This is a genomic window from Marinobacter halophilus, from assembly GCF_003007685.1.
Classification (GTDB): domain Bacteria; phylum Pseudomonadota; class Gammaproteobacteria; order Pseudomonadales; family Oleiphilaceae; genus Marinobacter; species Marinobacter halophilus.
Genome location: NZ_PXNN01000004.1, coordinates 57,240 through 97,618 on the forward strand (window position 1 = coordinate 57,240; position 40,379 = coordinate 97,618).

Annotated in this window: 34 protein-coding genes, 2 tRNA genes and 2 rRNA genes (1 of these 38 only partly in view); 12 read left to right on the top strand and 26 right to left on the bottom strand. The window is 56.9% G+C overall.

Translation table 11 applies throughout. The features are described 5' to 3' along the window. The 14 genes from C7H08_RS03035 to C7H08_RS03100 all read right to left on the bottom strand — a co-directional run. Positions 1 to 337, bottom strand: partial view of a DUF368 domain-containing protein gene (locus C7H08_RS03035; protein ID WP_227663381.1) — the beginning only. It extends 647 nt beyond the left edge of the window; the window shows 337 of its 984 coding nt (coding positions 1–337); the start codon lies at positions 335 to 337; the stop codon falls past the left edge of the window. Continuing rightward, complete coding sequence (locus tag C7H08_RS03040) at positions 337 to 993, bottom strand: protein-L-isoaspartate(D-aspartate) O-methyltransferase (RefSeq protein ID WP_106670308.1); 657 nt, start codon at positions 991 to 993, stop codon at positions 337 to 339. Before C7H08_RS03040 ends, C7H08_RS03035 begins: the two co-directional genes overlap by 1 nt. After that, positions 990 to 1,760, bottom strand: coding sequence for a 5'/3'-nucleotidase SurE (gene surE, locus C7H08_RS03045; protein WP_106670309.1), 771 nt, complete (start codon positions 1,758 to 1,760; stop codon positions 990 to 992). The genes C7H08_RS03040 and surE overlap by 4 nt, the downstream gene beginning before the upstream one ends. A gap of 11 nt (positions 1,761 to 1,771) precedes the next feature. Then, complete coding sequence (gene truD / locus C7H08_RS03050; RefSeq protein ID WP_106670310.1) at positions 1,772 to 2,836, bottom strand: tRNA pseudouridine(13) synthase TruD; 1,065 nt, start codon at positions 2,834 to 2,836, stop codon at positions 1,772 to 1,774. After that, complete coding sequence (gene ispF, locus C7H08_RS03055; protein ID WP_106670311.1) at positions 2,833 to 3,312, bottom strand: 2-C-methyl-D-erythritol 2,4-cyclodiphosphate synthase; 480 nt, start codon at positions 3,310 to 3,312, stop codon at positions 2,833 to 2,835. Before ispF ends, truD begins: the two co-directional genes overlap by 4 nt. Positions 3,313 to 3,357: 45 nt before the next feature. Further along, a complete protein-coding gene (gene ispD / locus C7H08_RS03060) occupies positions 3,358 to 4,059 on the bottom strand; it encodes a 2-C-methyl-D-erythritol 4-phosphate cytidylyltransferase (RefSeq protein ID WP_106670312.1) in 702 nt (233 codons plus the stop codon). A 144-nt stretch (positions 4,060 to 4,203) separates the two neighbouring features. Beyond that, entirely contained in the window at positions 4,204 to 4,476 is a 273-nt protein-coding gene (locus C7H08_RS03065; RefSeq protein WP_106670313.1) for a septum formation initiator family protein, read from the bottom strand. A gap of 200 nt (positions 4,477 to 4,676) precedes the next feature. Next, a complete protein-coding gene (gene eno, locus C7H08_RS03070) occupies positions 4,677 to 5,972 on the bottom strand; it encodes a phosphopyruvate hydratase (protein ID WP_106670314.1) in 1,296 nt (431 codons plus the stop codon). A 285-nt stretch (positions 5,973 to 6,257) separates the two neighbouring features. Then, entirely contained in the window at positions 6,258 to 7,103 is an 846-nt protein-coding gene (kdsA, locus tag C7H08_RS03075) for a 3-deoxy-8-phosphooctulonate synthase (RefSeq protein ID WP_106670315.1), read from the bottom strand. 2 nt (positions 7,104 to 7,105) lie between these two features. Next, entirely contained in the window at positions 7,106 to 8,734 is a 1,629-nt protein-coding gene (locus C7H08_RS03080) for a CTP synthase (protein WP_106670316.1), read from the bottom strand. 88 nt (positions 8,735 to 8,822) lie between these two features. Further along, on the bottom strand, positions 8,823 to 10,160 hold the full coding sequence (gene tilS / locus C7H08_RS03085) for a tRNA lysidine(34) synthetase TilS (RefSeq protein WP_106670317.1): 1,338 nt from the start codon (positions 10,158 to 10,160) through the stop codon (positions 8,823 to 8,825). Then, positions 10,144 to 11,097, bottom strand: coding sequence for an acetyl-CoA carboxylase carboxyl transferase subunit alpha (gene accA, locus C7H08_RS03090; RefSeq protein ID WP_106670318.1), 954 nt, complete (start codon positions 11,095 to 11,097; stop codon positions 10,144 to 10,146). The genes tilS and accA overlap by 17 nt, the downstream gene beginning before the upstream one ends. Positions 11,098 to 11,199: 102 nt before the next feature. Then, positions 11,200 to 14,682: a DNA polymerase III subunit alpha gene (dnaE, locus tag C7H08_RS03095; protein WP_106670319.1), complete on the bottom strand. Its 3,483-nt coding sequence runs from the start codon at positions 14,680 to 14,682 to the stop codon at positions 11,200 to 11,202. A gap of 2 nt (positions 14,683 to 14,684) precedes the next feature. Beyond that, on the bottom strand, positions 14,685 to 15,095 hold the full coding sequence (locus C7H08_RS03100) for a TlpA family protein disulfide reductase (RefSeq protein ID WP_373284940.1): 411 nt from the start codon (positions 15,093 to 15,095) through the stop codon (positions 14,685 to 14,687). A 150-nt stretch (positions 15,096 to 15,245) separates the two neighbouring features. On the opposite strand from C7H08_RS03100, the gene arsC reads away from it, so the two are divergent. The 4 genes from arsC to tfpB are packed head-to-tail and all read left to right on the top strand — an operon-like array spanning position 15,246 to position 18,458. Then, on the top strand, positions 15,246 to 15,599 hold the full coding sequence (arsC, locus tag C7H08_RS03105) for an arsenate reductase (glutaredoxin) (protein ID WP_106670340.1): 354 nt from the start codon (positions 15,246 to 15,248) through the stop codon (positions 15,597 to 15,599). Between the two features lie 21 nt (positions 15,600 to 15,620). Then, complete coding sequence (wrbA, locus tag C7H08_RS03110) at positions 15,621 to 16,226, top strand: NAD(P)H:quinone oxidoreductase (protein WP_106670321.1); 606 nt, start codon at positions 15,621 to 15,623, stop codon at positions 16,224 to 16,226. A 38-nt stretch (positions 16,227 to 16,264) separates the two neighbouring features. After that, complete coding sequence (locus tag C7H08_RS03115; protein WP_106670322.1) at positions 16,265 to 16,624, top strand: DUF2069 domain-containing protein; 360 nt, start codon at positions 16,265 to 16,267, stop codon at positions 16,622 to 16,624. Between the two features lie 28 nt (positions 16,625 to 16,652). Continuing rightward, positions 16,653 to 18,458 (top strand): type IV pilus assembly ATPase TfpB, encoded by a 1,806-nt coding sequence (gene tfpB / locus C7H08_RS03120; protein WP_106670323.1) that lies wholly within the window; start codon positions 16,653 to 16,655, stop codon positions 18,456 to 18,458. Between the two features lie 12 nt (positions 18,459 to 18,470). On the opposite strand, the gene C7H08_RS03125 is transcribed toward tfpB, so the two are convergent. From C7H08_RS03125 to smrA, 8 genes are all read right to left on the bottom strand, one after another. Next, entirely contained in the window at positions 18,471 to 19,532 is a 1,062-nt protein-coding gene (locus tag C7H08_RS03125; protein ID WP_106670324.1) for a DUF3080 domain-containing protein, read from the bottom strand. Positions 19,533 to 19,543: 11 nt separating this feature from the next. Further along, positions 19,544 to 20,236, bottom strand: a complete 693-nt coding sequence (gene mtnC, locus C7H08_RS03130) for an acireductone synthase (protein ID WP_106670325.1) — start codon at positions 20,234 to 20,236, stop codon at positions 19,544 to 19,546. Further along, the gene (locus tag C7H08_RS03135; protein WP_106670326.1) at positions 20,233 to 20,793 is read right to left on the bottom strand and encodes a 1,2-dihydroxy-3-keto-5-methylthiopentene dioxygenase; all 561 of its coding nucleotides are present in this window, start codon (positions 20,791 to 20,793) and stop codon (positions 20,233 to 20,235) included. Before C7H08_RS03135 ends, mtnC begins: the two co-directional genes overlap by 4 nt. After that, a complete protein-coding gene (locus C7H08_RS03140; protein ID WP_106670341.1) occupies positions 20,790 to 21,416 on the bottom strand; it encodes a methylthioribulose 1-phosphate dehydratase in 627 nt (208 codons plus the stop codon). Before C7H08_RS03140 ends, C7H08_RS03135 begins: the two co-directional genes overlap by 4 nt. An 88-nt stretch (positions 21,417 to 21,504) precedes the next feature. Continuing rightward, a complete protein-coding gene (locus C7H08_RS03145; RefSeq protein WP_106670327.1) occupies positions 21,505 to 23,703 on the bottom strand; it encodes a xanthine dehydrogenase family protein molybdopterin-binding subunit in 2,199 nt (732 codons plus the stop codon). Position 23,704: 1 nt separating this feature from the next. Continuing rightward, positions 23,705 to 24,193, bottom strand: a complete 489-nt coding sequence (locus tag C7H08_RS03150; RefSeq protein WP_106670328.1) for a (2Fe-2S)-binding protein — start codon at positions 24,191 to 24,193, stop codon at positions 23,705 to 23,707. Between the two features lie 39 nt (positions 24,194 to 24,232). Beyond that, the gene (locus C7H08_RS03155) at positions 24,233 to 24,433 is read right to left on the bottom strand and encodes a hypothetical protein (RefSeq protein WP_106670342.1); all 201 of its coding nucleotides are present in this window, start codon (positions 24,431 to 24,433) and stop codon (positions 24,233 to 24,235) included. 48 nt (positions 24,434 to 24,481) lie between these two features. Next, positions 24,482 to 25,063 (bottom strand): DNA endonuclease SmrA, encoded by a 582-nt coding sequence (smrA, locus tag C7H08_RS03160; protein ID WP_106670329.1) that lies wholly within the window; start codon positions 25,061 to 25,063, stop codon positions 24,482 to 24,484. Between the two features lie 198 nt (positions 25,064 to 25,261). Here smrA and C7H08_RS03165 point away from each other — a divergent pair, with 198 nt between their 5' ends. The 8 genes from C7H08_RS03165 to C7H08_RS03200 all read left to right on the top strand — a co-directional run bounded on the left by C7H08_RS03165 (position 25,262) and on the right by C7H08_RS03200 (position 36,620). Then, positions 25,262 to 27,178, top strand: coding sequence for a putative nucleotidyltransferase substrate binding domain-containing protein (locus C7H08_RS03165; RefSeq protein WP_106670343.1), 1,917 nt, complete (start codon positions 25,262 to 25,264; stop codon positions 27,176 to 27,178). 14 nt (positions 27,179 to 27,192) lie between these two features. Continuing rightward, on the top strand, positions 27,193 to 27,900 hold the full coding sequence (locus tag C7H08_RS03170; RefSeq protein ID WP_106670330.1) for a 3'-5' exonuclease: 708 nt from the start codon (positions 27,193 to 27,195) through the stop codon (positions 27,898 to 27,900). Positions 27,901 to 28,110: 210 nt separating this feature from the next. Beyond that, the gene (locus C7H08_RS03175; protein ID WP_106670331.1) at positions 28,111 to 28,374 is read left to right on the top strand and encodes a DUF4212 domain-containing protein; all 264 of its coding nucleotides are present in this window, start codon (positions 28,111 to 28,113) and stop codon (positions 28,372 to 28,374) included. Positions 28,375 to 28,380: 6 nt separating this feature from the next. Then, positions 28,381 to 30,150, top strand: a complete 1,770-nt coding sequence (locus C7H08_RS03180; RefSeq protein WP_106670332.1) for a sodium:solute symporter family protein — start codon at positions 28,381 to 28,383, stop codon at positions 30,148 to 30,150. Between the two features lie 100 nt (positions 30,151 to 30,250). Then, positions 30,251 to 30,757: a hypothetical protein gene (locus C7H08_RS03185; RefSeq protein WP_106670333.1), complete on the top strand. Its 507-nt coding sequence runs from the start codon at positions 30,251 to 30,253 to the stop codon at positions 30,755 to 30,757. 27 nt (positions 30,758 to 30,784) lie between these two features. Continuing rightward, a complete protein-coding gene (locus tag C7H08_RS03190; protein WP_106670334.1) occupies positions 30,785 to 34,303 on the top strand; it encodes a PAS domain-containing hybrid sensor histidine kinase/response regulator in 3,519 nt (1,172 codons plus the stop codon). Next, positions 34,300 to 35,943, top strand: coding sequence for a tetratricopeptide repeat-containing response regulator (locus C7H08_RS03195; RefSeq protein ID WP_106670335.1), 1,644 nt, complete (start codon positions 34,300 to 34,302; stop codon positions 35,941 to 35,943). Before C7H08_RS03190 ends, C7H08_RS03195 begins: the two co-directional genes overlap by 4 nt. Next, complete coding sequence (locus tag C7H08_RS03200) at positions 35,940 to 36,620, top strand: sensor histidine kinase (RefSeq protein WP_106670336.1); 681 nt, start codon at positions 35,940 to 35,942, stop codon at positions 36,618 to 36,620. The genes C7H08_RS03195 and C7H08_RS03200 overlap by 4 nt, the downstream gene beginning before the upstream one ends. 84 nt (positions 36,621 to 36,704) lie before the next feature. On the opposite strand, the gene rrf is transcribed toward C7H08_RS03200, so the two are convergent. The 4 genes from rrf to C7H08_RS03220 form a co-directional block, all read right to left on the bottom strand. After that, positions 36,705 to 36,820: ribosomal RNA gene (rrf, locus tag C7H08_RS03205) — 5S ribosomal RNA — on the bottom strand. A gap of 90 nt (positions 36,821 to 36,910) precedes the next feature. Then, positions 36,911 to 39,801, bottom strand: a 23S ribosomal RNA gene (locus tag C7H08_RS03210). Between the two features lie 329 nt (positions 39,802 to 40,130). Next, positions 40,131 to 40,206 (bottom strand) — tRNA-Ala (locus C7H08_RS03215). Positions 40,207 to 40,301: 95 nt separating this feature from the next. After that, positions 40,302 to 40,378: transfer RNA gene (locus tag C7H08_RS03220), tRNA-Ile, on the bottom strand. Position 40,379 lies beyond the last annotated feature (1 nt).

Genomic DNA, 40,379 nt, shown 5'->3' on the forward strand with positions numbered 1-40,379 from the left:
AGCTCCAGATCAGTACCGGGTGAGTGTCCAGCAACCAGGTAATGACCGAGGCAAGACTGGCAACACTGGTGAGTACTCCTGCCAACAGGCACACCAGAAAAGTGCCATCCACCGACCGCCAGAACTCTGATAGCTGCCCTTTGAGCAGTTGCCGGACAAACGCCACCGGCGCGGCGCTGATGGCCTCAAGCAGCCGGAAATAGATGCCGGTGATAAAGGCAATGGTGCCGCCCGACACGCCGGGTACAATATCAGCGGCTCCCATGGCCATGCCCCGGAAAAATACGGCCACCGGATGGTGCTGGCGATGGTTCGAACGATCCGGATCCTGATTCATTAACGAACGACCCCGCCAAGCAGCGGGACAAAATGCACCGGCTCCAGTTCACGCCGCTCAAAGCGATCGCCTCGGCGGATGATTTCCACCAGGACCTGCTCGTACTCACCCACGGGCGCAATCAACACCCCACCCTCATCCAACTGGTCCAGCAGTTCCTGGGGAACCTCTACCGGCGCGGCGGTGACGATAATGCCGTCAAACGGCCCACGGTCGGGCCAGCCCATACCGCCATCGGCATGTTTGAGCATGACATTGCGGATCTTGAGCTGTCGTAACCGCTCCCGGGCACGCTCCTGCAGGGGGCGAATCCGCTCAACACTGTAGATAGTCGCGAACAGTTGCGACAACACGGTGGTCTGATAACCGGACCCCGTGCCCAGTTCCAAGACGCGGGCGGGCTCATGGGCCAACAGCAGTTCGGTCATGCGCGCGACGGTGTAGGGCTGGGAGAGGGTCTGGCTGTAGCCGATCGGCAGTGAGGTGTCTTCATATGCGCGGTGGGCCAGCGCTTCATCCAGAAAGATATGCCGGGGCACCTGACCGATCACTTCCAACACCCGGTCCGACTCAATGCCGGCCTCACGCAATCGCTGCACCAGCCGCATTCGAGTGCGCCTTGAGGTCATGCCGATGCCTTCAAGCTGTGCACTCATGCCTGCATGTCCTCCAAGCCATTCAGACCATCTACCCAGTCTCGAAGACCTGACAAAGACTCATGGCGAGTCATATCGATATGCACCGGCGTGATTGACACGTAGCCCTCACGCACCGCGTGAAAATCCGTACCCGGCCCGGCATCACCACCACGGCCAGCGGCGCCTATCCAGTAACGCTGTTTACCTCTTGGGCAGGTCATGGGCACCGCACCCTCAGCCCGCTCCCGATTGCCAAGCCGGGTCACCCGAAAGCCCGCTAACTCGCTCCAGGGTAAATCAGGGACATTTACATTGAGGATTGAACGGGGGCCGAGAGATAATGCCCGGGTACTCTCCAGCAATATCCGGACAACGCGGGCCGCCGTCTGGTAGTGAAAATGACCATCATTCACCAGAGAAACTGCAATGGCAGGCAGGCCAAGGTGACGACCTTCGGTCGCTGCTGCCACGGTGCCGGAATAGATAATGTCATCACCCAGATTGGCGTGAGTGTTGATCCCGGAAACCACCCGATCAAAGGGCTCACCAAACAGCCCATTAACTGCAAGGTGCACACAGTCTGTTGGTGTGCCATCCACCGAGTGGTAACCATTGGGGTGTTGATCTACCGTCAGTGGCCGGTTAAGGGTAAGTGCATTGCTGGCACCGCTGTGATCACGGTCCGGCGCAACCACTTCCAGCTCGCCCAGCCCCTGAAGGCCCTCAAAAAGGGCAACCAGCCCTGGCGAATGCACGCCATCATCATTCGACAACAGAATACGCACAGTGTTCTCCGCTAGCTTTCTTGCTTGTTATCACGGCTGAGGCTCATGTCCTGCAGCTCGAAAATATCACCCAGCACCGTGGTGGCGTATTGCCCCGGAGGCAAAAAGAATTGCAACCGCAAAGTGCACTCGTCCAGCCATTGCCAGTGCAGTTGCTCGGGCCGGGTTACCAGGGCACGACGCTCGGGTTTCATGCGGGTGCTCAGGAACAGCTTTTCAAACTCCGGGTGCCCCGCAACCACCGCTCGTTCAAACGATGCCAGGTCTTCGCCGGCACTGGTGCCACCGTCGCCCCAGAGCGGGCCGGTAGGAGCGCCATCTTCTGCGGGCTCACCGGGCAGGCAGGCAAACCAGTTGCCAGCAGTGACTCTCTGGGCCAGCACCTCGTTAAACAACCACGAGCGCGCCGCCGAAAAGTACAATACGTTTTTAGAGCCACTTCCGCCACCGCCACGGCGACCACCTTTCTTGCGATTCAACCGGGATGGATCAACATTTACCGCCTGGGCCAGGTTGCCACCGTCGATGCCAAATCGCTGCGGCCCGAAGTAATTCGGCGCGCCCCGCTCAGCCAACAAAGTCAGCGCCTGATCCAGCGCTGCTCGATCACCGGAAACCTGGCGCAGCACCAGATCAAACCTGTTGTTCAGGTGCTCACCCCGGCGGAGCTTGCGGGCATGACGCCGGCTGGCCAGCACCGGCCAACGCTCGGCAATGGTCGCCAGCAGCGCAGCATCACCGGCCTCCTGGCCCGGACAATAGAGGCTGAACCACTGCACCGTGATCGCGTGGCGATCTTTCAAGCCACAGAAGCCCACCTCAAACGCCTTGCAACCGGCCATGGCCGCCAATTCCCGGGCTACGTACTCGGTGTTATCGCCTGTTTTCTCAAGACGAACACACAAATGCTCACCGGTCCCGGCATCTTTTACCTCAAAGCCTTCACATGCGGGCCAAAGCTGCTCGGCCACACGAAAGTCTTCCGGCGTGGCCTTCAGCAACGCCTTACTCGGACGAACTCCGGTCGACGTCGGCCAATCCAGGCGCCAGCGAGGTAACTCATTAACATCGCTCACATGCCCACCGGTTCAAGCAAACACACCGCCTGGCAGGCAATACCCTCACCCCGTCCGGTAAAACCAAGCTTCTCGGTGGTCGTTGCTTTCACACTCACCCGGCTGACCGGCACCCCAAGATCCTCGGCAATGTTCAGGCGCATAGCCTCCACATGGGGCGCCATCTTTGGCGCCTGGGCAATGACCGTGCTGTCAACATTCACCACCGCAAAGCCCTCCTCCAGCACCCGCCGCATGACCCGGCGCAGCAAATCCCGGCTGTCCGCCCCGGCCCACTCATCACTGGTATCCGGAAAGAAGTGACCGATGTCACCCAGGGCCACCGCCCCCAGCAGCGCATCTGCCAGCGCATGTAGAAGCACATCGCCGTCTGAATGGGCTTTCAGGCTATGGCTATGGGGAATTTCAACGCCCCCTAAAATGACAGAATCGCCCTCACAAAAGGCGTGGACATCAAAGCCCTGGCCAATACGCATGATCGTCTCCGAAACCAAACAGGAATGAGGATGGAAGAGTAAGCCTTACTGCCGGCTAAGGATAAACTCCGCCAGCGCAAGATCCGACGGCACCGTAATCTTCAGGTTATCCGCCCGGCCTTCGACCAAAACCGGCATATTACCGGAAAACTCCACGGCAGAGGACTCATCGGTCACCGCATCGCCATTTTCCAGACAGAATTCCAGCGCAGCCCGGAGCGCCCCGAACCGAAACATCTGCGGCGTCAACGCCCGCCACAGCCGACGCCGATCCACCGTTTTCTCAACCTCAGGCGGAACACCTTCCCCCGCCAGCTTCAAGGTATCCGCTACCGGCGCAGCCAGGAGCCCGCCCACGGGATGCTCAAACAGGGTATCAATCAGATTGGAAAGGTCGTGAGCATCCAGACAAGGCCGCGCCGCATCGTGCACCAACACCCAGTCGTTATCATCGGCCTGCTCATTCAAAGCATGCAGCGCTGAAAGCACCGAACCCGCCCGCTCTGTCCCGCCCGTGCAGGTCTGGATACGGTCGTCCTTGGCAGACTCACTGTCTGCCCACCAATGATCCTGAGCACTCAGCGGCACCATGCAGCCTTTAAACGGGGCGTTATGCAGCAGGCGGGACAGGGTGATATCAAGAATAAAGCGGCCAGAGATTGTCAGATACTGCTTGGGGCATTCAGCTTTCATGCGCTGGCCAATGCCGGCGGCAGGAACAATAAGCCAAAGTTCAGGATTTGTCATAAACGGCTCTGCACAAAGTACGGAGAGCATCGGGGCCCTTCTTTCCGGGAATTTCGAAGGCCATGGATGGCCTGAGAGAAGCGCGCATGGATGTGCTCGTAGCGGTTCCCGGAAAGAAGGGCCCCGATGCTCTATGCACGGAAGTTAATTCTCGACGACCAGGAAAAACGTCTCGTCTTCACGAATAAGGCCCAGATTCATACGGGCGCGCTCTTCCACAGCCCCCTGCTCATTACGAAGATTACGCACCTCCGCATACAGCCGGTCATTACGCCCAGCCAACCCGGCATTCTCAGCTCGCTGCTCGGCAATCGACTTCTCCAGCGACCACACCTGCGCAAAACTGCCCTCCCCGATCCACAGGCGAACCTGCAGCAGGAGAATAAGCACTATCAGAATGGCCCAAAGCGTTTTCATGCCCAATTAGCTCAGAAAATAACCAGAATTAAAGTCAGCGTCGAAGGTCAAGTATAGACCTTATAGTAGATTAGCAACAAATTCGCGTAAGTCACTGTACAAAAAGGCCATCGTTTCCAAATTTTCATCTGGAACGCGATGGCCTTAACATTTTGTTACCTGCCGGCAAGTGCCAGAAGGCCGGCGATTACCGCTGCGGCTTAACCCTGACCCTTGATTTCACGCAAACCCAGGTAAGGCGCCTTGCCGCCCAGCGCCTCTTCGATACGCAGCAACTGGTTGTACTTGGCTACACGATCAGAGCGGCACAACGAACCGGTCTTGATCTGGCCAGCGCAGGTCGCCACTGCCAGATCGGCAATAGTGGTGTCTTCGGTTTCACCGGAACGGTGAGAAATCACCGCAGTGTAACCGGCATCCTGAGCCATTTTGATGGCATCCAGAGTTTCGGACAAGCTGCCAATCTGATTGAACTTGATCAGAATGGAATTCCCCACGCCTTTCTCGATACCCTGCTTCAGGATCTTGGTGTTGGTGACGAACAAGTCATCACCCACCAACTGAACCTTGTCGCCCAGCTTGTCAGTCAGCACTTTCCAGCCGTCCCAATCGCTCTCATCCATACCGTCTTCGATGGATACAATCGGGTAACGCTCACACAGACCGGCCAGGTAATCGGCAAAGCCCTTGGAATCAAAACTCTTGCCTTCACCCGTCAACTGGTACTGACCGTCTTTGTAGAACTCGGAAGACGCACAGTCCAGAGCCAGAGTGACATCTTTGCCCAGCTCGTAACCGGCGTTCTCGACCGCCTCTTTAATGACCGCCAGCGCGGCTTCGTTAGAGGGCAGGTTCGGTGCGAAACCGCCTTCGTCGCCGACAGCGGTGTTCAGGCCCTGAGCCTTCAGTACTTTTTTCAGGCTGTGAAAGATCTCAGCACCGACACGCAGCGCTTCGGCGAAGCTCTTAACGGACACCGGCTGTACCATGAATTCCTGAATGTCGACATTGTTGTCGGCATGCTCACCACCGTTCAGGATATTCATCATCGGCACCGGCATGGAAAATTCACCGGAGGTGCCGTTGATGTCTGCGATGTGCTCGTACAACGGCTTACCCAGAGACAGCGCAGCGGCCTTTGCTGCTGCCAGAGAAACCGCCAGAATGGCATTGGCACCCAGGTTGGCTTTGTTCTCGGTGCCGTCCAGGTCGATCATGATCTGATCCAGGCTGCGCTGATCCGCAGAATCCTTGCCGACCAGAGCATCACAAATCTGGCCATTGATCGCTGCAACCGCCGTGCGAACACCTTTACCAAGGTAACGGGACTTGTCACCGTCGCGCAGTTCCAGTGCCTCGCGGGACCCGGTAGAAGCACCGGACGGGGCACAGGCACGGCCCAGCGTGCCGTCCTCAAGAATCACGTCAGCTTCAACGGTCGGGTTACCCCGTGAATCCAGAACCTCACGGGCTTTGATGTTGGCAATCTTGGTCATTCTTCTGGGTCTCCAGGTTTTCAATGTCTTAATGGTTTAACTCGTTGATTCGCGCAAAGCAGGTAGGGGATGGCTTTCCGAAACTGTGCGGAGCCATGGATGGCGGAGCCCAAGCGTCACATGGGTTCCGCCAAGCGCTTATGAAGCAAAGCTTCATGCTTCGGCTGAACGACCGCAATCTACGATTGCGGGCCGGACCCCGGAGGGGTGCCGAAGGAGCGTGTTTCGGAAAGCCATCCCCTACCTGCTCGTACTCCCAAACAAGACAAAAACAAACACCGCCTATCAGGCGGTGTCGATAGGTTTGAAACTTTTCACAAGATCATCCACCGCCTTCACCCGCTGCAGGAACGACTCCAGCTGGCTCAGGCGCAGCGCGCAGGGGCCATCGCATTTGGCCGTGTCCGGGTCAGGGTGCGCTTCCAGGAACAAACCGGCCAGGCCTTGGGACATACCCGCCAGTGCCAGGTCGGTTACCTGGGCCCGTCGACCGCCCGCAGAGTCAGCTCGCCCGCCAGGCATCTGCAACGAGTGGGTGACGTCAAACATCACCGGCACGTTCATCGACTTCATGATGCCGAAGCCGAGCATGTCGACCACCAGGTTGTTGTAACCGAAGCTGCTGCCGCGCTCACACAGAATCACCCGGTCGTTGCCGGCTTCTTCACACTTGGTGATGATGTGCTGCATTTCCTGGGGTGCCAGGAACTGGGCTTTTTTGATGTTGATCACCGCACCGGTTTTCGCCATGGCGACGACCAAGTCAGTCTGTCGGCTCAGGAACGCCGGCAACTGGATGATGTCGCACACTTCGGCAGCCGGCGCCGCCTGCTCCGGAGTGTGAACATCAGAGATAATGGGAACACCAAACTTGCTCTTGATGTCCGCCAGTATCTGCAAACCTTTATCGAGACCGGGACCACGAAACGAGTTCACTGAGGAGCGGTTGGCCTTGTCGAAAGAGGCCTTGAACACGTACGGAATACCCAGCTTGCGGGTGACGTCTACATAAGCTTCTGCTACTTCCATGGCCAGTTCGGCCGATTCCAGTACATTCATGCCCCCGAACAGCACGAAGGGCTGATCGTTGGCAACTTCAATACCGGCGACGTTGACCATGCTCTGCGCCATGCTCAGGATCCTTTCTTGTTGGCCAATGCTGCCTCAACAAAACCCTTGAACAGCGGGTGGCCGTCGCGGGGTGTCGAGGTGAATTCCGGGTGGAACTGACAGGCCACAAACCACGGATGATCCGGTGCTTCCACGACTTCCACCAGTCGACCGTCGGTCGAACGGCCGGAGATTTTAAGGCCAGCCTCTTCCAGCTTCGGCAGGAAGTGGTTGTTGACCTCATAGCGATGGCGGTGACGCTCACGAATGGTTTTCTTGCCATAGCAGGCTGCAATGGTCGAGCCATCGGTCAGCACACAATCCTGAGCACCCAGGCGCATGGTGCCACCCAGGTCTGATGCTTCGGTACGGGCTTCGGTGGTACCGCTGGCATCCAGCCATTCAGTGATAAGACCAACTACCGGCGCCGGAGTATGCTCACGGAACTCGGTGCTGTGGGCATCTGTCAGGCCGGCCACATTACGGGCGTATTCAATAACGGCTACTTGCATACCCAGGCAGATACCCAGATACGGAATCTTATTTTCACGGGCGTACTGAACCGTGCGGATCTTGCCTTCAACACCGCGCTCACCAAAACCGCCCGGCACCAGTATGGCATCTGCCGATTCCAGCACACAGGTGCCGTCACGCTCGATGTCTTCGGAGTCGATGTAGTTGATATTGACCTTGGTGCGGGTCTTGATGCCGGCGTGCAGCAGGGACTCAATCAGGGACTTGTAGGCGTCCAGGAGCTCCATGTACTTGCCGACCATAGCGATGGTGACTTCGTGCTGCGGATTCATCAGCGATTCCACAACCTCGTCCCACTCGCTCAGATCCGCTTCTCGGGCATCCAGGTTGAAACGTTCGATCACCAGTTGATCCAGACCAAACTCATGCAACATGCGCGGAATGGCGTAGATGGATTTGGCATCCTGCAACGGAATGACCGCCCGCTCTTCAACGTTAGTAAACAGAGCGATCTTGCGGCGAGAACTGATATCCACCTCGTGCTCGGACCGGCACAGCAGGATATCCGGCTGCAGGCCGATAGACCGCATTTCCTTTACCGAATGCTGGGTCGGCTTGGTTTTGATCTCGCCGGCGGTTGCAATGTAAGGCACCAGTGTCAGGTGCATGAACAAGGCGCGCTGTGGACCCACTTCCACCTTGAGCTGGCGACAGGCTTCCAGGAACGGTAGCGACTCGATGTCACCCACGGTGCCACCTACTTCAATCATGGCTACGTCGGAGCCGGCTGCGCCCTCAACGACACGGCGCTTGATTTCGTCGGTGATGTGAGGGATGACCTGAACGGTTCCGCCCAGATAATCGCCACGACGCTCTTTGCGGATAACTTCTTCATACACACGACCGGTGGTGAAGTTATTGCGCTTGCTCATGGGGGTACGAATAAAGCGTTCGTAGTGGCCCAAATCGAGGTCGGTTTCCGCGCCGTCTTCGGTGACAAATACCTCACCGTGCTGGAACGGGCTCATGGTGCCGGGGTCCACGTTGATGTACGGGTCCAGCTTGAGAATAGTGACCTTCAGGCCGCGTGCCTCGAGGATGGCTGCCAGTGAGGCAGACGCAATACCTTTCCCCAAGGAGGACACGACACCGCCGGTGACGAAAATATAACGCGTCATGCAGATTCCGTGATTATCTGGTTCGGTGAAGGAGGGAGATTGTTCATCTCAAGATGGGATGTCAGACTACCAGAAAGCCCCCCTCTACTCAATCACAATCCCTCTCAACAATCAGCCGCCAGCCGCCGGCATGGCCGCCTCCCGAGTATTGCTCGGAACACCACAAATCGCCAATGGCAATCAGCTCGTTAATTCCCTGTTCCTGCCGGTAAACTAGCGGCAACAAAGCCCTCTCCCAAGGCGGCACACCCTGCTCCTGCAGCCAGGTTTTCAAGGCACGAGAGTGTTCTCCGGAGGTGAATCGCACCCGCTCGCCTCCCTGCCTCGTAGATACCCGTATTGGCGGTGATGGGGTTTTTGCGGTAACTGGCGATGGCCCTGCCATTAACTGCAAGTGCCAGCGCCCCCACTTCATGGGCGGCCCGGGCGCAAGCCAGACCGACGGCTCTGGCACGTCGATATTTGGCACCAGATAGAGATACTCCCGGTAGCGCCGCAGACTGAAGCCCTCACCCCGGATTTCCGGCTCCCGGTCCTCTCCGGCGCCCACCATGTCCGTCAGCGCCTGACTCCAGTCAGACAATGCCGGAACCTGCCAACCCTGATGATGAATCCACCAACGCACCAGATTGCGTTGCTCAGGCCCAGTTAACAATCGAAAGGCCTCGAGCTTCAATCGGCCAGCGTCTGAACACGCCTGCCACTGCAGTTCCGCCAACCGCTGATTGAGCTGTTCGCTCTCTTCACAGGCGCGGGCACTGTGAGCAACCCGCTTGAGTAAACCCGGCCAGCGGACTTTAAGGCCGGGCAAAACGGCATGGCGGAGGTAATTGCGATCAAAGGCGTGACCGGCATTACTCGGATCTTCAACCCAGTTCAAACCGGCGGCCATGGCCACCTGTTCTAGGCGCTCTCGACTGATATCCAGCCAGGGGCGATACAGCCTACCCCGGCCCAAAGGGCGGGTGTGGGGCATACCGGCAAGTCCGTTGACACCGGTGCCCCGAAGCAACCGAAACAGCACAGTTTCAATCTGATCATCACCGTGATGGGCCATCAGCAACAGATCGTTATCATCAACCCAGCGCCTGAACACCCGGTAGCGGGCGCCTCTTGCCGCGTCTTCCAGCCCGCCGGCACCGGAGCCAGCCACCTCAACCCGTTCCACCACCAACGCCACACCCAAACGTGCACATGCATCCCGGCAGAATTGCTCGGTCTGCTCATGATTGGGCTGGAGCTGGTGATTGATGTGTAAAGCGGTTACGTCAGGGTGGCAGGCCGCTGCCACATGCAGCAGCAACGAGGAATCCAGGCCACCACTGAAGGCAACCCAGAGCCTGGAAAATTCGGGGAGTGAGCTGACTGGCCCAAGCAGATCGCCGGGCCAGCCTGCGTCCCGGGCGGCGTTACCGCCCGCCTTCATACTTGGTCAAACGCTCATAACGGCGCGAGACCAGTTCGTCCAGCGGCAGACGGCATAGCTCAGCTACGCCTTCAGCCAGTCGCACCTTGAGGGTTTCAGCCATTTTCTCGGGATTTCGATGAGCACCGCCGAGGGGCTCTTCAACCACATTGTCCGCGACACCCAGCTCTTTCAGGCGCTGAGCGGTTACACCCATGGCCTCGGCCGCCTGAGCTGCGTATTCCGCGCTTTTCCAGAGAATGGACGCACAGCCTTCCGGTGAGATGACCGCATAGGTGGAATACTGCAGCATGTTCAATTGATCGCATACACCAATGGCCAGCGCACCGCCGGAACCACCCTCACCGATGACAGTGGAGATGATCGGTGTTTTCAGGCGCGACATCACCGCGAGGTTGAAGGCGATGGCCTCACTCTGGCCGCGCTCTTCAGCACCGATGCCTGGGTAGGCGCCAGGGGTGTCGATAAAAGTCAAAATCGGCATTTTGAAACGCTCGGCCATTTCCATCAGGCGCAGCGCCTTGCGGTAACCTTCCGGGCGCGGCATGCCGAAGTTACGCTTTACCTTGTCGCGCACTTCACGACCTTTCTGATGACCGATAATCATCACCGGCGTATTGTCCAGCCGGGCAGTACCGCCGATGATGGCCTGATCGTCCGCGTAGCGGCGGTCGCCGTGCAGCTCATCGAAATCATCAAAAACCAGATTGATGTAATCCTGGGTATAGGGCCGGCGCGGATGCCGAGCCAGACGCGCCACATCCCAGGACTTTAAATCAGAGAAGATGGTCTCAGTCAGACTGACGCTTTTCTTTTTCAGGCGACTGATTTCATCAGTAATGTTGATGTCGGTGTCGTTGCCCACCATGCGAAGCTCTTCGATTTTGGCTTCCAGGTCGGCGATCGGCTGTTCGAAATCCAGGTAGTTAGGGTTCATGATGTTCCATCATTTGATTGCCAGGCAGGCGTAAACCCGCCATAACCAGAATTTGGGACAAAGATAGCAGTGCTCATCGCACAGCTAAAGCGGACATTGGTATTAATCATAGACCAGTTCCACAGACTGGTCGCCCACCAGGTGTCTTAGCTCGAATAACAGGCTGTCATCCGGCTGCACCCGCCAGGACTCGCCCAGCTCGATGCGGGTTCGGGCCTCGGTACTGCTGTACTCAATCCATACCGGACTGCCGTCGTTGCGAAACGGACGCAAGGTCTCGTCCAACTTGTCCAGAAGCCCATTCTGCAATTGCTCGGCGTGCAGGGCCAGCCGGATGCCGCGGCTGAACTGCTGTCGGGCGGTGGCCACGTCCATCACGGAACTGACCCGCATTTTCATCTGCCCCGAATAATCATCGTGGCTGACCTGCCCTTCCACCACAATCACTTGATCGGATTGTAGCAATTCTCGGTTCTCAAAAAAGGCCTCAGAGAAAAGAGTAGCCTCTATCCGGGCACTGCGGTCGTCCAGGGTGATGAAACACATGGTCGAGCCGGTCCGGGTTTTCATGGTCCGCTGCGCCACCACCAGGCCGGCGACCCGCTGGGGGGATTTGTTGGGTTTGAGATCTGCAATCGAGGAGCGCACAAAGCGGCGCACTTCTCGTTCGTATTCGTCGAAAGGATGCCCAGTGAGGTAAATGCCGAGGGTGTCTTTCTCCCCTTTTAGCCTTTGTTTTTCTGGCCACTCCCGCACGTTAGCGACATCCTCGTAGGGGTCGCCATCTTCGCCGCCTTCGAGCATGTCACCAAACATGTCGACCATACCGACAGCGTCGTTGCGGGATTGTTGGCCGGCCTGCTGAACCGCTTTGTCGATACTGGCCATTAATTGGGCACGACTGGCACCAAGCTTGTCCATGGCGCCGGCACGAATGAGTGCCTCCATCGCCCGCTTGTTGACCTTTTTCAGGTCTACTCGGCGGCTGAAATCGAAGATGTCGAGGAACGGCCCACCTTCCCGCGCTGCGGTCACCACGCTCTCGATGGGGCCTTCACCCAACCCCTTGATCGCGCCCAGGCCATAAAAAATCTGGCCCTCGTCGTTCACAGTGAAGGTGAACTCGGAGCGGCTGACGTCGGGAACCAGCAGGTCCAGCTTCATGTTCCGACACTCTTCGACCAGCGTCACCACCTTATCGGTGTTCTGCATATCGGCGGTGAGTACGGCCGCCATGAATTCAGCCGGGTAATGGGCCTTCATCCAGAGCGTCTGGTACGACACCAGTGCGTAGGCGGCAGAGTGCGATTTGTTAAAGCCGTAACCGGCAAACTTTTCCACCAGGTCGAAGATGTTTTCCGCCAGCGTTTTATCGATGCCGTTGCCGGCACACCCTTCCAGGAAAAACGCTTTCTGCTTGGCCATTTCTTCAGGCTTTTTCTTACCCATAGCCCGACGCAGCATGTCTGCATTGCCCAGGGAATATCCCGCCATCACCTGAGCGATCTGCATGACCTGCTCCTGATACAGGATGACCCCGTAAGTAGGCTCCAGTACCGGTTTCAGGCCGGCATACTGATAATCCGGGTGCGGGAAAGACATCGGCTGGCGGCCGTGCTTCCGGTCGATAAAGTCGTCGACCATGCCCGACTGCAACGGGCCTGGGCGAAACAGGGCCACCAGAGCAATCATATCTTCCAGCGAATCGGGCTGCAGGCGGCGGATCAGATCCTTCATACCGCGGGATTCCAGCTGGAACACCGCCGTAGTTTCCGCCTTCTTGAGCACTTCGAACGAGAGCTTGTCATCGAGCGGAATGGCCGCAATGTCCAGTTCCGGCTCCCCGCGCTTCTGCCGGCGCGGGTTAATCATGTGCAGCGCCCACTTGATGATGGTCAGGGTCCGCAGACCCAGAAAGTCGAACTTTACCAGTCCGGCCTCTTCAACATCGTTCTTGTCGAACTGGGTGACCAGGCTGCCACCCTCATCATCGCAGTAAAGCGGCGAAAAATCGGTTATCTTGGTGGGCGCAATCACCACGCCACCGGCGTGTTTACCCGCGTTGCGGCACACCCCTTCCAGCTTCAGGGCCATTTCCCAGATTTCCTGGGCTTCTTCGTCATGCTCCAGAAATTCCTTGAGCTGGGGTTCCTGCTCAATGGCCTTAGTAAGGGTCATACCCACTTCAAACGGAATCAACTTGGACAGTTTGTCGGCCAGACCATAGGACTTGCCCTGCACCCGCGCAACATCCCGCACCACCGCCTTGGCGGCCATGGTACCGAAGGTGATGATTTGGGAAACAGCCTCGCGGCCGTATTTCTGGGCGGTATATTCGATCACCCGGTCGCGGCCTTCCATGCAGAAGTCGACGTCGAAGTCGGGCATGGATACCCGTTCCGGGTTCAGGAACCGCTCGAACAGCAGGTCGTATTCCAGCGGGTCCAGATCGGTAATCAGCAGAGCATAAGCTACCAGCGAGCCGGCACCGGAACCCCGGCCTGGGCCGACCGGCACGCCGTTATTCTTGGCCCACTTAATAAAGTCCATAACGATCAGAAAGTATCCCGGGAACCCCATCTGGGTGATGATGTCCAGCTCGAACTTCAATCGCTCGTAGTACTCGCCCCGCTTCCGGTCGAATTCCGGATCATCCTTGCTCAGGATGGTTGCCAGGCGCATTTCCAGACCCTCTTCCGACACCTGCCGGAAGTATTCGTCCATGGTCATGCCTTCGGGGATCGGGTAATTGGGCAGGAAGTATTCGCCCAGGCGTACTTTTACCGAGCAACGGCGGGCAATTTCGACCGTGTTCTCGACCGCCTCCGGGATGTCCGAAAACAGCTCGATCATTTCCTCGGCACTGCGCAGATATTGCTGATCGCTGAACCGGCGATCACGGCGTGGGTCGTCCAGGGTACGGCTTTCACCAATGCAGACCCGGGCTTCGTGGGCCTCAAAATCCTCGACGGTCAGGAAGTGCACATCGTTGGTGGCCACCACCGGCAAACCCATGTCGGCCGCCAGTTCTACACACAGGTGCAGGCAGTCTTCGTCACCCGTCCGAGCGGTGCGCTGCAACTCCAGGTAATAGCTGTCCGGGTACAGGCCCATCCAGTACCGGGCCCGCTCTTGCGCCAGCTCCGGTTTACCCGCCAGCAAGGCCTTGCCAACATCGCCCATTTTCGCGCCTGACAGGGCAATCAACCCGGCCGCACGTGACTCCAGCCATGCCTTGCGGATGATCGGCTTGCCGTGGCGCTGACCCTCGGTATAGCCAAGAGAGACAATTTCAGTGAGGTGCAGGTAGCCATCGTTGTCCCGGGCCAGCAAGGTCAGCCGGAACGGATTCTCCGGTTCATCCGGATTTTCCAGCCAGAGATCGGCACCAATGATGGGCTTTACCCCGGCCCCCATGGCGGTTTTATAAAAGCGCACCAGGGAACACATGTTGGATTGCTCGGTCAGCCCCACCGCCGGCATGCCTAGTTCGGCAACCCGTCCGATCAGAGGTTTAACCCTCACCAGGCCATCCACCAGGGAATATTCGGAATGTACGCGCAGGTGTACGAAGGTGTTTGCCATGGTCAGCTGCCAATCAAGGTGCGAAGATCTTCTTCGGTTTGGGGACCAAAGCGCGTTTCAATCAGTTTGCCGGCCGGGTCTATAACAAAGGTCGCCGGCAATGCCACGGGCATTTTCCAGCCAAACTCTGGCCCGGGGTCTTGTCCCAGCATGGTGAATTCGATGCCCATGCGCTGGCCAAGCTCCTGCAGAGCCGGACCCTTGATACCGTCAAAATTGACGCCCAGCACCGCAATATTTGGCGCTTTGTCGAGATGATTGAGCTCCGGGATTTCCTCCAGGCAGGGTGCGCACCATTCGGCCCAGTAATTCACCAGCACCCATTGGCCCCGGTAGTCATTCCAGCTCACCCGGATGCCATCTGAGCGCTCCAGCTCAGTGTTTTCGCAACCGGACAGAATCAGCGCCAGGATCACTACGGAAAACAGTAACCCGTGCCGGCGGCGCGCGCTCGGGGTGAAACGGAGAATGGACAGGTAGCGAGGGTACTGCAAGGGATATCCTCCTGTTAGACTACGCCCCTCAAAACGGACCGCAATCATCACTGTTAACCGGGCATGACCATGACAGAACCAACCCGTATTTTCCACAACCCACGGTGCTCAAAATCACGCCAGACCCTTGAGCTACTTCAGCAGCACGGAATCGAGCCGGAGATTATACGCTACCTGGAGACGCCACCAACAGTGCAGGAACTGTTACACATTCTTGATCTCCTTGATTGCGAAGCCCGTAGAATAATGCGTACAAAGGAACCTGAGTACCGCGAGCAAGGTCTGGACAACCCGGAACTCACCAGGGAGCAACTGGTCAAGGCGATGGTAACCACACCCAAGCTAATTGAGCGGCCCATCGTTCTGGCCAACGGTAAAGCGGCCATCGGCAGACCCCCCGAGAATGTCCTCGACATTCTGTAAGCCAACCGGCCAGGAGCAGGCATGAGCGACCCAACACCGTATATTCTCGTTCTTTATTACAGCCGTAATGGCCAGACCGCCGAGATGGCCAGCCAGATTGGCCGCGGCGTGGCCCGGATTGCCGGCCTGGAAGCAAAAATTCGCACCGTGCCGCCGGTTTCCGCAGACACCACCGCCAGCCTGCCCGCGGTGCCGGACTCCGGGGCTCCATACGCTACCAAAAATGACTTGGCCAATTGTGCCGGCTTGGCTCTGGGCAGCCCGACCCGCTTTGGCAACATGGCCGCGCCCCTGAAGCATTTTCTGGATGGCACCGGTGATCTCTGGCTGAACGGCAAGTTGTCAGGCAAACCGGCGGGCGCTTTCACGTCAACCGGCAGTCTGCACGGGGGCCAGGAAACCACCCTGCTGACCATGATGATGCCGCTGCTGCACCACGGCATGGTACTGTGTGGCCTGCCCTATTCCGAAAACGCCCTGAATGAAACGTCTACCGGCGGCACACCTTATGGCCCCACGCACTGGGCCGGCACCGGAGCACAGAACCCGCTGAGCGAGCACGAGAAAATCCTGTGCCAGGCGTTCGGCGAGCGCCTGGCCAGCCTGGCGACAAAACTGACCAACTGACTGCTCCCAGATCCCAACCTAAACACCCGGACGACTCTATGCTGCACAACGACAAAGCAAAAACCACCGCTCGCCTGACCATTGCACTGTATCTGGGCGTGTTAGCGACGTTGCTGATCACCACGTTTTACCCGGCACCGGTAGAGGGGGTTTCGCTCACATTGATGTTGTCTGTAAAGCTGCTGCCTCTGCTGGCATTCGCGGTACCGGTCTTCCGGGGCCACAATCGCGGCTATATCTGGTTGGCCTTTGTGGTGATCTTCTACTTTACCCAAGCAGTGGTATCGGCCTGGCTCAGCGAGGGCGCCATCGGGCCCATGATCCTGATGATATTGACTTTTCTGTTGTTCACCGTTGCCATGGTGCATCTGAAAGTCAATCGCCCGGTTGCCAACTGAGGACGCAAAACACCAGGAGCTCACCAAAATGGCTGATCCCGTGCAAAGCATGCCACTACCGCCACACCGGCAAACACTGGCGCTGAGAGATCTGTGCTCTGCGTTGGTGGAAAGTGGCGAGATCAGCCAGCAAGACGCCGAAAAAGTGCTGACCGCCAATCTCGGCGCCGCTTCCCAAAGCGGGCGCACCGCCCCCAGACATCCGCTGGAGCTGATCGCCATTGCCGGCATCACCAGCCGGGCCGATGGGCGCACCCTTGACCTAGACCGGCTCACACACTGGCTCGCCCGCTGGGCCGGCCAGGACTACTACCACATCGATCCCCTGAAAATTGATACGCCCGCCATCGCCCGGGTGATGTCCTACGCCTTTGCTCAACGCCACGGCATTCTGGCGGTAGAGATTGGCTCAGACGAAGTGCTGATTGCCAGCGGTGAGCCCTTCAAGAACGAGTGGGAAAGCAATCTGCGCCAGGCCATCCGCAAAGACATTCGCAGGGTGGTGGCCAATCCCGAAGCCATCCGGCGCTACACCGTCGAGTTCTACCAGTTGGCCAACTCCGTCAATAAGGCCAGTGGAGGCCAGAAACCGGGCGCAACTGGCAGCCAGAACTTCGAGCAGTTACTGGACCTGGGCTCAACTGAAAACCCCGATGCCAATGACCAGCACGTGGTCAAGATTGTCGACTGGCTGTTGCAGTACGCCTTTGATCAGCGCGCCTCCGATATTCATATCGAGCCACGCCGCGGGGTCACCCAGGTGCGCTTCCGCATCGATGGCGTACTCCATAACGTGTACGAGTTTCCCGAGCAGGTCGGCGTGGCTGTCACCAGCCGCCTGAAAATTCTGGGTCGGCTGAATGTGGCGGAAAAACGACGCCCTCAGGATGGTCGCATCAAAACCCGCAAGCCCGACAACAGCGAAGTGGAGCTGCGCCTGGCCACCATGCCCACGGCCTTTGGCGAAAAAATGGTGCTGCGGATTTTTGATCCGGACGTGTTGCTGAAATCTTTTGAGCAGCTGGGTTTCAGCAAAGAAGACCGGGAGCGCTGGCAGACTATCACGGCGCGCCCCCACGGCATTGTTCTGGTGACCGGGCCTACCGGCTCCGGGAAGACCACCACGCTGTATTCCACCCTGAAACAACTGGCGACGCCAGAGTTGAACATCTGCACCATTGAAGACCCCATCGAAATGGTGGAACCGGCGTTCAATCAGATGCAGGTGCAGAACAACATTGACCTAACCTTTGCCCATGGGGTGCGGGCGCTGCTGCGTCAGGACCCGGATATCATCATGATCGGCGAAATCCGGGATCTTGAAACCGCTGAAATGGCCGTGCAGGCAGCCCTGACCGGCCACCTGGTGCTCTCGACCCTGCATACCAACGATGCCCCCAGCGCCATTACCCGCCTGATGGAGCTGGGCATTCCGCCTTACCTGATCCGCGCCACCGTGCTGGGCGTGATGGCTCAGCGCCTGACGCGTACCCTGTGCCCGCACTGCAAGGAGCCCGGCGAGGCCGACGAACAGGCCTGGCAAGCCCTCACCCGCCCTTGGAAAGCGCCGATGCCCCGACAGTTCTATCATCCGGTCGGCTGCCTGGAATGTCGCAACACCGGTTATCTCGGCCGGGCCGGGGTGTACGAAATCATGACCCTGTCAGACAAGCTCACCCGGCAAATCAACGATCGCTGTGAACTGGAGCAACTGCGGCTGGACGCCTACAAGGAAGGTATGAAGTCGCTGCGTCTGGGCGGTGCCCAGAAGGTGGCCGCTGGCCAGACCACGGTCGAGGAGATTCTGCGCGTCACCCCGGAGAGTCAGCGCTAACCTCGGCACCAGTCAGCCAGGGCGCAAACCACACTGCCCCAACAGTTCCTGCCAGTGCCGGGTGTGCTGCATCATGGCCTGGTCAAGCTGGCGCCACAAGCTTGTGTCTGCCTGGTCAGACAAATGGCGCTGATACCATTGCTCAAAACTCGCAGGCATCACGCCCCGCTGTTGGTCCGCCAACTCGGCCAACGCCAAAATTAACGAGTCTCGGCCCCGGCTGACATCGCTCATGTAGGGCTGAACCTCGCCGACATAGATATTGAAGAAGAAATTGCGGACGATTTCTGACTGAGCGTTCGGTCGTTCATTTTGGCATAACGGGCGCTTGTCCAGCCGCGCCTTAATCGTTTCTGTACCTGCATTCAAGGCAGCAATCAACAGGCGCGCGCTGTTAATGATCTGGCCAGCCCGAAACTCGGCCTGCCAGCGCTGGTGAATGCGACCAATATCCTCCAGCGAGACCTCCAGCTGCTCCGCTGACAACGCCGCCACGGCCTGATTGAGGTGATCGAGATCCCGCACCAGATCAGACACAGGATTGGATTCAGACGCCACCGGATAATACCCTTTGGACAAGGTCAGCAAGCGCTCGACTTCCTCGACGCCCCAAGTGGCATTCCACACAGCTACAGGCAACGAGGCCCGCTTACTCTCTATGGCGCTGAGCAATATTTGCTCAAGCCCTTCGTCATCCATTTGCGCCAGACAGTCTTCGGCCGCCCGGATAAACCTCACCTCATAGCGCAGGCGATTGAGGGGCTGCATAACCTGTCCCATAACGGAGTTCCGCTCCCCAACCACATACTGCAATTCACAACCGTACAGCGACATAAAATCGAGCATACCCAATTCGAGGTCAGGCATTTCCAGCACTCGTTCGCGGCGGCGGGGTATAATAGAGGCATCAGGAAGATCAGTGAGGATGGCGACAGGTGGCGTATCGAGCACCCGCCCGAGCCGTTCGAGGTATTCGTCCATCATCGGTTCGGCTTCACTGAACGGATTACAACCACTCAGCATCAGCGCACAAAAGCCCGGGACCAGCCATTGCAGCATTGTAGTTCCGGGCATTATTTGACCTCCTAGCGTTTACGTAATAGCGCGTCTACCTCCGCAAAGTCCCGCGCGACCGGCCGGCCGGTGTCTGGCAGCTCGCCATCGCGGACCAGCCACACCGTTTTCAGACCAGCACTTTCGGCTGCTTCAAGCTCCGCCTCAATATCCGACAGGAACAGCACCGACTCCGGTGCCACGCCCAACTCTTCCAGGATATTCTGATATGACTGTGTCTCTTTTTTACCGCCCACGGCGGTATCAAAATATCCGGAGAAAAAGGGCGTAAAGTCGCCCTCGTTGCTGAAACCGAAAATCAGTTTCTGGGCTTTCACAGATCCAGACGAATATACGAACAATCTCAGCCCCCGATCATGCCAGCGCTGAAGGTAATCAGCGGCATCCGGATAGATATGGCCTTTCAACTCACCGTTGTGATAACCCTGTTCCCAGACCATACCTTGCAGGGCCTTGAGCGGACCTTCTTTGCGGTCCTCCGCAATCCAGCTTTGCAGCACGTCGATCAGGCCCTCAACATTTTTGCCATCGACCCCGCTTTTCTCTGCGACCAGAGCCAGCTGTTCTGTCACCGCCGGCGTGGTATGGTGATGGGCACGGATAAATTCCGGCAGATGTTTGCTTGCATAGGGAAACAGTACCTCGTGTACGAACGAGATCGAGCTGGTGGTGCCTTCGATGTCGGTCAGAACCACACGAATCATCCTGCCACTCCCGCGAGCGCTTCGTATCTCGGCAGCCGGGCGGCAATGTCCTCGCCGGTAAAGCTGGCGACCCAGCCGTCGGGGTTAGTGAACAGGCGAATGCAGGTAAACTCCGGCTCAGGGCCCATATCAAACCAGTGATGGGTGCCGTTCGGCACGCTGATCAGATCGTTCTTTTGACACATCAGCGCGTACACCTGGCCGCCAAAATGCAGATAGAACAGGCCCTGGCCCCGCACGAAAAACCGGACTTCGTCCTCACTGTGGGTGTGTTCAGCCAGAAACTTCTGCCGGAACGCGTCTTTCTGGGGGTTGTCGGGATTCAGACTGACAACGTCGGCAGTCAGAAAACCGCACTCCCGCTTGAGTGCGGCCACTTCCTCGGCATAGATCGCCAGAATCTGCTCCTGACTGGCATCGGCCGGTAACTCCCGAGTTGGCCACCGCTCAAAGCGCACACCCTGACTGGCCAAGGTGTCACTGATCACCTGTGGATCGGTGGTGACGGTGTGGGCCGCGTCTGGCTGGCTCTGGTTAAAAATACTCAGGGTGGTCATGGGCGGGCTCTCATGGTTTCAAGTTCACATTCAAACAGGAATTCAAAGGCTTCCACATGGCGCAGACAATCGGCCATGGTCTTGCCCCAGGTGTACAGGCCGTGGCCGCGGATCAGATAGCCCGGCTGCTCCGGGTGGGCCAGGAACCAGGCTTTGGATTGCTCCGCCAGCGCTGGGATGTCCTGGGTGTTATCAAACACCGGGACGCTGAGAATGCCTTCGTGGGTTTCTACGCCGGCGAAGGCTTTCTGAAGCTCATAACCCTCAAAATTCAGGGTGCTGCTGGCCGCGGCCAGACGGCTCAGCACGGTGGCCTTGACCGAGTGGGTGTGCAAAACCACCCCGACGTCAGGAAAAATCTGATAGAGCACCGTATGCAGTAACGTCTCTGCAGACGACTTGCACTTACTTTGCACCGGCCGGCCATTCAGGTCGACAACCATAATGTCGCCAGCGCTCAGCTGGCCTTTATGGCGGCCAGACACGGTAATCGCCACATGTTCAGCATCAATCCGGGCGGAATAGTTGCTGCTGGTGGCCGGAGACCAGCCCCGGTCATACAGGAACCTGCCCGCGTCGATAATGGACTGGGCGGCGGTGGCGTATCGGGTTACATCAAACACACGCATTCTCCCGTTTGCGACGAGCCCTGCCGGGCGCGAAATGGTCGCCATTATAGGGCGGCCATCGCCCCCGGAAAACCGCTTTGGTTCACGCCGTCAACGGCAGGCGGCGCTGACGCGTTCCGGTCAGGGCAAACAGAGCATTGCCCAGCGCCGGAATCACCGGCGGCACACCCGGCTCACCAACGCCGGTGGGCTCGACCTCACTGTCCACGATATCCACAACTACTTCGGGTGCCTGATGCAGCTGCAGCAAGCGGTAATCGTGGAAATTGCTCTGGCGTACTTCTCCGTTATCAAAGTTGATTTCGCCGTACAGGGCGGCGGTCAGGCCGAACAGGATGCCGCCGGCAATCTGATCTTCAACGATTCTGGGGTTAACCACCTGTCCACAATCCACACTGCAGGTGACTTTATAAACCTTGATTTCGCCATTCTCGATACCGGCCTCAACCACCTGAGCGACGTAGGTTCCAAAACTCTTGAACAAGGCCATACCCCTTGCCCTGCCCTCCGGCGCCGGTTTGTCCCAGCCGGCAAGCCTGGCGGCACGATCCAGAACCTCACGGTGGCGCGGCTCGCTATCCAGCATCTTGCGGCGGAATTGCACTGGGTCTTCGCCGGACTCATGGGCCAGCTCATCCATAAAAGTCTCAACCGCAAAGCCGTTGTGAGAATAGCCCACCGAGCGCCACCAGGTAATCGGTACGCCCGGGTCGGTGTGGGTATGACGGACGCTGATATTCGGCACCTGATAGGGGTAACCCACGGCACCTTCGATGGCCGAAATATCCTTCGGCGTGGCGATGCCCTCGGTCATCAGGCCCACCTTGCCCAAGGTGTCGTAGAGAAACTTGGGTGCCCAGGGATATTGGGCCGGTGCGGCATTGCGAACGTACCAGTCCAGCACCTGCGGGCCGACAATCTGATGATGCCAGCCGGTCAGTTCACCATCGTTCAGGCTGCCCTTCATCCGGTGCAACATAGCCGGGCGCAAGAAGCCGTGACGGGTGTCTTCTTCCCGGGACCAGATCAGTTTGACCGGGACTTTCAGTTGAAAGGCGACAGCTGCAGCTTCTTCGATGTAGTCCTGGGTCAGCCGACGACCAAAGCCTCCGCCCAAAAACGTGGTGTGGATATTGACGTCGTCGGGTGACAGGTCCGAATGCCTGGCAGCGGCAATCCGGCCCAGATCCGGGGCCTGAGTGGGCGCCCACACGTCCATGCCGCCGTCGTGGTACCAGGCGGTAGCGTTCATCGGCTCCATGGTGGCGTGAGCAAGATACGGCTGTTCGTATTCGGCTTCGACGACCTGCCCGGCTTGCGTTGCCGCCCGGTCGACATTGCCTTCGGACCGTTCGTTCACGCCGGGGTCTTTACTGGCTGCCTGCCGATACCCGTCAAAAACCTGTTCGGTCGAGGTATCCAGAGCGTCAGAAAGGTCCCAATCGACCTGCAGTGCCTGCTGAGCTTTTCTCGCCTGCCAGTAGCTGTTCGCCACCACCGCAACACCGCGCTCGGTGACAAAGGCATCGCGCACACCCGGAAGACCTATAATGTCGCTCCGGTTAAACCCGGTAGCCGCCCCACCGTAGCGTGGGCTGCGTGTCATCACCGCATAGACCATGTCCGGCAGTTCCACGTCCATCCCGTAGACCGCGGTACCGGTGACTTTGGCGCGGGCATCCAGCTTTTTGGTCTGACGGCCGATGTACTTCCATTCGGATCTCGGTTTGAGCGAAACGTCGCCCCGGATCACTTCCTTATCAGCCAACTCAACCAACTGGCCGTAACGCAGCGAATCAATACCGTTCGGGTGGATTACCCGGCCATCCTGAGTGGTGCAGCGATCGGCCTCGACCTCCCACACTCGCGCTGCCGCCATAACCAGCATCAATCTGGCAGACGCACCCGCCTCGCGCAGTGGTTTCCAACTGGAGGCCAAGCTGGTGCTACCGCCGGTAAGCTGCAACCCGAACAGCGGGTTGCGATACTCTGGAGCCACCGGGGCAAACTTCACGGTAATTCTACCCGGCTCGACATCCAGCTCTTCGGCGACCAATGTGGTCAAACCGGTGTAGGTGCCCTGGCCCATTTCCACCCGGGCCAGGGTAAACACGATATCGTCATCTTGGGTCAGTTCCAGCCAGACATCCGGCTTCCACTCGCCGGTATTCGGTTGGAAGCCGGTCTGCACGCTGGCGCAGCCCGGAATCGATACCGCCAGAATCAGGCTGCCAGACGCGCCGGTGCTGACTTTCAGAAAATCTCGTCGATTCATGGTCATGTCAGGTATCCTCCCCGGCGGGCTCGTAGTGCCCTACGCCGCCAGCAACGGCTTCCACTGCTGCCACAATGCGCGCATAGGTGCCGCAGCGGCACAGGTTGCCGGTCATAGCGGTGACGATGTCTTCACGGGACGGCGATGGGTTGTTCGCCAGCAGGTGCGCCGCGGTCATGATCTGGCCAGACTGGCAATAGCCGCATTGAGGCACGCCCTCGTCAATCCAGGCCTGTTGCAGCGGGTGCAGCTGACCTTCACTCATCAGCCCCTCAATGGTTGTGATGTCGGCACCATCGACCATTTCAACCGGTGTTGAACAGGAGCGCGCAGGCTGACCATTCACATGTACGGTACAGGCTCCGCACAAACCGGCACCACAACCAAACTTGGTGCCTTTAAGCCCTATTTCATCTCGCACCACCCACAACAGGGGCGTGTCGGGGGCAACATCAACGGTGTGCCTATGGCCATTTACTGTCAGGCTGAACGCCATGGGCCGCTCCTTTTATTGTTTTGCTTGAAGACGAACCGGTTATTTGACAACTTCTTTGCCATCTTTATCTACCCAAATCTTGCGGTCGCCGGTATTCATTTTGCCTTTGGAATCCCACACTTCACGGTCTTCCGTGGCGCTTTCCACCTTGCCTTTGTCATCCCAGATCACCCGATCCTTGCAGCCGGACAACACCAACAGGCTCATCAACACTACCAGAGTTATAGAACGCTTGTTCATGATCACTACCTCGTAAGGCACTCGCGCGATTCGCCGGCGCCATGGGGCTTACCGGCGGTTATGAATTTCCCGGTTATTCTGTTTGTCACCGTCGCTTTTGCGCACCATGACATAAACCGCCCCCGTGCCGCCATGGTGTTTCTGGGCCGAATGAAAGGCCAGTACACTGTCCAGTTCTGGCAACCATTTGGCCAGGTGACTTTTCAGTTGGGCAATACCATCCGGGTTTCGTTCACCTTTGCCGTGCAGAATGATCACCGACCGCAGCCCATAGCGGACACAATCGTTGATAAACCCGAACACTTCGCGGCGAGCCTGCTCTACCGTCATCCGGTGCAAATCCAGCCTGGCTTCTATCGGGTACTGCCCCAGCCGGAGCTTTTTGAACACCCCGTGCTGAATACCCGGGCGCATCCAGCTCAGCAGATCATGGGCGGTCAAGGGTTCTACCATGTCGGACGTCAGCGGGTTCAGATCCCGAACCGGCGTTTCGACCGCGGATTTTTGTCGCTCCATATGCCCCGGTGTCAGCTCTCTGAGGGCCGACACCTCGGCACGATTCGGCCTCCGGATTCGCCGGACATCCTTCATCTCTTCAAGAAACGCCAGGCGCTCATCTTTACTGGTCATGAGTGAAACTGCTTCTGGATTGACAAGTATCAGAACTCTACCACCGCAAGGGGCTACCATAAAGAAAAGCCCACTGCGGCTCTGCGACGAAAATCGTAGGGCAAAACACGCGACCGCTGGACTACACTTCAGGCAGACAACAATAACGAAGGAGCATCTGCCAAGGCCGACCAGCTCTGACCTACGATGGATTGCGATATGGCTGCAGCAAATCAGGATATGACCCGCCCCCAGAACACCCGGGCCATTATGACGTTCCTCAGGGAGCATTCGCCCTTTTCCAGCATGGATGACACTCACCTGGCCCACTTTGCAGAGCATGCCACCCTGCGATTCTATGCTGATGAGGATGTGGTGTTGTCACCGGATGAAGGCGTGGTTAAACGCTTTTACATCGTCAAACAAGGTCGGATCCGGGGCGAGCGCCACAACGAGAAAGAAGACCGGGCGGAGACCACCTTCGAGATCAGCCAGGGCGAGTGTTTCCCACTGGCGGCGCTGATCGGCGAACGCCCGACCCGAACCCTGCACCGGGCCGACGGCGACACTTTCTGCCTTAGCATTGAACAAAAGGCCTTCATTACGATCTTTTCGGAGAGCGAACCTTTTCGCGACTTTTGTCTGCGGGGCGTCAGTAGTCTGCTGGATCAGGTCAACCAGCGCATCCAGTCCCGCGCCATGGCCTCAATCGGGTCAAGCAACAGCCTGGACACGCCACTGGAACGCTACGCCCTGCGCAATCCGATTGTGTGCTCGCCAGATTTGCCGGTGCACAAGGCGGTGGCCCGGATGCATGAAAACAACGTCGGCAGCATCATTATTACCGACGACAATCGCCATCCCACCGGCATTTTTACACTGCGCGACCTGCGCACCATGATTGCTGAAGAAAAGGGATCGTTGGACACTCCTATTCGCCAGGTGATGACAAAAGACCCTTGCCGCCTGCCGGCCACCGCCGATGCCTTTGAAGCCGCCCTGCTGATGGCTGAGCATCATTTCGCGCATTTATGCGTGGTTGATGATGAGGACTTGTTGATCGGTGTTGTCTCGGAAAGAGATCTGTTTTCTTTGCAGCGTGTGGATCTTGTCAATCTGGCCCGAACCATTGGCACCGCGACCCACCTTCGCACTCTGGTCAGTTTGCGAGCCGATGTGTCCAGGCTGGTCGACTCCATGCTTGCCCATGGCGCCGACTCCGGGCAAGTGGTGAAGATCATCACCACCCTGAACGATGTGACGGTACGCCGCGTGTTAGAGCTCAACCTCAAGAAGCATGACCCTGGCATTCCTTTCACCTGGCTGACCTTTGGTAGCGAAGGCCGACAGGAGCAAACGCTGCTGACCGACCAGGATAACGGCATCCTGTTTGAAACCCCCGAAGGCATGACCGATCAAGATGTGCGCGACAAACTGCTGCCTTTTGCCCGCAAGGTCAACGACGAGCTGGCTGAGTGTGGGTTCACTCTGTGCAAAGGCAACATCATGGCCAGCAACCCCAAGCTGTGCCTGAGCGATCGCGAGTGGGATGACTGGTTCATCAGGTTTATCGATGCCTCTACCCCGCAGAATCTGGTGTACTCCTCAATCTTTCTGGACATGCGTGCAGTTTTCGGCCCCACCGAGCCGCTTCATCGTCTGCTGAAGAAGGTTCTGGAGCGCATTCGCAAAAACGCCCTGTTCCAGAAGATGCTGGCAGGCAATGCCTTCCAGCGTAAACCGCCATTAACCATGTTCCGCAATTTCCGTTACCTGAACGACGAGAAGAAACACGTTCTGGACCTGAAACGCCAGGGTCTGGCGCCATTTGTTGAGTCGATCCGGGTGTTTGCCCTGGCCAACGGCATTGAAACCGCGAACACCCTGGAGCGGATGGAGCAGCTGTCAAAGAAAGGCGTGTTTGACGCCAAAGACGCCAACGCCTGGAAAGAAGCTTACAGCCTGATCCAGGCAATCCGGATGCGCGCCCACCAGGAAATGCTGGATAACGGCGAAGAGCTGACCAATTACATTGATCCGGATGACCTGAACCCGCTTGACCGCCGGATTCTCAGGGAATCCTTCCGCCAGGCGCAACGACTCCAGCAAAAGCTGGAAGTCACTTACCAACTCTAGGTGTCCGAATCACCATGTTTGAACACATAAAGCAGTGGCTGGCGCAGCGCCGGAGTGGTGTGACCGGAGATCATGACCCCGAGCATTTGCCCACGCCAAAAACAGTGGATGATCAGCAGCTGTCGCGTTGCCGGCTGGTTGTGCTGGATCTCGAAACCACGGGGCTTAACTCCTCCAAAGACGAAGTCATTGCGATTGGCGCGGTCGCCATCGAGGGCGGCGTCATCCACCTGAACGATCAGTTCGACCTGATTCTGCGAAGGCCGGAATTGGACATCCGGGAAACCGTGCTGATTCACGGTATCGGCACCGAGGCCCTGACCCAAGGCCACGAAACTGAGGACGCCCTGCTCTACCTTCTGGAATGGATGAATGGCGACCCGGTGCTCGCCTACCACTCAGCCTTCGACCAGAAATTCCTAGAGAAGACCCTGAAAGCACAACTCGGGTACACCCTGCCCCATGTCTGGATGGACGTTGCGGAGCTGTTGCCAGCGTTTTTTCCGCACGCCGACGTCAAAGGCCGGGGCCTTGATCACTGGTCTGACTATTTCCGACTCGAAGTTAGTGAACGGCATCACGCTGCGGCCGATGCGCTTGTCACCGCCGAACTGACGCTGGTTGCGCTCAACAAAGCACAGAAAAACGGCGTCAAAACCCTTAAAGAACTGGTGGAAAAGCTGCATTATCAACGCCGTTTAAAGAATATGCACCGCTATTAGCCACCCTCGATCAGGCAGTAGTTGCCTGCCCTGCTAATAGGCAAGTTACTGAGAGTTAGACCATTTGCCAATATCCATTAATCTGTTGACCGGTAAAGTCAAAGGAGACAACAAGTCGGAGAAGTACTATATGAATAATAAATTCTCTATCCGCAATAACCCACAGAAAATCCACCGAACCTCCACAACAACAATACAGGAGTGATTTGTATGTCAGGTCATAGCTACGACGCTGAGAACTACTGGAAGGCGAACCTTCGCCTGATCTTCGGGAGCCTGATCATCTGGGCTCTGGTCTCATATGGTTTTGCCATTCTGTTACGCCCCATGCTTGCCGGTATTCCGGTTGGCGGCACGGATCTTGGCTTCTGGTTTGCCCAGCAAGGCTCGATTCTGGTCTTTATGGTTCTGATTTTCTTCTACGCCTGGCGCATGAATAAAATCGACGAAAAATTCGGCGTACACGAGGAGTAAGAATCAATGAGCCAATTTGCAATTAACCTCCTCTTCGTAGGGGGCTCGTTCCTGATCTATATCGGCATCGCTGTCTGGGCAAAAGCCGGTAGTACCAGTGATTTCTATGTCGCTGGCGGCGGTGTTCACCCGGTCACCAACGGTATGGCCATTGGTGCCGACTGGATGTCTGCGGCATCCTTCATCTCCATGGCGGGCCTGATTGCCGCCGGTGGTTACGCCAACTCCACCTTCCTGATGGGCTGGACCGGCGGTTACGTTCTGCTCGCGATGCTGCTGGCACCGTATCTGCGCAAGTTCGGCAAGTTCACGGTTCCGGAGTTCATCGGTGATCGTTACTACAGCCCGAACGCCCGCCTGATTGCGGTTGTCTGCCTGCTCGTAGCATCGCTAACCTACGTTATCGGCCAGATGGCCGGTGCCGGCGTTGCCTTCTCTCGCTTCCTGGAAGTAGAAGCGACTAACGGTCTGATGATCGCTGCAGTGGTGGTCTTCATCTACGCCGTACTCGGTGGCATGAAGGGTATTACCTACACTCAGGTTGCCCAGTACTGCGTGCTGATCGTCGCCTACACCATTCCGGCCGTGTTCATCTCCCTTCAGCTGACTGGCAACCCGATTCCGGGTCTGGGCATGTTCTCTACCCATACTGAATCCGGCCTGCCGCTACTGGAAAAACTGAATCAGGTCGTCACCGATCTTGGCTTCCGGGAATACACTGCGGATGTGGACAACAAACTGAACATGGTTCTGTTTACGTTGTCCCTGATGATCGGTACTGCGGGCCTGCCCCACGTTATCATCCGCTTCTTCACCGTACCCAAGGTGTCTGACGCGCGCTGGTCCGGCGGCTGGGCTCTGGTCTTTATCGCCCTGCTGTACCTGACCGCTCCGGCTGTTGCCTCCATGGCTCGTCTGAACCTGATGACCACCATTTATCCGGAAGGCACATCTGCTCAGCCAATCGAGTACGACGCTCGCCCGGCCTGGATCTCGACCTGGGAAGAAACCGGTCTGATCACCTATCAGGACAAGAACAACGACGGCCGCATTCAGCTGTACAACGATGCTAATGCCGACTTTGCTGATACGGCCGCTGCGCGTGGCTGGGAAGGCAACGAGCTGGTCGTTAACAATGACATCCTGGTACTGGCCAATCCGGAAATTGCCAACCTGCCTGGCTGGGTTATCGGCCTGATTGCGGCGGGCGGTCTTGCTGCCGCACTGTCGACTGCGGCCGGTCTGTTGCTGGCCATCTCCTCAGCGGTCAGCCACGACCTGATCAAAGGCCGGCTCAACCCCAACATCAGTGACAAAGGCGAACTGCTGGCAGCGCGGATCTCCATGGCCGTGGCCATTGTGGTTGCAACCTGGCTGGGGGCAAACCCTCCGGGCTTCGCGGCACAGGTGGTCGCACTGGCGTTCGGTATTGCCGCCGCCTCACTGTTCCCGGCCTTGATGATGGGCATCTTCTCCAAGCGCGTTAACAACTATGGCGCAAGCCTGGGTATGCTGTCAGGCCTGCTGTTCACGCTGATCTACATCTTCGTGTTCAAAGGTTGGTTCTTCATTCCGGGAACAGCTAACTTCCCGGATACCGCTGAGTACTGGGTATTGGGTATCTCCCCGCTGTCCATCGGTGCGATTGGCGCTCTGGTTAACTTTGCGGTAGCCTTCGGGGTATCGAAAGTGACCGCAGAGCCACCCATTGAAATTCAGGAGCTGGTTGAAAGCGTCCGTTACCCTCGCGGTGCCGGTGGCGCACAAGACCACTAAACGGTAAGACAGCCTGACTCATTGCTCGCAATGACGAGCTGAGACCGAACGGGCTTCCTCACTGAGGGAGCCCGTTCTTTTTTTTGAGGATACCCATAGTATGTTCTGGACTTTTGTTGCCACCATTATTTGTGGTCTTGGTGCGGCCGGTATCGCCCTCGGCATTCGTGCCGCCACGGCAAAACGTGCGCCGAGGTGGCTGATACCGGTATTTGCCGGTGCCGGCATGCTCGGCTACCTTGTCTCTGGCGAATACACCTGGTTTGACCATAAACAATCTTTGTTACCCGAAGAAGCTGTCGTCGTTGCCACCGAGCAGGAAACAATCTTCTTCCGGCCTTGGACCTTCGTGTTCCCTTACGTCACCGCTTTTTCGACGGTCGATACCAGTGGCTTCCGCCAGGACACCGACGACCCCGATATCATTCGCTTTACCCTCTATCGATTCGAGCAAACCGTCACCGATGCGGTGTCACACCGGGTTCACCTGATTAACTGTCAGAGCCGAGAGCTGGTGCCTCTGAGCAACGATGGTGCGCCAAGGGTGGATAACATGAAGCTGCTGGAGGCGACTGACCCTCTGTATCAAACTGTCTGCGGCAGCTGATAGCCGACAACCGGATAACAACCAAACATGATTAGCGCCTGGCTGCTGATATTCATATCGATTAGCTACATTTCCCTGCTTTTTGTGATCGCCTGGGCCGGCGACCGGCATCCGGGTTTGTACCGTCGCAGGCTGGCGCGAACTCATATCTATGCACTGTCATTGGCGGTGTACTTTACGTCGTGGACCTTCTACGGCGCTGTCGGCCGGGCCACCCAGGAAGGCTTTGCCTTTCTGCCCATTTACCTTGGCCCGTTACTGGTATTCCTGTTTTTTGCGCCCCTGCTGCGGCGAATCATCCACATCAGCAAACGCAACAACAGCACTTCGATTGCTGACTTCATCGCCTGCCGTTACGGCAAATCCCAATTACTGGCCGCCATGGTCGCCATCTTCGCACTCATAGGTAGCGTGCCGTACATTGCGCTTCAACTGAAAGCCATTGCCCTGGGCTTTAATGTGTTGACAGCCGAGGGAAGCGGCTACCAGGAACTGAGCAGCGCCGCCTGGAATGACTCTGCCTGGTACATCACCCTGGCCCTGGCAGTGTTCACGGTGCTTTTTGGTACCCGCCACCTGGAATCCACCGAACATCACCGCGGCATGATCCAGGCCGTCGCTTTTGAATCTCTGATCAAGCTGGTCGCTTTTATCGCAGTCGGTCTTTTCGTCGGCTATGGCCTCTACAACGGTTTTGGTGACCTGTTTACCCGGGTCAAGGATGCCGACTTGTTGGGCACTCTAACCACCGATGCTCTGGAAACACCGGCGTTTATTACCCAAACCCTGGTGGCCATGCTGGCCATCATCTGTCTGCCCCGCCAGTTTCACGTCATGGTGGTGGAAAATGCCGATCACAAGGATTTCGAAATCGCCCGCTGGGCCATGCCGATCTATCTGGTCATCGCCAGTGCCTTTGTATTGCCCATCGCTGCGGCCGGCCTCCTTAACTCCGATCTGGCGGGCGGCGATCCGGACATTATCATCCTGCAGTTACCGATTCACGCTGGCCAACACTGGCTTGCCGTTCTGGCCTTCCTCGGTGGTGGTTCAGCTGCGGCCGCCATGGTTATTGTCTGTTCGGTAGCGATTGCCACCATGGTCAGTAACGAGATCGTCATGCCGGGTTTACTCCGTTACTTCCGGCCGGGTATGAACCGCAGAACCGATCTGAGTTATCTCCTGCTCACCATTCGCCGCGTCGCGATTTTTGTGGTGCTGTTCACCGCCTATGGCTTCTATCGCATGGCCGGTGCCGATTACAGCCTGACGGCGTTCGGTCTGCTGTCGTTTGCGGCAGCCGCACAGTTCGGGCCAGCACTGGTGGGCGGTATTATCTGGCGTCGGGGCAATTTCAACGGTGCTGCCTGGGGTCTGGGGCTGGGCTTCCTGATGTGGTGCTACACCCTGCTGTTACCGGCGCTGGTATCCACCGGCTGGATCTCCAACACCCTGATCGAACAGGGCCTGTTCGGCCTCAACTGGACACGTCCCACGGCGCTTTTTGGCTCGGAGCTAGATCAAATCAGCCATGGCATACTCTGGAGCCTGGGCATCAATACCGTCACCTATGTATTGCTATCACTGATCACTCGGCAGCGCATACGGGAAAAAATTCAGATTGCCGCCTTTTTCCAGGAGGCCCATCCCAAGACGGACAGTGCGCACCACCAGAGCTGGCAGGGCGAAATCCTGACCTCAGACCTGCAGGCACTGGCAGACCGTTTCATGGGTGAAGAACGCTCCGAAAGCGTCTTCCGTAACTACGAGCGCAGAAACGCCATCCGGCTATATCCCCATCGGCCGGCATCCACCCATTTAATGAAGTATGTTGAACGCCAGCTTGCCTCGGTGATTGGCGCGTCAACTGCCCGAGTGGTACTGGAATCCACCCTCACCGGCCGCGACATGCAGATCGAGGATGTCGTCAGCATCGTTGACGAAGCCTCTCAGGCCATGACCTTCAGCCGGGAACTGTTGCAGTCGGCGATAGAAAACATCAGCCTGGGGGTCTCGGTGGTTAACCATCAGCAGCAACTCGTGGTCTGGAATCACCGTTATCTGGAACTGTTCAACTATCCGAAGGGATTTGTTCGGGTAGGACGTCCGGTGGAAGATCTGATGCGCTATAACCTGACCAATGCCAACCTGTCGGCCAGACGCATCGACGAGATCATTGAAAATCGTTGCGAGAGCATGCGTGGTGGTAAACCGATGTCTTATGAGCGACAGCGCCCGGATGGCACTGTGGTCAGGGTTGACGGCAGCCCCATCCCCGGGGGCGGGTATGTGACCACGTTCCAGGACATCACCGCGATGCGCCGCACCGAGCAGGCGCTCAAAGAGACCAACATCTACCTTGAGCAACGAGTACGGGAGCGCACCCAGGAACTCCAGGTTATTAACGAACAAATGCTCAAGGCCAAGTCGGTTGCTGAACAGGCTAACCATAGCAAGACTCGCTTTCTTGCCTCAGCCAGCCATGACCTGCTGCAACCTCTGAATGCCGCGCGTCTGTTCACTTCTGCGTTGTCAGGTAAGGTTATCGCGGGTGATACCCGTGAGCTGGTCGAACACATCGACAGCTCCCTCGGGGCTGCGGAAGAAATCATCAGCACCTTGCTCGACATTTCGAAACTCGACGCCGGCGCTCTCGAACCAGATATCGGCGCTTTCCCTGTTAACGAGCTGCTGCGTCATCTCGCCACCGAATTCTCGGCCATTGCCAAGGATCAGGGTCTTGATCTGCACGTCGTGCCCAGCACCGCCTGGGTGCGCTCAGACGCCAAGTTATTGCGCAGGGTTGTACAGAACTTTTTATCGAATGCCACCCGTTACACCGCAAGCGGCAAGATTCTTATGGGCTGCCGTCGCCTCAAGGGCTATCTGCGCATTGAAGTGTGGGACACCGGCCCGGGCATGTCCGAAGATCAGCTCACCCATGTTTTCGAAGAATTCCGCCGGTTCCAGCACGGGCGCGACAAGAAGGGACTGGGGCTCGGCCTGGCCATCGTGGATCGAATCAGCGGTATGCTCAATCATCCAGTCACCGTCCACTCCATTCAGGGCAAAGGCAGCGTTTTCGGCATCACGGTTCCCATTGCCCCACCCGACCTGAGCCGGGCCGAAGTGAACAAACCTGGTGCCAGTTCACGGCGGGTAGCCAGTCTGGGCGGCCTGCATGTACTGTGTATAGATAACGATGCAGCCATTCTTCACGGCATGGTGGCACTGCTCGGCAACTGGCAATGTGACGTAACTGCCGCCGAAAGCCTTGAGGACGCGCTGGCAAAAGTGGCAGACCGGCTGCCAGATATTATACTTGCCGACTATCAGCTGGATGATAACCGCAACGGCCTCGATGCCATGGACAGCATCAGAGATCAACTTGGCCACGGCATACCCGGCATCCTGATTACCGGATACATGGCGCCAGAGGTGCGCGAGGACGCCACAAGCCGTGGCTACCAGGTACTCTATAAGCCGGTTAAGCCGGCCGCTCTGCGGGCCCTCGTCAACAAACTACTCAAACAGAAGCGCGCATGAACCAGCAGACTGACAGAAAAGACGCGATCAACCCGTTTGGCAAACTGACTTTTCTGGTTGTTGATGACTTCGAAAACTTTCGCCTGTCGATGCGGCAGATGCTCCGAAGCTGCGGTGCAGACAAGATCGAGCTGGTCGGTCATGCCACGCCCGCCGTTCAGTATTGCACCTACAATCATGTTGATGTCGTGCTGTGCGATTACAACCTGGGCGAGGGAAAGAACGGTCAGCATATACTGGAAGAGTTGCGGCACAAGAAACTGCTTAATCGTTCCTCCCTGTTCCTGATGGTGACGGCCGAAACCTCCAAAGAAATGGTAATGGGCGCCCGTGAGTATCAACCCGATGGCTATCTCACCAAACCTCTGAACCGGGCCATGATCGAGAAGAGGCTGGGGGCGCTCATTCAGCAGCGTAACGCCTTGCTACCCATCACCCGTGAGATCGATCACGAGAATTATCCTGAGGCGATCTCGCAATGTCTCCAGATGATGCCAAAGCAGCCCAGATACAAAACCTGGCTGATGAAGACACTTGGAGAGCTGTACTTTCTTGTCGGCGATTTGTCACATGCCCTGAAAATCTATGACGATGTTCTGGCCCAACGAGAGTTGTCCTGGGCCCGTCTCGGCCGTTGTAAAATACTTCTCAAAAACCGGAACTTTGATCAATCTGTTGAGGGCCTGAAGGCACTGATCGAAAAGCACCCGGATTACATGGAAGCTTACGACCTTCTGGCCGAAGGCCTCGAAAAGCAAGGTAAATCGATACCCGCACAACAGATTCTCGAAAAAGCCGCCGAGCATTCTCCCAACGCCCTGCTACGCCAGAAACATCTGGCAGAACTCGCCGGAGCAAATCAGGATATTGACACGGCATCTCAGGCCTGGCGCCAGACCGTTGCCCTTGGTACCTACTCGATTCACGACAATGCTGATCACTATCTGGCATTCGCCCACAGTCTGTCAGACCTCAGTGAGGGACATGAAGAGGACGGTGCTGGGCACGCTTCAGAAGCTCTCAGCGTGCTATCCCGAATGGAAAAGCGATTCACCGATGATGAAACCATCTCCCTGAAGAGCCGGATAGTGCAATGCCGCGTGCACGTAGGACAAGCCAATCACCGGGAGGCCGAAAAGCTGTTAGCGAGCATCAAGGGTGATCTGGAGCACATGGAAGAACTCCCCGCTGATCTCGGTCTGGACTATGCAAAGACCCTTTTTCGCATGGGGCATAACGATCAGGCCAAGTCACTGTTAACCAATCTGGCGGCACGGTACGGCGATAACGCGGAGATTTTGCAAAAAATTGAAAACCTCCTCGATGAGCCAGTCGGATTCCGTCAGAAAATTGAAGCCCGAAGCCATAACCGTGAGGGTATCAAGGCGTTTGAGTCTGGCGACCTGGATCGTGCTATTGAGGCATTTAGTAACGCACTGGCCATAGTGCCCGATCATACGGCGCTGAATCTCAACCTTGTTCAGGTGTTGGTCAGAAAACATGACCAGTCACCAGCTGACCGCTCATTACTCTCACGCTGCCAGGCGCACCTTCAAAGGCTTGAAACACTGCCTGAGCAACATCGTCAACATCGCCGGTACCTCGCACTGACCAGGAAATTGAAAGGTATGACTGAATGACTGACCATAATATTGATTTCTCCATGGTGCTTGCCTCAGCCGTCCATGACATGAAGAACTCCTTGGGCATGCTTCTGAATACCGTTGATGAACTTAGGATCGAACACGAGTCAACGCTCGCCGGCTCCGACAAATTCAATATGCTGCAGTATGAAGCCGAGCGTATGCACAACGACCTCGTGCAACTGTTGGGAATTTATCGGCTCGGCGAGAACAACTTGTCTGCCCACATCGATGAGCATTTTCTCCCGGACTTCCTTTCCGACCACATGGCTCGCCATATGCCCTTGCTTGACGGACTGGGCATTGAGTATGTGATCGAAGCTGACGAGATCAATGGTTTCTTCGATGATGACCTACTGACAGGCGTGCTGAATAACACCATCAACAATGCCATTCGCTACACCGAAAACAAGATACGCCTGACCGCGCGTGAAGAGAAAGGCTACCTGGTGATTGGCGTCGAGGACGACGGCAAAGGATATCCTGAAAGCATGCAACATACCGGCACCCTGAGCTTTAAATCGCTCGATTTCAAAAGTGGCAGTACCAGCCTGGGGTTATTCTTCGCATCCTCTGTCGCCAAGCTCCATCGCGAGGGAGAAAAAACCGGATCCATCAAATTACGCAATGGCGGGAGATTCGGTGGTGGTGTTTTTGAAATCTGGCTGCCTTAAGGTGCCTGGAACTTATGCCTGAATTCAGTGCACCAAACGAAAAAACCCCCGACAGCGGTGCTATCGGGGGTTAGGGTATTAAGAGTCTGACGATGACCTACTCTCACATGGGCAGAAGCCACACTACCATCGGCGCTGGTCTGTTTCACTGCTGAGTTCGGGATGGGATCAGGTGGTTCCAGACCGCTATAGTCGTCAGACAAAACGGTTGATCACTGGGGGACGAGATAGAACGTGTGATGTTGATTTCGATGTTGCTTAGCGTTATCCGCAATTGTCTTGGGTGTTATATAGTCAAGCCGCACGAGCAATTAGTACTGGTTAGCTCAACGCCTCGCAGCGCTTACACACCCAGCCTATCAACGTCCTGGTCTTGAACGGCTCTTCAGGAGGCTCAAGGCCTCAGGGAGATCTCATCTTGGAAGGGGCTTCCCGCTTAGATGCTTTCAGCGGTTATCCTGTCCGAACGTAGCTACCGGGCAATGCCACTGGCGTGACAACCCGAACACCAGAGGTTCGTCCACTCCGGTCCTCTCGTACTAGGAGCAGCTTTCCTCAAATCTCCAACGTCCACGGCAGATAGGGACCGAACTGTCTCACGACGTTCTAAACCCAGCTCGCGTACCACTTTAAATGGCGAACAGCCATACCCTTGGGACCGGCTTCAGCCCCAGGATGTGATGAGCCGACATCGAGGTGCCAAACACCGCCGTCGATGTGAACTCTTGGGCGGTATCAGCCTGTTATCCCCGGAGTACCTTTTATCCGTTGAGCGATGGCCCTTCCATACAGAACCACCGGATCACTATGACCTGCTTTCGCACCTGCTCGACGTGTCTGTCTCGCAGTCAAGCGGGCTTGTGCCATTACACTAACCGCATGATGTCCGACCATGCTTAGCCCACCTTTGTGCTCCTCCGTTACGCTTTGGGAGGAGACCGCCCCAGTCAAACTACCCACCACACAGTGTCCTCATCCCCGATAAGGGGACCAAGTTAGAACCTCAAACATGCCAGGCTGGTATTTCAAGGTTGGCTCCACCAGGACTGGCGTCCTGGTTTCAAAGCCTCCCAGCTATCCTACACAAGCATGTTCAAAGTTCACTGTGAAGCTATAGTAAAGGTTCACGGGGTCTTTCCGTCTAGCCGCGGATACACCGCATCTTCACGGCGATTTCAATTTCACTGAGTCTCGGGTAGAGACAGCGCCCCCATCGTTACGCCATTCGTGCAGGTCGGAACTTACCCGACAAGGAATTTCGCTACCTTAGGACCGTTATAGTTACGGCCGCCGTTTACCGGGGCTTCGATCAAGAGCTTCGCACGAATGCTAACCCCATCAATTAACCTTCCGGCACCGGGCAGGCGTCACACCGTATACGTCCACTTACGTGTTTGCACAGTGCTGTGTTTTTAATAAACAGTCGCAGGGGCCTGGTATCTTCGACTGGTTTCAGCTCCACCCGCAAGGGGTCTCACCTACCACCAGCGTGCCTTCTCCCGAAGTTACGGCACCATTTTGCCTAGTTCCTTTACCCGAGTTCTCTCAAGCGCCTTGGTATTCTCTACCTGACCACCTGTGTCGGTTTGGGGTACGGTCTCGAATAGCCTGAAGCTTAGAAGATTTTCCTGGAAGCATGGCATCAATGACTTCTCGCCCTAGGGCAATCGTCGTCGCGTCTCAGAATTGTGGGCCCGGATTTGCCTAAGCCCACTCCCTACACGCTTAAACCGGGACAACCGTCGCCCGGCTCACCTAGCCTTCTCCGTCTCTCCATCGCAGCTATCCAAGGTACGGGAATATTAACCCGTTTCCCATCGACTACACCTTTCGGTCTCGCCTTAGGGGCCGACTCACCCTGCGCCGATTAGCGTTGCGCAGGAAACCTTGGTCTTCCGGCGTGGGAGTTTTTCACTCCCATTGTCGTTACTCATGTCAGCATTCGCACTTCTGATACCTCCAGCATGCTTCTCAACACACCTTCGCAGGCTTACAGAACGCTCCCCTACCACGCATCTTGCGATGCATCCGCAGCTTCGGTGACCAGTTTGAGCCCCGTTACATCTTCCGCGCAGGCCGACTCGACTAGTGAGCTATTACGCTTTCTTTAAAGGATGGCTGCTTCTAAGCCAACCTCCTAGCTGTCTGAGCCTTCCCACATCGTTTCCCACTTAACTGGTACTTTGGGACCTTAGCTGGCGGTCTGGGTTGTTTCCCTCTTCACGATGGACGTTAGCACCCACCGTGTGTCTCCCGGATAGTACTCACAGGTATTCGGAGTTTGCATCGGGTTGGTAAGTCGAGATGACCCCCTAGCCGAAACAGTGCTCTACCCCCTGTGGTATTCGTCCGAGGCGCTACCTAAATAGCTTTCGGGGAGAACCAGCTATCTCCGGGCTTGATTAGCCTTTCACTCCGATCCACAAGTCATCCCCTGGCTTTTCAACGACAGTGGGTTCGGTCCTCCAGTTGATGTTACTCAACCTTCAACCTGCTCATGGATAGATCGCCCGGTTTCGGGTCTATGCCCAGCGACTAATTCGCCCTATTCAGACTCGGTTTCCCTACGGCTCCCCTAAACGGTTAACCTCGCCACTGAACATAAGTCGCTGACCCATTATACAAAAGGTACGCCGTCACAGAACAAGTCTGCTCCGACTGCTTGTACGCATACGGTTTCAGGATCTATTTCACTCCCCTCACAGGGGTTCTTTTCGCCTTTCCCTCACGGTACTGGTTCACTATCGGTCAGTCAGGAGTATTTAGCCTTGGAGGATGGTCCCCCCATATTCAGTCAACGTTTCTCGTGCGCCGACCTACTCGATTTCACTAGACTCAGGTTTCGGATACGGGGCTATCACCCACTATGGCGGCACTTTCCAGAGCCTTCTCCTACCAGTTGTCTAGCTTAAGGGCTAGTCCCCGTTCGCTCGCCGCTACTTAGGGAATCTCGGTTGATTTCTTTTCCTCGGGGTACTTAGATGTTTCAGTTCCCCCGGTTCGCCTCTTACACCTATGTATTCAGTGCAAGATACCTAGCCGAAACTAGGTGGGTTTCCCCATTCAGAAATGCCCGGATCACAGCTTGTTTGCCAGCTCCCCGAACCTTATCGCAGGCTTCCACGTCTTTCATCGCCTCTGACTGCCAAGGCATCCACCGTATGCGCTTAGTTGCTTGACTATATAACCCCAAGACAACTGATCTGTACGCCACCACAAACAAGAGCCCCGACTCCACCGAAGTGAAACCAGCTTTCTCATCCAGGATGAGGTTCAGAGACAGTCGCTCGAAGTCATATACAACCACTTCAACGACAACACCGGATAACGCTTGAAATCGTTATCACATTGAACCTATTTCTCTCGGAGATAATGAGAAAAATAGTTTCGTGTTCTATCTCGTCCAATTTGTTAAAGAGCAAATCTGACCCAGTGATCAGAAAGGAAGATTTCATCAATCTGAAACATTCGTTTCTGTACACTGCTAACCGTAGTTAGTCAGTTAATATTTGGTGGAGCTAGGCAGGATCGAACTGCCGACCTCCTGCGTGCAAGGCAGGCGCTCTCCCAGCTGAGCTATAGCCCCAGTAAGCTATGTCTAAAATCGTTCAGATCAAGGCATCGAATGGCGCCGCATAGCCTGCTATGCAAGTCATTCGATAACGCCGAACTGGGCGATTTTGGTGGGTCTGGGTGGACTTGAACCACCGACCTCACCCTTATCAGGGGTGCGCTCTAACCACCTGAGCTACAGACCCG

Bases quoted from the DNA above. Each gene is read 5' to 3' on its own strand.
- C7H08_RS03040 (WP_106670308.1), bottom strand. From the start codon at position 993: ATGAGTGCACAGCTTGAAGGCATCGGCATGACCTCAAGGCGCACTCGA.
- ispF (WP_106670311.1), bottom strand. From the start codon at position 3,312: ATGCGTATTGGCCAGGGCTTTGATGTCCACGCCTTTTGTGAGGGCGAT.
- ispD (WP_106670312.1), bottom strand. From the start codon at position 4,059: ATGACAAATCCTGAACTTTGGCTTATTGTTCCTGCCGCCGGCATTGGC.
- C7H08_RS03065 (WP_106670313.1), bottom strand. From the start codon at position 4,476: ATGAAAACGCTTTGGGCCATTCTGATAGTGCTTATTCTCCTGCTGCAG.
- eno (WP_106670314.1), bottom strand. From the start codon at position 5,972: ATGACCAAGATTGCCAACATCAAAGCCCGTGAGGTTCTGGATTCACGG.
- kdsA (WP_106670315.1), bottom strand. From the start codon at position 7,103: ATGGCGCAGAGCATGGTCAACGTCGCCGGTATTGAAGTTGCCAACGAT.
- C7H08_RS03080 (WP_106670316.1), bottom strand. From the start codon at position 8,734: ATGACGCGTTATATTTTCGTCACCGGCGGTGTCGTGTCCTCCTTGGGG.
- tilS (WP_106670317.1), bottom strand. From the start codon at position 10,160: ATGAAGGCGGGCGGTAACGCCGCCCGGGACGCAGGCTGGCCCGGCGAT.
- accA (WP_106670318.1), bottom strand. From the start codon at position 11,097: ATGAACCCTAACTACCTGGATTTCGAACAGCCGATCGCCGACCTGGAA.
- dnaE (WP_106670319.1), bottom strand. From the start codon at position 14,682: ATGGCAAACACCTTCGTACACCTGCGCGTACATTCCGAATATTCCCTG.
- arsC (WP_106670340.1), top strand. From the start codon at position 15,246: ATGACAGAACCAACCCGTATTTTCCACAACCCACGGTGCTCAAAATCA.
- wrbA (WP_106670321.1), top strand. From the start codon at position 15,621: ATGAGCGACCCAACACCGTATATTCTCGTTCTTTATTACAGCCGTAAT.
- C7H08_RS03115 (WP_106670322.1), top strand. From the start codon at position 16,265: ATGCTGCACAACGACAAAGCAAAAACCACCGCTCGCCTGACCATTGCA.
- tfpB (WP_106670323.1), top strand. From the start codon at position 16,653: ATGGCTGATCCCGTGCAAAGCATGCCACTACCGCCACACCGGCAAACA.
- C7H08_RS03125 (WP_106670324.1), bottom strand. From the start codon at position 19,532: ATGCCCGGAACTACAATGCTGCAATGGCTGGTCCCGGGCTTTTGTGCG.
- mtnC (WP_106670325.1), bottom strand. From the start codon at position 20,236: ATGATTCGTGTGGTTCTGACCGACATCGAAGGCACCACCAGCTCGATC.
- C7H08_RS03135 (WP_106670326.1), bottom strand. From the start codon at position 20,793: ATGACCACCCTGAGTATTTTTAACCAGAGCCAGCCAGACGCGGCCCAC.
- C7H08_RS03145 (WP_106670327.1), bottom strand. From the start codon at position 23,703: ATGACCATGAATCGACGAGATTTTCTGAAAGTCAGCACCGGCGCGTCT.
- C7H08_RS03150 (WP_106670328.1), bottom strand. From the start codon at position 24,193: ATGGCGTTCAGCCTGACAGTAAATGGCCATAGGCACACCGTTGATGTT.
- C7H08_RS03155 (WP_106670342.1), bottom strand. From the start codon at position 24,433: ATGAACAAGCGTTCTATAACTCTGGTAGTGTTGATGAGCCTGTTGGTG.
- smrA (WP_106670329.1), bottom strand. From the start codon at position 25,063: ATGACCAGTAAAGATGAGCGCCTGGCGTTTCTTGAAGAGATGAAGGAT.
- C7H08_RS03165 (WP_106670343.1), top strand. From the start codon at position 25,262: ATGGCTGCAGCAAATCAGGATATGACCCGCCCCCAGAACACCCGGGCC.
- C7H08_RS03170 (WP_106670330.1), top strand. From the start codon at position 27,193: ATGTTTGAACACATAAAGCAGTGGCTGGCGCAGCGCCGGAGTGGTGTG.
- C7H08_RS03175 (WP_106670331.1), top strand. From the start codon at position 28,111: ATGTCAGGTCATAGCTACGACGCTGAGAACTACTGGAAGGCGAACCTT.
- C7H08_RS03180 (WP_106670332.1), top strand. From the start codon at position 28,381: ATGAGCCAATTTGCAATTAACCTCCTCTTCGTAGGGGGCTCGTTCCTG.
- C7H08_RS03185 (WP_106670333.1), top strand. From the start codon at position 30,251: ATGTTCTGGACTTTTGTTGCCACCATTATTTGTGGTCTTGGTGCGGCC.
- C7H08_RS03190 (WP_106670334.1), top strand. From the start codon at position 30,785: ATGATTAGCGCCTGGCTGCTGATATTCATATCGATTAGCTACATTTCC.
- C7H08_RS03195 (WP_106670335.1), top strand. From the start codon at position 34,300: ATGAACCAGCAGACTGACAGAAAAGACGCGATCAACCCGTTTGGCAAA.
- C7H08_RS03200 (WP_106670336.1), top strand. From the start codon at position 35,940: ATGACTGACCATAATATTGATTTCTCCATGGTGCTTGCCTCAGCCGTC.